We start from the raw sequence: 56,995 nt of genomic DNA, 5'->3' as shown, positions 1-56,995 counted from the left end.
ACCAGCGTCCAGTAGGTGCCCACGCTGTCGCCATCGAGCTTCAGGTCGCCCACGCTGCGGTCGTGAACGGCCAGTGCAAACCCTTTGACGTCGGCGTCCAGGCGGCTATGGCTTACGTAGATACCGACATGCTGGCGGTAACCGTTCTCGCCAACCTTGGCATACAGGTCCTGGCCCACCTTGAAACCGTACAGGTCGCCATCCAGGCTCGGGCTGACCGTGCCGCTCCATTGCTGGCGCAGCGTGCCGCCGTAGGCTTGCCCCCAGCTGGCGGGCAGGGCGCTTTCACCCTGCAGTAACAGCTGGTCGCCCTGGCGTTGGTGGAAGGTGCCCAGTGCCTGGCGGGCGATGATCGCGGCCCCCCGCGGCGCTGCGGCATACACCGGGACCTCGGGGCGGTACAGCGGCAGGCTTTGGCCCTGCACCGGCGCCGGCAGCTCGGCCTGGCCGGGCGCAGGCGCAGCGACGGGCGGGGTGACGGCCGGGGCGATCACTGGCGGCTCGCCCGGTGCCGGCACAGGGGCTGGAGCGGGTGGCGCAACCAGCGTCGAGCGCAGGTACCAGCTGTTTTCACTGCCGGCAGTGACGCCCCCTTTGAACAGCCGATAGTCGTAGGCTCCGGCCGATAGCCTTTGGGTCTGTACAAAGGCGGTGGCCGTGCTGGTGGCGCCGTCACGGGCTTCGACCACCTGGATGCCGTTCTGCGCCGTCGCCGCACCTGCGCCGTTGAGGTTGTTGATGAGCACCTGGGTAGAGCCGGCGATGGCGCCGCGGCTTACCACCAGGCGATCGGAAGCAGCGCCATCGCCGGCCAGCACGCTGTTCAGGCGCAGGGTGCCATTGTTGCCGGTGTAATCGCCCTCGATGCGCAAGCGGCCCATGGCATCATTGCCGGCGGTGAGGTCAAGTGTGCCTGCGTTGCTGATTGCGGCGCGCTGGCCTGGGGCAAACGCAGTGATCACCCCTTGGCGTGACGTGATGCGGCTGCTGGCGTCGAGGGCGAGGCTGCCCGTGCTGCTGTCACTGTCGCCCAGTACCAGCGTGTCATCCAGTGCCAGCCGGCTGCCGTTGTTCAGCGCCACGCGCTCCCAGTTCACATAGTGGGCACCGCCTGCCGGCTGGCTGGCATCGAACGTCAGGCTGTCGTTACCTTCGCCGCCGTCCAACGTGATACTCAGCACCTCGGGCGTAAGGCCTTTGAGCAGTGCCGTGTCATCACCTGGCCCGGCATCCACGCGCCCGCCAATATGGCCACCGTCCCAGGTGAAGCGGTCGTTGCCAGTGCTCAGCAACACATCGCCGCCAACCTGGCCACCGTGCACCAGCACCTGGTCGTCGCCACCGCTGACGCTGATGTTACCGCCGATGTTGCCCTCGAAGACTTCGATGTAGTCCTTGTCGAAGGCCGTGATGACATTCCGGTCGACGCTGCCGCCACGCATGATGAAGGTGTTCTCGTCCAGCCGCATGTTGACGTTGCCGATACGTCCGTCGTCCATTTCGGCATAGTCGCCGCTGTCGAACGTGCCCTTGATCCAGCCGCCGCTCATGTGAAAGGTGTCCAGGCCATCACCCTGGTTGAGGTTGCCTTCGATGACGCCGCCGCTCATGACGAAGTCATCGATGCCGGCGCCCTGGTTGACGTTGCCGCCGATGCTGCCAGAGCCCATGTCGATGCTGTCTGTGCCGGCGCCGAAGGTTACGTCGCCGGTAATGGCGCCGCTACCGGATGCCGGGAATACCAGGCGGTTATCGCCGCTGCTGTCCACCAACGCGGGTGCGGTGCCGCTGTCACAGGTGTAGGTGTCGTTACCCGGGCCGGGTGCGAAGGTGCAATTTGCTTGGGCGGGCGTGACCATGCCCAGCAGCGGGAGCGAACCCAGGGTCAGCATCAGGCGTAGACGCATCAGGAAAACCTCCATTCACCAGGGGAAACCTGCGCACCACGCGTGGTGCACAGGGTTACCGGGGTTGTATAGAGGAGTGCGTCACGACCACAACTGGCAAAAATGTCAGGTGGCAAAGGGCTAGCGCGTTAGTCGCGGTAGAACGTTTGCACCAGGTGGTAGCCGAATTTGCTCTTGATCGGCCCGTGTACCACACGCAAAGGCTTCTTGAAGATCACCTGGTCGATGGCGCCGACCATCTGCCCGGGGCGAATTTCGCCCAGGTCTCCACCGCGCTTGCCCGATGGGCAAAGAGAGCACTTTTTCGCGAGCACGTCGAAAGCCTCACCGTTGGCGATGCGCTGCTTGAGCTTTTCGGCTTCGTCAGCGGTCTTGACCAGTATGTGGCGGGCTTGGGCTTTCATGGGCTACCTGTGCATCGGGGAAAAAGGCGGCATTATGCCTGATTGAGTCCTGTTGTAGCGATCGCGCCTAAATGGCCGCGCGATGAATGTCAGCTCTTCAGCTCTGCGCGATCGCGAAACTGATCAAGCGCCTCCGGGTTGGCCAGGGCATCGGTGTTCTTAACCGGCAACCCATGCACCACATCGCGAATCGCCAGTTCCACCAGCTTGCCACTGATGGTGCGCGGTATGTCACTGACCTGGGCGATTACAGCTGGGACATGGCGGGGCGTGGTGTACTGGCGTATCACCTGGCGGATGTGCTGGCGCAAGGCTTCATCCAGCTGCAGGCCGTCGTGCAGGCGCACGAACAGTACCACCCGCACATCCCCGTTCCAGTCCTGGCCGATGGCCACGCATTCCACGACCTGTTCGACTTTTTCCACCTGGCGGTAGATCTCCGCCGTGCCAATGCGCACGCCGCCCGGGTTGAGCACGGCGTCGGAGCGACCGTGGATCACCATGCCCCCGCTGGCACGCTGCTCGGCGTAGTCGCCTTGGGCCCACACCCCCGGAAACTGGCTGAAGTAGGCATCGTGGTAACGGCGACCGTCCGGGTCGTTCCAGAAACCGAGTGGCATCGAGGGGAAGTTGCGCGTGCACACCAGCTCGCCTTTTTCGTCCACCACGGGCTGACCCTGCTCGTTCCACACCTCCACCGCCATACCCAGGCCCTTGCACTGGATATCGCCACGACGCACAGGCAGGGTCGGGTTGCCCAGCACGAAGCAGGAGACAATGTCCGTGCCGCCCGACATGGACACGAGCCACAGGTCGGCCTTGATCTTGTCGTATACATAGTCATAGCTGTGCGGTGACAGCGGCGAACCGGTGGACAGCAGCAGCCGCAGGCTGGTCAGGCAGTGGCTGTTGGCAGGTTCCAGGCCTGCCTGCTCCAGTGCCGCCAGGTACTTGGCGCTGGTGCCGAACGCGTGGATGCCTTCGGCCTCTATCAGGTCCAGAAGGCGCTCGGGGCCCGGGTGGAACGGCGAGCCGTCGTACAGCACCAGCGTGGCACCCACCGCCAGGCCGCTGGCCAGCCAGTTCCACATCATCCAGCCGCAGGTGGTGTAGTAGAACAGCACGTCATCGGCCTTCAGGTCGTTGTGCAGGCCGTGTTCCTTGAGGTGTTGCAACAGCACGCCTCCGGCGCGATGGACAATGCACTTGGGCACCCCGGTGGTGCCACTGGAATAGAGGATGTACAGCGGGTGGTCGAACGGCAGCGGGGTGAAACGGGGCTCGCCGCCGGGCTGGAAGAAATCATCCCACAGGCTGACGTTGGCTGCCTGGAATTCATCGGCACGCGTGCCTTTGCGGGTATGGGGCACCACGATCAGTTGCTCCAGGCCAGGCAACTGCGCACACACCTGGTTGACCTTGGTCACCTGGTCGATGGCCTTGCCAGCATACTCGTAACCGGCGCAGACGATCAGCAGCTTGGGTTCGATCTGGCCGAAGCGGTCGATGATGCCGTGCACGCCGAACTCGGGCGAGGAGGTAGACCAGACCGCGCCAAGGCTGGTGCAGGCGAGCATGGCCACCAGTGTTTGCCAGGTATTGGGCATGATGGCGGCTACCCGGTCGCCCGGGACGATACCTGCAGCCTTGAATGCCGTTTGCAGCCCGGCCACCTGTGCGGCCAGTTCGGCATGGGTGAACACTTCGCGTTGGCCGTCTTCGCGCACGGCGACCACGGCCGGGCGGTCGTCGCGGCGGCGCAGCAGGTGTTCGGCAAAGTTCAGGGTGGCATTGGCGAACCACTGTGCATCGGGCATTTGCGGCCCTTCGCTGAGCACCTGGCTGGGCGGCGTATGCCAATGAACGTGGAAATAATCGGCAAGGGTTTGCCAGAAGGCGGGGCGCTGTTCGATGCTCCAGCCGTGCAGGGCCTGGTAGTCGTTGAGTTGCAGGTTGTAGCGCAGGTTGACCCGGCGGCGGAAGGCATCCATCCGGCTGGCCTCGATCTGCGTTGTGGACGGGCGCCAGAGCACATCGTTCATGCCGAATCTCCTTTACCGGAACAAAGCAGGCTCAGGGCAGGATCAGCCCTGTGTTGCGAAGAGGCTGACCCTGCAGAGAAAGCGGTCCTGCCTACTCTACTTTAGCCTTCTGCACATCCTGCGATGCCGCCCACACGCGGTAGCGCACTTCGACATCCTTGGGCACATACACCACCACCGGCAGCTTGCTGTTGTAGCGCAGCAGGAAGCCATCGCCGACCACTGGCACGAAGGCCTCGGTCTTCTTGCCGTCCGGGCAGGCCATCAGCGTGCTGGCCGGGCCGCTGACGTTGTCCAGGCGGTAGTAATTGTAGCCCCAGCCTTCCAGGGTGCGTGCTTCCAGGTTGCCGCCCAGGCGCTGACGATTGCAGTCGACCTGCAGCGTCTTGCCAGCGAGGATTTCCAGTTTATAGGCCGACTCGTCGGCCTGGGCCGGCAGGTGGATAACCTGCCGGGTGAAGCCTTTTTCCGCCTCGGGGTAGGGCGCGATGTCCTTCAGGCTGGCGGCCATCGCGGGTGAGGCGGCGGCCAGGCTCAGGGCCAGAATCGCGGTCATTGGGGTAGGGCGCATAAGGCCTCCTTGCTGATAAACGAATGCGCGACCGTCGCCAGGCCCAGGCCGCCCGTCACTGGGCCAACCAGCCACCATCGACGTTCCAGGCGGCGCCGCGAACCTGGCTACCGGCCTCGCTGCACAGGAAGAGTACCAGCTCACCGAGGTGTTCGGGGGTGACGAAGGCCAGCGATGGTTGTTTTTCTGCCAGCAGATCGTGCTGCGCTTGCAGCCGATCTTTACCTTGGGCCGCACGATCGTCGATCTGCTTTTGCACCAGCGGTGTCAGCACCCAGCCCGGGCATATGGCATTGCAGGTGACATGACTGGTGGCGGTTTCCAGGCCGACCACTTTGGTCAGGCCGACCACACCATGCTTGGCTGCCACGTAGGCTGCCTTGCCCATCGAGCCGACCAGGCCATGCACCGAAGCGATATTGATGATGCGCCCCCAGTTGCGCGTGCGCATGCCCGGCAGCGCCAGGCGTGTGCCATGGAATACGGCCGACAGGTTCAGGGCGATGATCTTGTCCCAGCTTTCTGGCGGGAACTGCTCAACCGGTGCCACATGCTGGATACCGGCGTTGTTGACCAGAATGTCGACGCCGCCGAACTCACGTTCGGCCAGGTTGAACAAGGCCTCGATCTGGATCACATCCGACAGGTCGGCCGGGTGGTGCACAACCTTCATCCCGTGCCGGGCAATTTCCGCCATGGCGGGGCCCGGGTCGCCAAAGCCGTTGAGCACGATGTTGGCGCCAGCCCGGGCCAATACCTGGGCGATGCCCAGGCCAATGCCGCTGGTGGAACCGGTGACGAGTGCAGTTTTGCCTTCAAGGGTCATGCCATGCTCCTTAGACGATGCCAGTGGCGTAGAACGTGGCGATGACCACGAACACCGCCAGGGTCTTGATCAGGGTAATACCAAAAATGTCCTTGTAGGCCTCGCGGTGGGTGAGGCCGGTCACCGCCAGCAAGGTGATCACCGCGCCATTGTGCGGCAGGGTGTCCATGCCACCGCTGGCCATGGCGGCTACCCGGTGTAGCACTTCCAGCGGGATATCGGCCGCGTGGGCGGCGGCGATGAACGTGTCGCCCATGGCTGCCAAGGCGATGCTCATGCCGCCCGAAGCGGAGCCGGTGATGCCGGCCAGCAAGGTCACGGTGATGGCTTCGTTCACCAAGGGGTTGGGGATGCTGCGCAGGGCATCGGCCAGCACCAGAAAACCCGGCAGCGAGGCGATTACCGCGCCAAAGCCGTATTCCGAAGCGGTGTTCATGGCTGCCAGCAAGGCACCACCCACCGCGCTTTTGGTGCCTTCGGCCAGGCGTGTACGAATGGCGCCAAAGGCGCACACCAGGACCATCAGGATGCCCACCAGCAACGCGGCCTGCACAGCCCAGATGGCCGTCAGCTTGGTCACGTCGCTTTGTACCGGTGCACTCATGCCTGGCAATTGCAGGCTGTGACTGGGGCCGTACCAATGCGGTATCCAGTGGGTGAACATCAGGTTCATCACCCCCACCAGTATCAGCGGCGACAGCGCCAGCCAAGGGTTGGGCAGGCTCAGGTCGGCAGCGGTTTCCGGTTCGTTGCGCAAGTCGGTGCCATAACCTTCACCGGCGCGCAGGGCCTTGTTGCGCTGGCGCTGCAGATAGGCCATGCCGGTAAAGAACACGAACAGCGTGCCGATCAGGCCCAGCCACGGTGCGGCCCAGGCGGTGGTGTTGAAGAAGGTGCTGGGGATGATGTTCTGGATCTGTGGGGTGCCGGGCAGGGCGTCCATGGTGAACGAGAATGCGCCCAGGGCGATGGTGGCCGGGATCAGGCGTTTGGGGATGTTGCTCTGACGGAACATTTCGGCGGCGAACGGGTACACCGCGAACACCACCACGAACAGCGAAACACCGCCGTAAGTGAGCAGGGCACAGACCAGTACGATGACCAGCATCGCCTGACGGGTGCCGAGCAGGCGGATGGCCGCGGCGACGATCGAGCGGGAGAAGCCGGACAGCTCGATCAGCTTGCCGAACACCGCGCCCAGCAGGAATACCGGGAAGTACAGTTTGATGAAACCGACCATTTTCTCCATGAACACCCCCGTGAACGCAGGGGCGACGGCAGCAGGGTCGGTGAGCAGCACAGCGCCGAGGGCGGCGATGGGGGCGAAGAGGATTACGCTGTAACCGCGGTAGGCGGCCAGCATCAGCAAGGCCAGAGCGGCGAGTGCGATGAGCACGGTCATCGGGGTGGGTCTCCTGGTGAGTCTTGTTTTTATCGTTGAACAGGAGATAGCGGGAATCGTGCCAACTATGGAACTGGCTGATTTGTAAGGGTTAAAGGGTTTTGTTAGGAGTCTGTGTCTACATTCAGAGACGCCCCGGGGCTGCGTTGCAGCCCATCGCTGGCTTGCCTGTTATCGAGGACGGGCCCTCGCTGTAATCTCAAACAAGAAACAAAAGTCTCCAATTAGAGACCCAGTGCCGCCATCTTCTTGTAAAGCGTCGACCGCCCCAGCCCTAACGCTGCTGCTGCCTCTGGCACGTTTCCTCCCTGTTCGGCCAGCGCCCCGGCAATCAGGCCGCGTTCAAAGGCCTCGCACGCGTCACGGTAGCGCTGCCGCACGGGCGCTTCAGCCAGCGGGCTCAATGGCCCCAATGCCGCACGCAGGTCCGCCACCCCCAACCGGGGCTGATCCGCCAGCAGGGTCGCGCGCTCCAGCACATTGCGCAGCTCGCGAATGTTCCCCGGCCACGCATGCCTGGCCAGCAGTTGCTGCGCTTCAGCTTCCAGCTCGTACTGGCTGCCCAGCTCAGCCAATATGGCCTCGCACAGCGCGGGCAGGTCCTCAAGCCGTTGTCGCAACGGCGGGACTTCGATCGGCAGCACATTCAGCCGGTAATACAGGTCGGCGCGGAAGGCCCCGCGGGCCATGGCAGCCTGCAGGTCGATGGAGGTGGCGGCAATGATGCGCACATCGCTGCGCAGCATCTGGTTCGACCCGACCGGTTCGTATTCCTTTTCCTGCAACACCCGCAGCAGCTTGCTCTGCAGGGCCAGCGGCATGTCGCCGATCTCGTCGAGGAACAGCGTGCCGCCTTCGGCCAGTTGCAGCTTGCCGCTGCGGCCTTTGCGGTCGGCGCCGGTAAAGGCACCCGGTGCGGTGCCGAAGAATTCGGCTTCCAGCAACGTCTCGGGGATGGCGGCGCTGTTGATGCTGACAAAAGCTTTGTGTGCCCGTGCTGACGCTGCGTGAATGGCGTGGGCCAGCAGCTCCTTGCCGGTGCCGGTTTCGCCCAGCAGCAACACGGGTGAATCGCTGCCGGCGCCACGCCGGGCGCGTCGCTTGGCTTCAAGGCTGGGCGCGCTGCTGCCTACGAACTGGGCGAAGCTGTACTTGGCCTGGCGGGCGCGCAGTTGCGAGCGGGTCGAGGCCAGTTCCTGCTGCATGCTGGCGTAGCGCTTGAGCAGCGGCGACAGGCTGCGCAGTTCGTCGAACAGGGCAAAGCCGATGGCGCCGATCAGCGTGCCCTGGTCGTCGTGGATGGGCAGGCGCATGACCACCAATGGCTCGTTCGGCGTGTCGAGCATGTCCAGCAGGATGGGGCGGCCATTGCTTACCACGTCGCGCATCAGGCTGCCGGGGATCACTGTTTCGCACGGCTGGCCGATGGCACTGGTAGCGTCGGCCAGGCCAAAGCGCCGAGCGTAGCGTTCGTTCATCCAGACGATGCGTGCCTGGCGGTCGACGATCACCGTGCCTTCGCTGGACTGTTCGATGATCTCGAACAGCGAGCGGATCGCCAGTTGCCGTACCTGGGGGTAGTCCTTGAGGCTGTTGCTGTCGTGCATGGGTGAACATCCTGAATCATGTATTGGCACAAGCCTGCGAAAAGGCCCGGCCTGAAAACTCATCGTCGGGGGTCAAACGCCTCACGCAAGGCATCCCCGATAAACACCAGCAGTGACAGGATCACCGCCAGCGCAAAGAACGCGGTAAAGCCCAGCCACGGCGCCTCCAGGTGCTGCTTGCCCTGGGTCACCAGCTCGCCCAGCGAGGCGCTGCCCGCTGGCATGCCAAAGCCCAGAAAGTCCAGCGCGGTCAGTGTGGTGATCGCCCCGGTCAGCATGAACGGCACATAGGTCAGCGTGGCATTCATGGCATTGGGCAAGATATGCCGCAACATTACCTGACTGTCCGGTAACCCCAACGCCCGCGCAGCCTTTACATACTCCAGGTTGCGCCCACGCAGGAACTCGGCGCGCACGACGTCGACCAGGGTCAGCCAGGAGAACAGCGCCATGATCCCCAGCAGCCACCAGAAATCCGGTTCGACGAAACCGCTGAGGATGATCAACAGGTACAACACTGGCAACCCCGACCATACCTCCAGCAAGCGCTGGCCGAACAGGTCGACCCAGCCCCCGTGGTAGCCTTGCAGGGCGCCCGCCGCCACGCCAATGAGCACACTGACCACGGTCAGGGCAAAGGCGAACAGCAGCGATACCCGCGTGCCATAAAGCACCCGCGCCAGCACGTCACGGCCTTGGTCGTCGGTGCCTAGCCAGTTGCTGGCACTGGGCGGACTGGGGGTGGGCACCTGCAGGTCGTAATTGGGTGTGTCGGCACTGAACGGGATCGGTGCGAACAGCATCCAGCCACCCTGTTCAGTGATCAGTTGGCGCACATAGGCGCTGCGGTAGTCGGGCTGAAACGGCAGTTGCCCGCCGAACTGCTGCTCGGTATAGCGTTTGAGCGCCGGAACGTACAAATTGCCCTTGTAGCCCAGCAGCAGTGGTTTGTCGTTGGCCACCAGTTCGGCGCAAAGGCTCAGCAGCAGAAGGCCGGCAAACAACCACAGCGACACCCAGCCCAGGCGGTGGCGACGAAAACGTTGCAGGCGACGGCGCGACAGGGGCGATAGCATCAGTGCGCCCTCGTATCGAAGTCGATGCGCGGGTCGAGCAGGGTGTAAGACAGGTCACCGATCAGGCGAATCAGCAGGCCCGCCAGGGTGAAGATGAACAGCGTGCCGAACACCACCGGGTAATCCCGCGACACGGCGGCCTCATAGCTCATGCGGCCCAGGCCATCGAGCGAGAAGATCACCTCGATCAGCAACGAGCCGGCAAAAAACACGGTGATCAGCGCCTGTGGCAGCCCGGCCACCACCAGCAGCATGGCGTTGCGCAACACGTGGCCATACAGCACGCGGCGTTCGCTAAGGCCCTTGGCCCGGGCAGTGACCACGTATTGGCGGGAAACCTCGTCGAGGAAGGCATTCTTGGTCAACAGCGTGAGGGTGGCGAACCCACCGATCACCAGGGCCGCGACCGGCAGCACCAGGTGCCAGAAGTAATCGGCGACCTTGCCCAGCAGGCTGAGCTCGTCGAAATTGTCCGAGACCAGGCCGCGCACCGGGAACCAGTTGAGCGAAGTGCCGCCGGCAAACAGGACGATCAGCAGCAGCGCGAACAGGAACGAAGGCAGGGCGTAACCAATCACGATCAACGCGCTGCTCCAGGCATCGAAGCGGCTGCCGTGGCGCATCGCCTTGCGGATGCCCAGCGGAATCGACACCAGGTAGGTGATCAGCGTGGCCCAGAAGCCCAGCGACAGGGTGACCGGCAACTTGTCGAGGATCAGGTCGGTGACTTTGGCGCCGCGGAAGAAGCTGTTGCCAAAGTCCAGCCGGGCATATTGGCCGAGCATCAACCAAAGCCGTTCGGGGGCGGACTTGTCGAAGCCGTACTGGCGCTTGATCTCTTCGATCAGTTTCGGGTCCAGGCCGCGTGTGGCCCGGGATTCGCCATGGACCACTTCAGCTCGCGCGCCGGGTGCGCCGCCACCGATGCCCTGCAGGCGCGCCACGGCTTGTTCCACCGGGCCACCCGGCGCAGCCTGGACGATGGCGAAATTGACCAGCAGGATTGCCAGCAGCGTCGGGATGATCAGCAACAGACGGCGCAGGATATAAGCGGTCATGGCGAGGCCTTCCGGCGTTCGGCCATCTGCGCGTTGGTCAGCGGGGTAGGGCTTACCTCCCACCAGGTGTCCAGGCCCTCGTCATAGGTGGCCTGGACCTTGGGCAGGCCGAAGCGGTTCCACCAGGCGGTGGAGCTGCCTGGCGGGTAATAGTTGGGGATCCAGTAGTAATTCCATTGCAGCACGCGGTCCAGGGCATGGGCGTGGCGCAGCATGTCGGCCTGGGTGTCGGCGCGGACCAGGCCGTCGATCAGGTGGTCTACGGCCGGGTCCTGCAAAACCATCAGGTTGTTCGACCCGGGGTCGTGAGCGGCCGCCGAGCCAAAGTAGTTGTACAACTCGGCACCCGGCGACAGGGTGACCGGGTAGCCGGTGACGATCATGTCGTAATCGCGCGCCATCAGCCGGTTGACGTACTGGGCCGAGTCGACGTTGCGGATGTTCAGGGTCACGCCGATCTGGGCCAGGTTGCGCTTCCACGGCAGCAGCAGGCGTTCAAGGCCCGCCTGGCCATTGAGGAACGTGAACGCCAGCGGCGTGCCCTGGCTATTGACCAGACGGTCGCCTTCGGGGTGCCAGCCGGCTTGTTCGAGCAGGGCCAGGGCCTGCAACTGCTGTTGACGGATGATCCCCGAGCCATCGGTGACCGGGGCAGTGAACACCGTGGTGAACACTTCATCTGGCACTTGGCCGCGCAAGGGGGTGAGCAGCTTCAACTCACCCGCATCCGGCAACTGGCGAGCGGCCAACGGCGTATTGGAGAACACGCTTTGCTGGCGGATGTACAGGTTGCGCATCATCTGCCGGTTACTCCACTCGAAGTCCCATAACATACCCAGCGCCTGCCGCACACGGCGGTCCTTGAACTGCGGCTGGTCGAGGTTGAACACGAAACCCTGAGCCACTTGCGGTTTGGCCGGGCCCAGGTGGGCGCGCTGCAGGCGGCCGTCGTCCAGTTGCGCACCGTTGTAGCCCAAGGTGTAGGCCGTGGCGGAGAACTCACGGTTGTAGTCGTAGCCACCGCCTTTGAGTACCTGGCGCGCCACTTCGGTGTCGCCGAAGTACTCGATGCGCAGCTTGTCGAAATTGTAGCGGCCACGGCTGGCCGGCAGGTCACGCGCCCACCATGTCGGGTCGCGTTCGAAGGTGATGCTGCGGCCGTTGTCGATGCGCCCGATGCGGTATGGCCCGCTGCCAACCGGCTTGTCGAAGCCGGCACCGTTGGCAAAATCGCGGTGCTGCCAGTCGTGCTCGGGCATTACCGGCAGGCTGGCGAGGTCCAGCGCCAGGGTGCGGCCGTGCTCGGGCTTCAAGTAGAATCGCACGCTGTGCAGGCTTTCTACGGTCACGCGGGCCACGTCGGCGAACTGGGTCCGGTACTTCAGGCTGCCCTTGCTCATCAGCAGTTCGAAGGTGAAACGCACGTCTTCGGCGCGCACCGGCCTGCCATCGGCGAAGGTGGCGCGTGGGTCGATGTCGAAACGCAGCCACTCATCATTGGGGCCGCGCTCCATGCGCCGGGCGATCAGGCCGTAAACGGTATAGGGTTCATCGTAAGAGCGTACCGCCAGTGGCGCGTACAACAGACCATCGACTTCGCTGACACCGATGCCTTTGTCGATGTAGGGGAGGATATGGTCGAACTGGCCGATCTCGATGGCCGAACGGCGCAAGATGCCGCCTTTGGGGGCGTCGGGGTTTACATAGTCGAAATGCCGGAAGCTGGCGGCGTAGCGGGGGGCTTCACCGTAGACCGTGAGGGCGTGGGTGGGCGCGGCCTGGACCGTAAAGCCCATGCACGAAAATACAAGCCCCCACAATACTTGTGGGAGCGGGTTTACCCGCGAATGCGTCGGAGCAGGCAACGAGGTTGTCTGGTCTGGCCTCTTCGCGGGTAAACCCGCTCCCACAGGGGGGCTGATCACCGGGAGGGGTGAATCAGTCCTGGCGGCTGGTCACTTCCAGCAGGTGGTAGCCAAACTGGGTCTTCACCGGGCCTTGCACAGTGTTGACTGGGGCGCTGAAGACCACGGTGTCGAATTCCTTGACCATCTGGCCTGGGCCGAACGAGCCCAGGTCACCGCCCTGACGGCTGGACGGGCAGGTGGAGTTGGCTTTGGCGATTTCAGCGAAGTCGGCGCCTGCTTCGATCTGGGCTTTGAGTTCGTTGCACTTGTCTTCGCTGCTGACCAGAATGTGGCGGGCGGTTGCACGGGCCATGGGTACTGCTCCTTGGGGGTAAAAAGGCAAGCCTAGCGCACTTGTCCGGGGTATGTCTCGCCAGGCTTGCAACCATTGGCCTACAGTTTTTGTGCCGCCTCACGCAACAGGGTTTCGGTCGAGGCCCAGCCCAGGCAGCCGTCGGTAATCGACACACCGTATTTCAGCGTGCCCTTGCCCAGCGCCTGGCAGCCATCGAACAAGTGCCCTTCGATCATGACGCCGACCAACGAACGGTCGCCGGCCAGGCGCTGCTCCAGCACATCATTGAAGACCGCTGGCTGGCGCGCCGGGTCCTTGCCGCTGTTGGCGTGGCTGCAATCGACCATGATCCGTGCCTGCAGACCGGCCTTGGCCAACGCCTGGCGGGCCATGGCAATGCTGTTGGCATCGTGGTTCGGGCCTTTGTGGCCGCCACGCAGTACAAGGTGTGTGTCCGGGTTGCCCAAGGTCTCGATGATCGCCGGGTGGCCCTGAGCATCCATACCGAAGTGGCGGTGTGGGTGGGCCGCGCTGCGCATGGCGTCGCTGGCGATGGCGATGCCGCCGTCCGTACCGTTCTTGAAGCCGACCGGCAGCTCCAGGCCACTGACCATTTCGCGGTGGATTTGCGATTCGGTGGTGCGTGCGCCGATCGCCGCCCAGGCCAACAGGTCGTCGAAGTAGCCGGCGGCCATCGGTTGCAGCAACTCGGTGGCGATCGGCAGGCCGCGTTCGATCATGCTCAGCATCAGCCCGCGAGACAAGGCGATACCCGAGTGCATGTCGTCACTGCCATCGAGGTGCGGGTCGTAGGCCAGGCCTTTCCAGCCTACTGTAGTACGCGGTTTTTCGACGTAGGCGCGCATCACCAGCAGCAGCTTGTCGTTGACTTCGCGGCCAAGGGCGGCCAGGCGGTCGGCGTATTCCAGGGCCGAGCGTGGGTCATGAATCGAGCACGGGCCGACGATGACCAGCAGGCGCGGGTCGCGGCCTTCGAGGATGTTGCGGATGGCCTGGCGATGGGCCTGGACTTGCTGGGCCAGTTCGCTGGGCAGTGGCATCTGTTGCTTGAGCAGGTGCGGGCTGGGCAAGCGTTTGCTGACAGTGGTGTTGGCCGCTTGCGGCTGGGTCAGGGGCAGGGCGAGGCTGGAAGCGTGCATGGCGTTTTTCCCTGGGCGGACAGCGGGTTCAAGCCCGCATGGTCGGCCCTATCGAGGTGTTCGACAGATCGTTGAATTCGTATTGGCTGCTGCATTGCCACCTGTAGAAGACCGATCGGAGGCGGCTGGCTGGCCCGAACGGGATTGGCTAAATCGCCAGGCGGAGGTGTTTGCGTAGTAATAAGTGGCGTAGTTCATGAATCTGTCCTCAAGGTGAATCGGTGTTGGTCAAAGGCCTGAAAAGCAAAACCCCCGGTCGGGAAGCCGACCGGGGGTTTGAGTATTCTCATGTTCGGCGGCCCCTCGAAGGTGGGCGCCGGGTGGGTATCGGCGCCTAGTGGCTAAACCAATACCCAAAGTAATAGCTGGCAGGTGCCACGCAGCCGGCAACGGCCAGCACAGGGCGCAGGCTGCGACCGGTGTGGTTGGCGGGGTTGCGGGTGTGTTTCGGCATGTTGCTCTCCAGTGAATGAGCCCGAGCTTACTTCAGTTTGTGCGGGCCATTCAATGGATAAATGCTATGGGGCCGATCATTTATTTTTGTACTGACTGGTTCAATGGCCGTAGCGCCCGACCAGGCTCTGCGCCCCCAGGGCGTGGCCTTGCAGCAGTTGCAGCAGGCCGTTGCGATCCAGCCCCTCGGGCAAGGTACCCAAGGGCAGGTCGGTGGCAATCAGGGTCAGGGCGTAATGATGGGGGTTGTCGCCGGCGGGTGGACAGGGGCCGCGGTAGCTCTGGGTGCCACGGGAGTTGCGGCCCACTGTCACGTAGGGCCCGCTCAACCCCGCCACGCCTTCCTTGAGCCCATCCTGTTCGGGATCGATGTTGTAGGCCACCCAGTGCACCACACCCACGCCCTTGCCACCGTCCGGGTCGAACATGATCAGGGCCAGTGATTGCGTACCTGCGGGCAGGTTGTCCCAGCTCAGTTGCGGGGTCCGCTCTTCACCGGCACCGCATGCCGGGTCCTGGCCGACCTGTTGCAGGGCAATGACGCCGCCATCGGTGAACGACGAGGAACTGACCGACATCGCGCCTTGGCCGCCTGCGGCGGCTAACGCTGTGCAGGGCAGCAACGCAGCGAACAGCCAGTGTCTGAGGTGCATGGTCAATCCTTGGCAGGGCGTCAAGGGCTTAGTCTAGTCCAGGTCTGCCTCAGCGGCTGTCCTGGTCCTCGGCAGTGCCTCCGCTGGCTCCGGCACCAGAGCCGGTGGCTTCGCCGGTGCTGTTGGAGCCGCCAGAGGCACCGTCGGCGGCATCGGCGTTGCTGCCGGTGTCACTGCTGTCGTTACCTTTGCTGCTACCGGGGCTGTTGACGCTGCTGCCTTCACCGGCGGTCTTGCCGCCGGACTGGTCAGTTTGCGGATGGCTGTCGGTATGGGTGTCGGTGGCGGCGAAGGCAGCGCCGGTGAGGCTGGTCAGGGCCAGCGCCAGGCACAGGGACAGCGGGCGAATGCGGATCATGGGACTTCTCCTTTGTGCAAGATCTGTCATTCGTTTGGCTGGCAGCGGCTGGCGGGGTGCCTTCTGGGCGACGAGTGGCAATCAACAAGATTCCGAGCGCTGTGCGGGTGCCGGTGTTTCGACCGGCTCCAGCGGCGGATGCTCCTGCGCCGCATGCATCAGGTCTTCGGTCACCCGCAACTCGGCACCGGTTGGCGAGAAGGTGGTCGAAGCGGTGAACGGCGCCGGGTGCTCTGCCGCCGGGCGCTTGCCGCGGCGCCACATGAAGAAGCACACCATGGCCAGGTTGACCACGGCAAACGCCCAGAACAGCCCAGCCTCGCCAAACTCGGTCATCATCGGCGAAATGGCCACCGGTGCCATGGCCGAGCCCAGCGAGTTGATCAGCAGCAGGCCCTGGATCATCGGCACCAGCGCATCGGACGGCGCGCGGTCGGCCGCATGGCTGACCGCCACCGGGTACAGGGTGAACACGCCACCACCCAGCAGGAACAGCATGGCCGGCAGCAGGAACGAGTCCGATGGCAGGAACACCGTGACAAGCGACAGGACAACGCACAACGCGGCCAGCGCGAGCAGCACATCGAGGCGGTCCTTGCGGTCGGACCAGCGCCCGACCGGGTATTGCAGCAGCATCGCGCCAAGGATCACCCAGGCCATCATGTTGCCAACTTCACCCACCTCCAGGCCGATGCGCTGCAAGTACAGTGGCAGCAGGGCATAGATGCCGGCAATCGCTACGCCCGAACCGAAGCAGCCGACCAGGCCCGACGGTGCCACGCCCAGCAACTGGCGGGGCTTGAGGGGTTCGACCTGCTCCAGCAGCGGCGACACCCGCGGCAGGATCACGATCGGCAACACCGACAGGGCGGCCAGCACGCCGGCCAGCATGAACGGGGCGGTATCGCCTAGCTGGGTGATTTCGCCAAGGCCGGCCTGGGCGATCACCCCGGCGCCGTAGAAGGCGATCATGTACAGCGCCAGCAGGCGGCCGCGGATTTTCGCGTCGCCGGCCAGCAACAGCCAGCTTTCGATCACCAGGAACACGCCCACTGCGGCCCAGCCGTTGATCAGGCGTAGCACCGACCACCAGGTGACCTCGTAGAACAACCCTTGCAGCAGGATGGTCACGGCGATCAGCGAGGCGAAGCTGGTATAGGCGCGAATGTGGCCGATGCGCAGGATCAGCCGGTCGTTGAAGATGGCGCCGAGGGTCAGGCCGATGAAGTAGGTCGACGAGACGATACCAATGGTGGTTGCAGACTCACCGGCGGCGCCCAGGCGCAGGGTGGTCAGGGAAGACATGAAGCCGTTGCCCAGGGCAATGATGAACAGCCCGAGCAGGGGCGCCAGCGCCATGGCCAGCAAACGCGGAGACATACGTACCTCTAGTTGGATGAGCGGAATGAGCACCTTCTCGGCGCGCACACCGGCTCGACCCGGCAAGGGGCGAGTGGCGACACGGATGCGACCTGGGCAAGACTCAACCGCTGGGCGTTATGGGAGATGGGCCGGGCGGGGAGGGTTGAGCCTACTTCACATGTGCGTTCATGTGTTCAGGCGCTGACTCTGTCATTGCTACTGGTTGCCACCGTTCAAGGCGACGGGCGAAAAGGAAGCGGGATTCTACGGGCTTGGACGCGTTTGCCCAAGGGGCCTGGGTGTGCGACGAGACGCCGCAGTCTCAGCGCGACATGAACATGTCTTCCACAGACATTTTCGATCGCGGCGCCTGCGTGCGGTGAGATCGGCCCGGTAATCTCACTGAGTGCGGCATAATGCTGAACCCCACCAAGGAAGGCCCCCCATGTTCGCGTCGCTGTTCGCAGTCCTGGCCCCGGTTTTCATCGTCGCCGGCATTGGTTTTGCCTGGGCCCGCAAGGGCCTGGATTACCCCACTGATTTCATCGCCCGGGTGGTGATGACCGTCGGCACACCTTCGCTGGTCCTGTCCACCCTCAGTCGTACCGACCTGGACCCGAATGCCTTTACCAGCATGGCCGTGGCCTGCTTGCTGTGCACCTTGGGGATGGCCTTGGCCGCTTTGCTGGTGTGTCGCGCGTCGGGCATGCACTGGCGGGTACTGCTGCCGGCGTTCATGTTCCCTAATACCGGCAACATGGGCCTGCCGATCAGTCTGTATGCCTTCGGTGAGCATGGCCTGGCCCTGGCCGTGGCATTTTTCCTGACCCTGTCGATCGTGCAGTTCACCATCGGCATGGCCATCTCCGGCACGGCGGCTTCGCTCAAGGCGTTGCTGCGCAACCCTATCGTCATCAGCCTGGCCGGCGGCATGCCCATCATTTTTCTCGATTTCGAACTGCCGCGTTGGCTGGCCAACACCGCAGACCTGCTGGGCGGCATGACCATTCCGCTCATGCTGCTGACCCTGGGGGTATCACTGGCCAGCATTCGCCTGCGTCACGTGGGCAGCGGCATGCTGCTGGGCGGTTTGCGCATTGGCCTGGGGGCTGCGGTGGGCTGGGCAGTGGGCGCGGTACTGGGTATGGACAGCCTGGAGCGTGCGGTGCTGATGGTGCAGTCGGCGATGCCGGTAGCCGTGTTCAACTACCTGATGGCGGTGCGGGCGAACCGTGAACCGGAGCAGGTGGCGAACCTGGTGATGTGCTCGACGGTGCTGTCGTTTGCCTGGTTACCGGTGGTCCTGGCCTGGTGGATGTAGGCCTTTACCGACGATAGTGCCGGTACAGGCTTCGGGCTACTGGACCGACAACTGGTCATCCACCCAGCCTTGGCTGGTCAGCACCAGGGTTCGGGTTTCCTTGAGCGGGGCAGCATGGCTGGCCACCGCCTGGCCCAAGCCGGCGATGCTGGCTTTCACCTGATCATTGGCGGCCCACGCCGGCAACTCGATGATCTTGTAGGCATAGGCCACATTCGACAGCTTCTGTCCGGTTGCCTCGCTCGGCTCACTGAACTGCTCGATTGCCGTCACTTGTGCCTTGCCGAAACACAGCCCGGCGCCTGCCTTGTAGTATTTGCGGCCTTCATCGGTCAGGTCGTAGGCGTAGTAGATATCCGTGCGTGCCGGCGACCACAGCCGTGCCGGTATTTCGGTGCGCAAAATTTCCTTCTCGCTGACCACGCCTACCTGCGCCAGGGCGTGCAGCGCCTTGTTGGTGCCGTGCACGTCGAAGTCCTGGGTCTTGGTAGGGAACGAACTGATGACGAAACAGTGTGGGTACCGGGTATCCAGGGAGGCCTGGATAGCCTTGTGGAAACGGGCCTTGATGGTGTTCTGGCTGTCGGAGCAACCGGCCAGTGTTGCCAGCAATGCCAGTGGCACGATCTTCCTGTACATGGTGAAACTTCCTTGGCGACGGATCGTGCGCGATTAAAACCCACGGGTTAGAGCGGCGCAATCGTGGCACGACGGCATCCCTGCAGGGGCTGCCGGGGTTACATCACTGTTCGCCCCGGGTATCGATACTGACCACCACCGACATCCCTGGGCGCAGATGCCTGGCAGTGGCCTGGTCGGCATCCACCGTGATGCGCACCGGTATGCGCTGGGCGATCTTGACGAAGTTGCCAGTGGCGTTGTCCGCCTGCAGCAAGGCGAATTCAGAGCCGGTGGCCGGCGAAATCTGCTGCACATGGCCCCGTAGCTTCCGGTGGTTCAGCGCGTCTACGGTAAAGCTCACGGGCTGGCCGATACGCACATTGGCCATCTGGGTTTCCTTCATGTTGGCAATCACCCAAAGGGTGTCGGGCACCAGCGCCATGAGCTGCGCGCCGGAGTTGACATAAGCACCCAGGCGGGTGCCGATCTGCCCCAGCTGGCCATCGCGCGGGGCCGTGACGCGGGTGTTGTCGAGGTCGATGCGTGCCAGCTCCACGGCGGCCTTGGCGTTCTCCACCGAGGCCTCGAGTGCGGCCCGGTTGACCACCACGGTCTCACGGTCCTGGCGGGCGATTTCCAGCGCCGCCCTGGCCTGGGCCAGGCTGGCGACGGCAGCGGCCTCGCTGGCACGGGCCAGGTCCAGGTCGCGGCGCGACACCGATCCATCGTTGACCAGCGCCTGGTTGCGGCCGAGGTCAGCCTTGGCCTTGGCCGCCTGGGCCGCAGCATCGCCGATGGCGGCCTGGCGCTGGGCAATGGTCGCTTCGGCGCTTTTGCGCTGCTGCTGGTTGTTGGCCAGGGCCGCCAACTGCTGTTGCAGCTGGGCGCTGGCCTGGGCAAGGCGTTGTTTGTAGATACGGTCGTCCAGTTGCACCAGCAAGTCGCCGGCCTTGACGAACTGGAAGTCATGCACCGGTACATCGACGACGTAGCCGCTGAGCTGCGGGCCGATGATGGTCACCTGGCCCCGCACCAGGGCGTTCTCGGTGCTTTCGATGGCGCTGCTGAATGGCGGCAGGCGCCAGGCATACAGCACCAACAGGATGCCGGCCAACGCCACGGCGGCGAAGCTGATGGATGACAGGATGCGCACCCGCCGCGTGCGTACCGGGCTGGTTGGTTCACTGGGCGGTGTGACGCCCTCCGGGGTTTCGGCGATGGCGGTGGTGGTCGTGGTGCGGGTGTCGTCGGTCATCGGGTGGGCGCGCCGGGGGTAGAGTCGGTAAGGGTGGCCTGACGTTTCACATGCCAGAGCCAGGTACTGCGGATACAGATCCAGATCATGGTCAGGATGGCGATGCTGCCGATCAGCACGAACACATCGTTGTAGGCCATGACGTTCGCTTCACGCGTAGCAGCGCTGGCCAGCAGGCGCATGCCGGCTTCACTGCGCAAGGCAGGGTCGGCAATGATGCCGCCGTAACCGGCACCCCCACTTTGAACGCGGGCATTGACCAGGGGGTCCAGGTAGCTGAGGCGATCCATCAGGTGGCTGGAGTGAAACTTTTCCCGCCAGGTCTGGAAGGTGCCCAACAACGCCGCACCAATCAGGCCGCCGAGGTTGTTGCAGATGCCGAACAACACCGAAAAACTGACCAGGTTGCGCGGGTTGGCGCGCACATGGCTGATGCCCAGGGCCATCGACGGGCCGAGGAAGAACGTGCTGCCGAACGCCAGCAGGAACTGGCTCAAGTACATTTGAGCCGGGCGTGTGAGGTTGCTGGAACTGCTGTCCATGAAGGCGCCGGCGGCCATGGCCAGCAGCGAGACGAACAGCGGGATCACCAAATGGTTGGGGTTGATGGTGAGGGCGCTGCTGGCCAGGCCCGTGACAGCGCCTGACAGCATGATCCAGTACAGCGTGCGCATCTGCTCGCTGCCCATGTTCAGCGCCTGCAGGAAACCGACCGCGCCGGTGGACTGTTCCGAGGTCACCATACGGATCAGCACCACGCACAGGGCCAGACGTATGATGGCGCCACTACCCAACCAGTGGGTCATCAACAAGGGGTTGCGGCGATTGTGCTCGATGGCCAGGCCGCTGAAGACCAGCGCGATCGACGCCGCCAGTGCCACGCCGATCCACGGTGCCTCCAGCCACCAGTCGATGCGCCCCAGTGACAGTACGGCGCAGAGCAGTGCGGTACCGCTGGCGATCAAGGTGAAGGTCAGGAAGTCGAGGGGTTCGAACGTTTTAAAACGGTCACCGGGCGGCAATTTCAGCAGCAGTACGCAACCCAGTGCGGTGAGTGCCAGGCCCAGCTCGAACAGGTACAACCCGCGCCATTCGGCAATTTGCAGAAGGTCTTCAGAAAAGATCCGTGCCAGCGGTAGCGCCAGCTGCGAGGCACCCAGGCCCAGTACCATGGCCTTGAGCCGCCATTGCGCCGGGAAGGCCTGAATCATGTAGTACAGCCCCAGCGAGCTGAGCGCCGCGCCGACCATGCCGTGGGCCGCGCGTACGGCGATGGCAGAGTTCAGGTCGTTGACCAGCAGGTGGGCGAAGGTGACCACCACGTACAGCACCAGGAACACTTCGGTGAAGGCTCGCAGGCCGAACTGTTGGCGGAACTTCACCAACAGCAGGTTGATGGAGACGTTGGTCATCACATAGGCGGCCGGCAGCCAGGCCATTTCCGCGGTGGTGGCACCCAGGGCGCCTTGCAGGAACACCAGGTTGGCGGTGACCAGCGCGTTGCCCAGGCCACCGGTGATTGCCACCAGCAGGCCGACCACGCCGTAGGCCAGACGCTTGGCTGGCGAATGCAGGGGCGTGGAAGGGGAGCCTGGCAGGCTGGGCTTTTCGTGGGGGAGCCACTGGCGGGGGGCGTATTTATCCATCGGCAGACTTTACTTTAGCGGCGCTTGATGCTGCTAGGCGCGTCCTTTGGTTTTTGTGGGGGGTGTCAAGATTGAGCGCCGCCCGCTACAACGCTTTGGCCAGAAACTCGGCCGTGCGGCTTGCCTTACACCCGGCCACCACCTGCGGGGTGCCGCTGACCACCACCTTGCCCCCGGAATCCCCGGCCCCCGGGCCAATATCGATCACCCAGTCACTCTGCGCCACCACTCGCATGTCGTGTTCGACCACCACCACGCTATGCCCGCTTTCTACCAGGCGGTTCAACTGTACCAGCAGCCGGTCGATGTCCTGCGGGTGCAAGCCGTTGGTGGGCTCATCCAGCACATACAGGGTCGCCCCGCGGGCCATGCGCTGCAGTTCGGTCGCCAGCTTGATCCGCTGCGCTTCACCACCGGACAGCTCGGTGGCCGGTTGGCCCAGACGCAAGTAGCCCAGGCCGATATCCTGCAGCACTTGCAGACAACGGCGGGCAGGCGGTTGCTCGGCAAAAACCTGCAGGGCCTGGTCGACGGTCAACTGCAGCACTTGCGCGATGTTCATGCCTTGCCAGTTCACCGCCAGGGTTTCGGGGTTGTAGCGGGCACCCTGGCAGGTCGGGCAGGGCGCATACACGCTGGGCATGAACAGCAATTCGACGCTGACGAAACCCTCTCCCTCGCAGTTGGCGCAGCGGCCCTTGGCAACGTTGAAGGAAAAGCGCCCGGCGTCGAAGCCCTGTGCCTTGGCCTGCTCGGTAGCCGCGAAGCATTTGCGCACGTGGTCGAACAGGCCTGTGTAGGTGGCCAGGTTGGAGCGCGGCGTGCGGCCGATCGGCTTCTGGTCAACTTGCACCAGCCGCTTGATGCTGCCAAGCCCGGCGCTTACGTGGCCGCTGCTGGTCTGTTCAGGTTCGTCTTCCAGGCTCTGCGCTTCGGGCTCGCTACGTTGCTCGGCATGGCCCAGGTGTGCCCCCACCAGTTCCAGCAGGGCCTGGCTGACCAGGCTGGATTTGCCCGAGCCGGAAATACCGGTAACGGCGGTAAAGCAGCCCAACGGAAATGCGGCGCTCAGGTTATCGAGGTTATTGCGCGTGATGCCTTCAAGCTTCAGCCAGTCGCGTGCTTGGCGGGGGGCGCGTGTGGCCTGTACCGGGGCATCGAACAGGTAGGTGCGGGTGCATGACTGTTGCACCTTGGCCAGGCCGGCGGGCGGCCCGCTGTAGAGGATGGTGCCGCCGTGTTCGCCGGCAGCTGGCCCTACATCCACCAGCCAGTCGGCGCGGCGCATGGTGTCCAGGTCGTGCTCCACCACATACACCGAGTTGCCAGCCTGTTTCAGGCGCTGCAGGGCTTCGAACAGCGCTTCACTGTCGGCCGGGTGCAAGCCGGCCGACGGCTCGTCGAGTACGTAAACCACTCCAAACAGCTGCGAATTCAGCTGGGTGGCCAGGCGCAGGCGTTGCAGTTCACCAGAAGACAAGGTCGGGGTGCTGCGCTCCAGGGCCAGGTAACCGAGGCCGAGGTCAAGCAGCGTGTCAATGCGTTCGAGCAGTTCTTTGGCGATGCGTTGGGCCGCCAGGCGTTTTTCCAGTGTCAGCTCGTCCTGCTGCCGGGTCAGGTAGTCGGCTGCCGCCACCTTGCGGAACACCTCAGCCAGCGCCTGCAACGACAGGTGCGACAGTTCGGCGATGTCCAGCCCGGCGAAGGTCACGGCCAGCGCTTCGCGCTTCAGGCGTTTGCCCTGGCACAGCGGGCAGGGGCTGGGGTGCATGTACTGGGCCACACGCTTGCGCATCTGCGCGCTCTGCGAGTGCATGAAGGTATGCAGCACGTAACGCCGGGCACCCATGAACGTGCCTTGATAGCTGGGCTCCAGCTTGCGCTTGAGCGCTTCGCGGGTCTGCGCCGGGGTCAGGCCGGCATACACGGGGGCGGTGGGCGTCTCTTCAGTGAACAGGATCCAGTCGCGCTGCGCCTGAGGCAGGTCGCGCCAAGGGATATCGACGTCATAGCCCAGCGTGACCAGGATGTCGCGCAGGTTTTGCCCTTGCCACGCCATTGGCCACGCCGCCACCGCACGCTCACGGATGGTCAGCGCCGGGTCGGGGACCATGGTCGCTTCGGTCACCTCGTAGACACGGCCCAGGCCATGGCACTGCGGGCAAGCGCCCTGGGGCGTGTTCGGAGAAAAGTCTTCGGCGTACAGCATCGCTTGCCCGGGCGGGTAATGGCCAGCGCGTGAATAGAGCATGCGGATCGAACTGGACAAGGTGGTCACGCTACCCACCGAGGAGCGTGCACTCGGCGTGCCGCGTTGCTGCTGCAGCGCCACCGCCGGCGGTAGCCCGTCGATGGCATCGACATCCGGCACGCCAACCTGGTCGATCAGGCGCCGGGCATAGGGCGCGACCGATTCGAAATAGCGGCGCTGGGCTTCGGCATACAGCGTGGAGAACGCCAGCGAAGACTTGCCCGAGCCGGACACGCCGGTGAACACCACCAAGGCATCGCGGGGAATATCGACATCGATGTTCTTAAGGTTGTGCTCGCGGGCGCCACGGACGCGGATGAAACCGCTTGGGGTGGTCGGGCTTGGAGGCATGAAGCAGTCCTTGTCTGAAGCTGAGCAGTTAACAGCAATTGCAGCGCGCTTGCGTGGGCAACAGTCAAGGAATCTACCCGATGGAGCCGGTGGGGTGGCAGGGCGCCGGCTGTTTTCGCCTTACCTGAGCGCAAAAATCGCTCGCGAGTTATTGGCCGTATTTGCAAAACACCACACTAGCGAGTGCCCAGCACATCGCGGATGTTGTCCACCACATTATTGTCCTTGATCACGTCACTCAACCAGCCTTCCAACGGCATGTTGCCCCACTTGATCGCACGTTCGATCAGGTAGGGTACCGGGCTTTGCGGTTCGCTCTGTTTGAAGTACTGGGCGATGCCCGCAAGCATGGTGAATGCCTCGTCGCGGGTCAGCGGGGTGGTGCGCAGGGCTGTAGGCGCGGTCGTCGGGGGCGTGGCATTCATCGCTTCACCTGCTTCGTGGAGGTTGGCACCCGTGGTCTGTGGCTGTGCTTCTTCCGGGATGGCGGGGTGTAGCTCTACGCCGCGGTCCTTGAGCAGTTTTTCCGCCAGCTGGCTGGCACGCGAAAGCATGTCGGCAAGGCTGGCAAAGCTGGGCGCCTCGTGGCCGAACAGGCGGTCGGCGCTGGCCTGCAGGCGTTTGCATGCATTCAGGCTGGTAGCGATCTGCTGGGCCTTGGCGCGCAGGTAGTCGGTGTCGGTAAGCGCTACCGAACGCTGGAAGATCTCGGCGTTGATCTTGCCTTCGTTCAGTGCTGTCTGCATCGCCTTGGGGTTTTGCAAGGCGAGGTTTTCTACATGGCGTGATTCGTCATACCGCAACACGCCAAAATGCTGCCCCTGGATAATGGGCAAGCCACCGGCAATGTCGGTGAGCGTGGTCTTCAACCAGGACAGTCGCGCCGCGCGCTCGTCCAGGCCGTCTTCGAGGGTGGGGTACAGCGTTTCCCAGAACGCAACCAGGAGCTGTTCGGTCAGCTCGAGGCCAAAGGTGATGCCTTCGAAGTGTTCACGCTGGGCCAGCCCCTCGCAGAGCCAGGCCACCAGCATCAGGTCTTTGCTTTGCTGCGCAAGCCCTTGAGCCGACAGGTTGATCACCTGCTCCCAGTCGGCAGTCTTCAAGTCGGTTTGCCAGTCGCCCTGGGTCAGGTAGTCAGGGTCCGCCCGGCGTGCCTCCTTGATCTGGTCGAACAAGGCAGAGAAGCTCAAGTCTTCGCCACTGCCACCCTCGATAGGGGCGACCAGTGTGGTCAGCGAGAGGTCATTGAGAATTTCAGGCATAGAACACTCTGGACATGGCTAGTGAACAGCGCGCCGGAAAACCCGGCGCGCTGCGGAGCACAGGCCGCCGAAGCGGCCCATGGTTCGGTACGTGCTTAGGCAAACACTTTGTTCGCGGTGCGGTCCCAGCCACCCACGATGTTGCCGCCGGCCTGGCCGTCGGTACGGTTCTGCTGGGTGTAGGTGGTCTTGATGCGGGCAAAGTTGAAGCTGATTTCTTCAACGGGCAGGTCGCTGACCGCCTTGTCTTCACCATTCTGGTTGCCACCGGCGACAAACTTGACCGAAGAGACCACCACTTCTTCCATGTCGATGGTCAGGTAGGTGACCTTGTCACCACCGGCGCGGTTCACGTTCAGCTTCAGTTTGGCGATGTGCTTGCCGGTGCAGCAGTGTTCGAACAGTTTGGCCGATGCCTTGTCGACTGCCTTGCGGATCTTGAAGTCGCTCAGGGCAACGCGCTCGGAGGACGCACCGCCCGAGGAGCTGGCGGTTGCCGACGTAGCCTGGGTGGCGCCGTACTCGTAGCCCAGCACTTCGATCCAGTCCTTGTGTTTTTCATCCAGTACTTCGCCTGGGATGCCGTCGATTTGGATATACGCGTCAAATGCCATTGTGAAACTCTCCATTAACAACATGTAAAGGGTTGCTCATGCGCCCCTTGGTTTTGACCTCGCCGGGCGTGCCGGCAGAGGTAGCTTGCCGCCGCCCGGGCCTCATCCTGTGAGGCCCCGGCGACCGGTTATTGCGGCGTGGCTCTGTTAAGCCCACGCACTTCGATTTCCACCCGGCGGTTGGGCTCCAGGCACTTGATCAGCTGCGTTCGCGGTTGTTGCATGTCGCAGTTGACCAATGGCTTGCGGCTGCCTTCGCCTTGTGCGACCACCAGCTCGGCAGGGACGCCCTTGCCAACCAGATAGGTGCGGATGGTTTGTGCCCGTTGTTTCGAAACCTGCAGGTTGCCCTGGCTGTCACCCAGTTGGTCGGCGTGCCCCGAGATGATGATCTTGCCGATATTCGGGGTGTTCAGCAGCTTGCTGGCAATTGCGCTCAGCTGATGCTGGCCTTCGTTTTTCAGGCTCTGGAAATCGGCGCGGCCGAAGGCGAACAGGGTGTCGGATTCCAGCGTGATGGTCTCGATCGCACGCAGTGACTGGGCCCGCAGGCTGTCGATGTAGTTGCGCGAACTGGACATCAGGAAGGCGTTGTCGAGGATGCGCGGTACATCTGGCTCACGGATCTGGTCGCTATAGAACGTGATCTGGCGGCTGGCATACAGGTAGTCCTGGTTACCACCGGCCTCGCTGCCAGCGGCGGCCATGCTCTTGCCGGTATGGCGGGCGATGGCCGGGTACCAGTAGTCCGGCAGGTGCGCCTTGAGAAACGCCGGGTCGGCATGCTCGCGCTGGCCCGGAGAAAGCATCACGTAAGTGTCCAGGGCCGCCTTTCCGAAATTGGCGATCGACTGGGCGCGGTTGTCATGGGGCAGCGCCTCGGCCTCTACACTGTCAACGCCGCTCACCGGTTGCAACTCGCGGGTGTTGCGCTGGTAGACCTTGAGCGTGGTCAGCAGGTACAGGGTACGGGTCAGATTATCGGCCGTGGGCTTTAGCATTACATTCTGCAGCGTGGAGAAGTAGCGGTTGCGCAGCAGCGGCTCGACCTCATGGCCCTGGTACAGGCCCAGGCGCATGCCGAGGGGCACGCCCTTTACGTGGTGTTGCTCATGGTAGTGAGCAGCCCAGAAGCGCAGGCGGTCGAGGCTTCGCCAGGCGGTGTACTGGCCGCTGGCCGCCTGGTCGTCGGCCTTGGTCTGGGCCAGTTCGTCGGCAATGCTGGCCAGGGTGGCGCGGTTGTTCAGGTACGACCAGCCCCACAGGCTGCACAGCACCAGTGCCGCCAGGCCGGCAGCGCCCACCCACCCGGCCTTGCGCCGGCGTTCACGGTGGTTGCTGGTGTACAGCGCCACCAAATGCTGGTCGGGAATGATCACTTTGCGGAACAGGCTGTTGATGAACAGCGGCGCCGGCTGGCTGCCGGCAGTGCCCGTTCCTTCTGCGTGTTCGAGCGCGAAGCGTTCGGCCACATGCTGGCCGTGGCAGCCCCACTGAGCCTCGTCGGCCTGCAGCGCCGCGGTGAAATAGAAACCGCGCAGCATTTCGGCATTCTGGTAAGGGTTGGCACGCAGCAGGCTGTCGACGAACTGATGCAGGCGCGGCTTGAGCGCGGCCAGCTCTAGCGGGAAGCGGTAGGCAGCGTCGTTCCGCCGGGTGACTTGTATGTCCTGCTGCACCAGCTGCTGGCTCGCCATCTGCCCCCAGTAACGCGTCAGCTCGTCCATCGCATTGCTGAAGCGCTGGCCCCAGTCGGCTTGCTCGTAACCCTTGTGAGAGAAGGTTTTACCCATCACTTCACCACGAGCCGCGTCGTCCAGTTGGCGATAGAACGCGGTGAAACCAGGGATCAGGTCGCACTTGGTGAAAACCAGGTAGATTGGCAGACGCACTTCCAGCAGCGCGCAGCTTTCCTGAATGCGTTCGCGCAAGCGCTTGGCCACGCGCTCCTGGTCTTCGACCGAACCATGCAGGATATCGGCGATGCTGACGCTGACAATCAAGCCATTAAGGGGACGGCGCTGGCGGTGCTGGCGCAGCAGTTGCAAAAAGCCGCGCCACTTGCCGGCTTCCTCGGGGCTGTTCATGTAGCGCCCGGCAGTGTCCAGCAGTACCGCTTCAGAGCTGAAGAACCAGTCGCAGTTGCGCGTGCCGCCCAGGCCCGCGACACGCACGCCTTCGCGCTCGGCATAGGGGAAGTTAAGGCCCGACTGCAGGATCATCGTGCTCTTGCCGGCGGCAGGCTGGCCAATGACCAGGTACCAGGGCAGGGCATACAGGGCATCCTTGTTCGAAGTACCGCGCGGCTTGTTGCTGTGCAGGCGCTCGATGCCCTGCAGCAGGCGCTCGCGCAACAGGCTGACTTCTTCCCGGTCGGCCGGGGCTGCACTGAGTACGGCCTGGTCGGCGTCGTCGCGCAGCAGGCCTTCAAGGTTGTGGTGCTGACCCACGCCGCGGTACAGCAGCAGTACATAGCCCGCCGACAGCAGCAGAAACACGCCGATCCCGGCCAGCAGGCTGTGCAGCGAGGCGAAGCCGAAGGCTCGGCCGATGGCCCAGACCAGGAAGATCGCCAGGAAGAATGCCACGCCCAGCAGGTAGGGTTGGTAGCGCAGGCAGTAGTACTTGAGCTTGTTCATACAGGCGTCGCATCCAGTGCATCGACGAACTGGTCGATGACATGTTCAAGGGGGCGGTCGTAATCGTGCAGCCGTGGCACCGTTGTCAGCGGGCTGAGCAACTCCAGGTGCTGGCACGGGTCGGCACAGCCACTGAGCAGGCGGTAGGCACAGCTGGCGTGGCGCGCCGGGAAGCAATACAGCTGCGGGTGCATGAAGTCGTCGGCCAACAGGCTCACTGCCGGCAGCGCTCGGTGTTCGCTCATGCGGGCCAGCCAGGTCAGCCACAGGTCGGCAGTGGGGTTTTTAAGGCCACGTTCGGCCGGCAACGGCAATTCGATGCCGCCTGCAAAGTCGCCCAGCAGCGAGGCACGGCCGAGCTGCAGGTGGGCGAGGGCAGTGGCACTGTCGAAATCTGGCCAGGACCCATGAAGGGCACGGGCCACATCCGCGAAGCTGAAATCATGCAGGAACTTGGCGTGCACCCGGCGGAACAGGTCCAGGTCCTGGCCCTGCAGAGGGCGCAAGGCCTTGATCCGTTCGAACAGGCGGGCGCAGTCGGCGCCTTGCACGGCCTGGTGCAGCATCGGCTTGATCTGCGCGCTGAACAGCTCGCCAAGCGTGAACGGGTTGACCAGCCCAGTACTGTCATCGCCCTTGAGCAGCTGGAAGATGAAGAACGGGTAGCGCCGCTGGCTGGCATCGCGCGAGCTGAGCAGGCCACCCAGTAGCCAGTTGCCGTTGCGTGCGCGGTAGGTGAAAAAACACATCGGCAGCGCGTCGAACAATGCCTGCCAGTCATCGCGGTAGCGCATGGCTGCCAGCGATGACTGCAACCAGGCGTCGAACTCGCAGACTTCTTCCGCCGCCCCATGCAGGCTGACGAAATCTGCGCTCGACGGCAGCTTGCCGAAGCAACCAATCATTGCGCGCCCCTGCTGTTGAGGGCGCTCAGGGCCTTGACGTCACCCAGATCGGTGAGCTTGACCCCGCCGAAGTTGCGCACGATAAGGCTTACGCGGCCACTGGCGGTGTTCCAGCTAAAGCGTTGCTGAATGCCGTCCAGGTCGTCGACGCGAGCGCTCTCGTTCATGCGCAGCAGGCCCCACCGCCCTGGGAAGTCGAACACGGTGACCCGTGTGCCGCTCAGGGTAACGACGTCCAGGCGCGCGCCCGGCGCGGTGCTGGTGCCCGGCCAGGCGAAGCGGTTCCAACTGCTGCGGCCGTTGCGGTAGTGCTGCTCCTGGCCATCGAGGGTGAAGACGATGTCGGTGAAGTTGGCTGAAGGCTCCAGCATGATTTCGAAGCCGTTGTCACGGTCCGACAGGCTGGCGATCACCTGGCCCACGGAGCTGGCCTTGTCGATGCTGTTGAGCATGCCAGGGTTGACCAGCGCCGGCCCCTTGCCATCGCCCACACCCAGACCTTCACCACCGGCCAGGTTGCCGATTTCGTTGCGCTTGAAGGCCGGCAGCAGGCCGCTGTCGGGATCCACGAAGCGTTGCAGGTCTTTCACCGAAGCCTCGTTGCGGCTGCTGCCGGCAATCGGGTAACGGTGTGCCATGACCTGCTCCCAGGGCTTGGCGATCTGCTGCGCCCAGGCCTTGGCGATCTGCTCGCCGGCCGGGTCGCGCAGGGTCGCCCAGGCATACTGGATGGGCAGGCTGAACAGCCCCTGCAGCGAGCGCGACAGGCCATCCTGGCTGGTGTCGACGCTGCTTTCCACGTAGTTGCGCACGGTGGTGATCTCGCTCGGCTGGCCTTCCAGGGTCTCGCTGATCAACTGTTTGCTGCTCTTGCCCACATCCTGCGAGCGCTGGATGTTGTTCATGCGCACCTTGAGTTTGCGCAAGGCGGCCAGGTAGCGGTCCATGATGGTGCTGTCGGCACCTTCGGCGTTGTTTTCGGCGAACACCCGCGCCACCGGCTCGAAGCGCTTGGCCAGGCTGCCGTCGTCCACCGCCGGCAGGGCCGGGGCGACGTTGGCAGGCAGGGTGTCGTTGGCGTCGAACAGACCGGTGACCTTGCTCCAGAAACCGTCATCGCGGCTGGTGCCGGGGGCCGGGATGGCTTGTTTGACCGGCAGGTCCCACTGGGTATTGTCGTTGACGGCCTGCAGCAGGTTCTTCACTGGCGAGTTCTGCACGTCGCTCAACAGCCCCAGTTCCCGAGTCGCCGAGGCCAGGTCGGCGAAGTGGCGCACGCCAACGCTGCTGACCATCTTGTACCAGGCCTGGGTGTAGTCGCGCTTGTAGCGGGTCATGAACTCGCGCACGAAGTTGGCCTTCTGCACGATGGCATCGCCGCCTTCGCCGTCCAGCACCCAGTCCGACTCGTTGCGCAGGTTGCCCGACACCAGCTTGATCAGCTCGGGCTTGACGAAGGTGTCCCAGCCCTGGCGGGTGTAGATCGCCGGCACACCCGCGGTTCCGTACAGCAGCGTGCGGCCTGGTTGCGGGACCAGGTCGTTGAGGCTCAGCGCCGGGAACTGCCGGCTCGACTCGAGCTGCAGGCGCAGGTACTCGCGATCGACCAGCGAGCTGGAGATCATGAACGACTTGAGGTTCTGCCGGGTTTCGTTGATCAGCTGTTCGTTGCGCGGCAACGACGGCGCCTGCCCCTGTTCCAGCAACTGCACGTACAGCGGGGCATTTTCCGCGATCACGCCAGCGTCGGCCGGGGTGCCTTCGGCGGCGGCGCTGGCCCACGCCTGGGGCAGGCTGGCAGCGACGAAGGCCGGGTCTGGATGGGCCTGGGGCTCGGTCAGCAACAGGTACAGCTTGAGGGTGTTGTAGGCCTCGATGATCGAGGCCACCTGCTGCTCGTCCAGGCGCCCGAGCATTTCTTCGGACAGTGACAGCCCACCGGTGGCGGCGGACAGCTCGGCGCCATCGCTGGCAGTGGCCAGGTTGACCTTGGCGGCATAGGCGCCAGCGCGGGTGTTGCCCAGCACGGCCTGGGCCCTGGCCGCAATGGCAGGGGCCAGCGGCTTGCCATTGCGCTTCTTCGGCTGCGGGGCCGGGGTGAATTCCAGCTCCTGATTGATACCGTTGGCGAAGGTGTTGAACGCCCGCATCTGCACCTGCAGGCTGCGTGCGATCGGTTCCAGCGCCTGGCTGCGCAGCTGCGCCAGATAGGCGCTGCGGGTCACCTGGTGAATCGCCTCGCCCTGGTACAGGCCGCCACCCAACTGCAAGGGCACTCCCTGCAGGCGATGGGCCTCGACGTTGGCCATCTGTTCACGCAGCACTTCCAGGCCCTTGCCTGCGGCCAGCTGCTGCTCGCGGTCTGCTGCCTGTTCGATGTGCGCCAGCTGCCCGCGCAGGCTGTCCAGCCACTGGCGGTTATTGGCGAACGACAGCGCTTGCCAACCGATGAACAGCAACCCGGTGGCGGCGGCCAGGCCCAGTAGCAGCGGGCTGAACGCAGCCTGGCGGCCCAGGCGCGACTGGTAAAGGATCAGGTCGCGGTCGGGGAAGATCACCTGGCGGAAGGTGTCGGTGATGAAGTAGCTGCGGTTGCCCAGGGCCTTGCCGACGTGCCCGGCCTGCTCATCGTAGGCGGCCTGCAGGGCGAATTCGTCGGCGATGACGTCTTCATAGACCTGCCCCAGTTGCTGCCCGTTCTGCAGTGCACTGGTGAAGTACAGGCCACGTAGCAGCAGCGGGGCACCGCCGCGATGGCCGCGGGTGAAGTGTTCGAGGAATTGCTCGAGCACACCGCTGAGGGCGGCGAAGTACTGCGGGAAATTCAGCAGGGTGCTGTCGGCTTCGGCACCGAGGGCGATCATCTGCGCGTCGACGTGCTGGCGAATATGAGCCTGCAGCTTCTTCAGGCGCGTCTGCAGCACGGCGTGCAGGCCGTTGGTGCGGATTTCCGAAAGGCCAAAGGTCATGCCCAGCGGCTGCTGGCGTTCGTGCAGGTCGAGGCCGTCGAAAGCCTGGCTGAAGCCCGGCAACTGGTCGGTCTTGCTCAGCATCAGGTAAACCGGCGGGTTGGCATCGAGGCATTCGGCGTATTCTTCCACCCGGGCCACCAGCTGGGCCGCCAGGGCATTGCGCTCATCGCTGTTGGCTGCCAGCAGTTCGGGCAGGCTGACCACCAGGACCAAGCCATTGATCGCCGCTTTGCCGCGCTGCTTACGCAGCATGCGCAGAAAGGCCGAGAACTCGCTGGCCGACTGGTCGTCGCGCAGGTAGCGCCCGGCGGTGTCGATCATCACGGCGTCGGGGCTGAAGTACCAGTCGCAGTGCTGGGTGCCGCTTTCGCTGTCGTTGGCCGTAGCGATGCTGGCCGACAGGCCGGAATGGGTCAGCAGCGAGGTCTTGCCGGCCGCCGACATGCCGACCACCAGGTACCAGGGCAGGTCGGACAGGGCCGCCTTGCCGCCGCCACCCGCGGAGCGGTCGGTGCGCAGCATGGCGATGGCGTGCTTCAGGCGCTCACGCAGCACCTGCTGGTCACGGAACTCGCCAGTGGCATTCCACGAGCGGTCGACCTCGATCTGCAGCAGGTTCTCCAGGTTGTGTTCGGCGCGAATGCGCTGGTATTGGCGCAGCACGATTACCAGCAGGAAGCAGGCACTGATGATTGCCAGCGCTTCAGGCACGTGATGACGCAGCCACGGCACCAGCGGCGCGGCCAGCCAGCAAATCAACAGGCTAGCCAGCCACAGCAATGGCAGCAGCACCCAGAAACTTTTCAACAGACGCAGTAATGTTTTCATGTCTTCCTGACTCGGCTACCTGGTATGTGCTCAGGCACTGAACAGCTGGCGGATTTGTTCGGACAGGGCGGCGACGTCCTTGTCCAGCAACCAGTCCAGCGTCAGGTACACGGCGACGCAGACCAACGCGATCAGCGCCAGATACACCCACAGCGGTACTTCATGGCGCAGCATCTGCGACACCTGGTCGGGCAGTGCCCAGTCCGGTGACAGGGCTTTGGGCGCCTTGCGGTAGCGGGCAATATCCTGGCCCAGGGTATTGGCCAGGTAACGCAGCTGGTCCTTCTGGCCGAGGCTGAACTTGCCCTCGAAGCCCAGTGCCAGGCACAGGTGGTAGACCTCGAGCACGTCGATGTTCTGCTTGACGTCGGCGCGCAGCCCATCGACCTTCTCGAAGAACCCTTCGCCGGCCAGATGCACGCCGAAATAGCGGAACTGCAACGGCTGCAGTTCAAAGTGCCGACGCAGCGCGTTGTCATCCGAGCGCAGTACGCTTTCGTCGAGGAAGGCGCACAACGCGTATTGGGTGTCCTTGACCTGCTCGACGCTATAGTTGGCGGCACGGGCATCACGTTCCAGGTTGGCGAAGAAGCGTTCGACGCTACCTTCGAAGGCCTGCACCGAGGTGACCTGGCGGCCGCGACGTACGATCAACGCCATGCTGATGAAGTCCTGGACCAGGTCCTTGAGCGTCGGTTTGTCGCTGGCGGCCGGGACGGCGCCCTGTTGCAGTACGGCTTCGGTCATTTGAGCACCGCCATCAGTTCAAGCTTGAGGTTGGTAAAGGCGCTGGGCGCATAGAAGCAGATGGCCTGGGCGCTGATCATTCGCTCATACACAGTGCCGTGTGGCTCGATGGCGAAGTACTGGTTGTCCAGGCGCACCGGAATCGCGTTCGGCAGCCGCGCGGCATGATTGAGGGTGACACCCGGCATGGCGCTGTTGACCACCACTTCAATGTCTTCCGGCGAACCGACCTTGAAGGCACGGGGCACCAGCTCCAGCAGGCTGGCACCGGGCATGTCGGCGTGCACGGCGATATAGAAGTCGGCTTCGGCCAGGCGCGGGTCGTGCAGTTGGCCTTGCCAGTGCGATGGCTTGGTCTGGGTCAGGTTGATGACAATGCACTGGTTGGGCACGACGTTGTCGAGCATCACCCGGATCATTTCGTCGAGCTTGACCAGCGACGCGGCCGGGTCGTGGTGGTCGTACTCGGGGATGTCGCTGAGCTGGGTGTCCAGGGTGAAGGTCAGCAGGCCGCCGGCAAGGTCCGCCAGGAACAGGTACAGGCGCTCCGGGTGCAGGCGCGGGTGGGCCAGTAAATGCGCCAGCTGCGGGTGGGCACGGTTGACCGTGTTCAGCAGCCAGAACAGGGTCACATCGCTGGAGCCGAACTCGGCGATCTGGTCGGCGCGCTCGCGGCGCCGGCCGGAAAGCGCTTTGCTCTTGGCCTGCAGGGCACCGAGCAGGCGCTTGCCGATGCCGGCAATGGTCTCGTGGCTGCCCAGGTGCAAGGTGGGGTGGACGAAATGTGGGTCAACGTTGAAACCGCCCATGCTGTTGCGTGTCAGCTTGGCCAGTGGGCAGTGGCTGTAACCGTCGAGGCTGTCACCGTCGACCAGCAGTACGACGTTCAGGCGCAAGCTGGTGATTTCGTTTTCCAGCTCGCCTTCATTAAGGTCGGGCAGGGTGTCGAACTGCTTGCGGAAACGCCGTGCGGCCTTGTGTTCGTGGCCATCCTCGACGTAGTTGAGGCCGAATGGCTCGGGAAGCTTGAGCGCGGCATACACCTTCAGGTCGTTGGCCTTGAGCAGGTCCTTGAGGTCGCGCGCGGCCGGCAGCGGATCGTGCTGCGGCGCGTCGTAGAGGCTGCCATCGGGGAACACCAGCTTCAGGCGCTTGAGCTGCAGTGAACCATTGGCCAGGGCGTCCTCGTCCACCTGCAGCGCCTGAACCCCCCAATGGAAAGGGGTGCTGCGCAGGGTCGCCTCAGCCAACTGGTGCTGATGGAATTCGTCCTGATACTGGAAGTGCTGGGGCAGCAGGAACATGCCTTCCGACCACATCACCCGGCTCTGCTTGCTCATTTGACGCTATCCACTAGAGAGTTGAAGGTTGAATCCATGGCGTTGCTGGCCGACTGGCTGGCGGCGTCGGTGGCTTTGTCGATGGCCGCGTCCTGCACCTTGTCGGTGAGGGTCGCGTCGGCACCCTTGGCCTTCTGCGCAGCGGCAAGCTGGTCGGCGGTCGGCGGTTTGTTCAGTACGTCCACGCCCCGCATGGCGCTGATTTCGGTGTTGTCCACCAGTACCCGCAGGCCGTCGGAGGAGAACCAGATACCGTCCTTGCGCAGCGAGTTGGCGTCGAAGGCGACTTTCCAGCGCGCGTCCTGCTCATCGCGGAAGAACGCCGCCACGCCGACGTAGCGCGCGTTCTTGGCCAGCGGCCACTGGTCGATCTGGCCAATGCCGGGCAGCAGGGTGATCTCGCGGGTTTCCACCAGGGTGTTGCCCAAGGCTTTTTGCGGGGCGTCCCACAGGGTCTCGGCATCGGTAGCCGCGAAGCGCTCGAGGTCGGTCAGCTGATACACGCGCATCACCACCGACAGCGGCTTGCCCTCGGCGTCGGGGTTGAGCTGGTTGCCGCCGTCGGAGGTCAGGATGACCTTTTCGCTGTCGGCCAGCATGTCGGCCGCCCAGCTGTCTTCCATGCGCTTGCCGATACGGTCGGTGACCCCGCAGCCGGCCAGCGCTACCAGCAAGGCGGCTGCGGTCAGGCGTTTGAGGACGATGTGCTTGTGTTGCATGACGGCAAAACCTCCGGGTACTGGTCAGGCCAGGCGATAGGCGAAATCGCCATCGCTGCCCAGCTCGATCGCAAGGTGCTGGATCGGCGCGTCCTGGGCCATGCGCTCGAGCACGCGCTGGGCGAGTTCGGGCATCAGGGTCTGGGACAGGATGTTGTCGATGTTGCGTGCGCCGCTGTCGACCTCGGTGCAGCGCGCGGCGATGGCCTTGACCAGCGCCTGGTCATAGCTGAGCTCGGCCTGGTGGTTGCGGGCGAAGCGCTTGGCGATGCGTTCGAGCTTGAGGGCGACGATGCGCTCGAGAATCTGGTCCTGCACCGGGTAGAACGGCACGATGCTCAGGCGACCGAGGAAGGCCGGCTTGAACACATGGTTGAGCTGGTCGCGCAGGTCCTCGACGATCGCCTCGGGCGTCGGCAGCTCGGTGGCGTTCAGGCAGGTCTGCATGATGCGCTCGGTGCCGGTGTTGGAGGTGAGGATGATCACCGTGTTGCGGAAATTGATCTCGCGGCCCTCGCCATCGTCCAACACGCCCTTGTCGAACACCTGGAAGAACAGTTCGAGCACGTCGGGGTGGGCTTTTTCCACCTCGTCGAGCAGCACCACACTGTACGGCTTGCGGCGCACCGCTTCGGTCAGCACGCCGCCTTCGCCGTAGCCGACGTAGCCGGGTGGCGAGCCCTTGAGGCTCGACACGGTGTGGGCCTCCTGGTACTCGGACATGTTGATGGTGATCAGGTTGCGCTCGCCGCCGTACAAGGTGTCGGCCAGGGCCAGGGCGGTTTCGGTCTTGCCGACGCCGCTGGGGCCGAGCAGCAGGAACACGCCAATCGGTTTGTTCGGGTCTTCCATGCGCGCTCGGGAAATCTTGATGCGCTTGCCGATCTCGTGCAGGGCGTGGTCCTGGCCCAGCACGCGTTCACCAAGCAGGGCCGGCAGGCGCTGCACGGTATCGATTTCGTCACGCAGCATCTTGCCCAGCGGGATGCCGGTCCAGCCGCTGATGACCTGGGCGATGGCGCCGCTGTCGACCAGCGCATGGACCAGTGGCTGGTCGCCTTGCACGCGCGCCAGCTCGGCACGCAGGGTATTGAGCTGCTGGGCGTCGGCATCGTTGGCGGCGTCCAGCGCCTTGAGCTGTTCGACCAGCTCCAGCTCCTGCTGCCACTGGGCATTGAGTTGCTGTTCTTGTTGCTGCTCGGCCTGCAGGGCAGCCTGCAGCGCTTCCAGGCGGCGGGCATGGTCGTGCCCCTTGCCGGCTTCGTGGCCGAGCACGCCGATTTCTGCTTGCAGGTTGTCGATCTGCCGGCGGCAGTCTTCCAGTGCGCCGGGCAGCGAAGATTGCGCCAGGGCAATGCGCGCGCAGGCCGTGTCGAGCACGCTGACCGCCTTGTCGGGCAGCTGGCGGCCGGTGATGTAGCGGTTGGACAGGCGTACCGCCTGCACCAGCGCTTCGTCCATCACCGCCACCTTGTGGTGCTCGCGCATCTTGCCGAGCAGGCCGCGCAGCATGTGAATGGCCTTGTCTTCGTCGGGCTCTTCCACTTTGACCACCTGGAAGCGGCGGGCGAGGGCGGCGTCCTTCTCGAAGTACTTCTTGTATTCGGCCCAGGTAGTGGCAGCGATGGTGCGCAACTCGCCTCGGGCCAGGGCCGGCTTGAGCAGGTTGGCGGCATCGTTCTGCCCGGCCTGGCCACCGGAGCCGATCAGGGTGTGGGCTTCGTCGATGAACAGGATGATCGGGTGCAGGCTGCGCTTGACCTCTTCGATCACAGCCTTGAGGCGGTTCTCGAACTCGCCCTTGACCCCGGCGCCGGCCTGCAACAGGCCCAGGTCGAGGGTGTGCAGGGCAACGTCCTTGAGCACCGCCGGCACGTCACCCTGGGCGATGCGCAGCGCCAGGCCTTCGACCACGGCGGTTTTGCCGACCCCGGCTTCGCCCGTGAGGATCGGGTTGTTCTGTCGGCGGCGGGTGAGGATGTCGACCATCTGCCGTACTTCGAACTCACGGCCCAGCACCGGGTCGATGCGGCCTTCGCGGGCACTTTGGGTAAGGTTGACCGTGTACTGGTCCAGCGCTGGGGTCTTGCCGCTGGCCTTGCTCGACGTGCTCACTGGTGCCGCTGGGCTGGCCAGCGGGCTGGCCTGCCTGGACTCGGCGCTACCCTCCACCAGCGCGGCAAGGTTCAGGCGCAGGTCATCGGCGTTGATTTTTTCCAGCTCCGGTGCCGAGGCGATCACAACGCGACGCAGTTCTGCATCGTCAAGCAGGGCCTGCAGCAGGTGGGCACTACGCACTTGGGCTACGCCGTATTCGATCGAGGCCAGCAACCAGGCTTGCTCGATCATGCGGGTAATGTGTGGCGACAGCGCCGGGGTGCGGGTATTGCCTTTCTTGAAGGTGCCCAGGGCGGTGACCAGCTGCGCCTGCAGGCGTTCGGCGACGACCTCGTAGTGGCGCAGGATCGGCGCCAGGTCGCTGTCGTTGTTGTCGAGCAACTGCAGCAGCAGGTGCTCCACTTCCACCTCGTAATGGTGCTCCGACAGGCACAGGGCCGCCGCGCTTTCGGTGGCCGTGCGGCTGGTTTCGTTGAGCTTGGCGAACAGAGACTTCAGGTTCACAAGGCGACCCCATCGTAAGGAATGTGGAAGACGGCGCAACGCGAAGGCTCCGCGTCACGACCAGGGCGTTTGAGCCAACCCAGCCAGCCCAGGGCGACATTGCCGCTGCGGCCCAGTTGGGCGCGTGGCACCGCCTCGCGCTTGAGGCGCGGGGCAATTTCGAAATCCAGTTCGGCACCTATATAGAAGCGCACCAGCTCGACCAGCTTGCGGTAGCAGTTGGTGCCTGGCTGGAAGCGCTGGTAGTCGGCCAGGTTCAGCGGGCCCAGCTCGATACGGATGCACGACTGGTAGTCCCAGACCCGGTTGCCGGCGACGGCGCTGTGGCCGAGCTGGGCATTGCGGCGGCCAAGCTGGGTGCATTGTTCGGGCTGCAGGTGCAGCCAGCGCCCGGCGAACGGCTGGACCTTGATCGGCAGCGAGAAATAGAAGCCGAGCATGCGTTCAAGGTTCAGCGCATTGCGCGGCTTCTGGCTGAGCAGGCCGGCAAAATAGCTGAACAGCTCACGACGCAATGCTGACGGTTGCTCTTCGAACTTCAGCTTCTGGGCGCGCGGCCCGAGGCCAACCAGGTTGAGCAGGTAGCCATCGAAGCCTGAGGTGCCATTGCGCTCGTGCTCGATGTGGAATTTGTATTTTTGCCAGGCCTCGTAGAACAGCGTGGTCATGCGGTGCGAAAAGATGTCGAGAAACGCATGGGCGGCATCGTCGCGATACTGCACGTGGCGCTCGAGCAGCAGCTCGGTGTACGGGCGTGGCAGCACGCCTGACGGCCCGACCAGGCCCATGAAGGTGACCTGCACTTCCGACAGCGGCAAGCCGGCCGGCGACACCTTGCCTTCGCGCTCGAAGTGCAGGTCGCTGACCTCGCTGGCCGGGAACGCCAGCGACAGCTGGGTACGAAAACGCAGCGGGTCTTCGTGCGGCCGGGTTGCCAGGTCCATGCGCCCGGTGCGGCTGTAGTGCAGGCGGAGCAGGCGCACCAATTGAAAGAATTCGAATCGGTGCGGCTCGGCTCGGGCCTGATCGATCAGACCAGGGGCTGATCGCCGGTGCGTGCTGGCCATTGTACGACTCTCTTTTCTCGTTGTTGGGTGCGCAGGGTCAGCTGGGTGAAGCTGTTCATTGAGCAGTACTGGCCGAAGAAGTGGTCCAGCACTTTGCCGAACAGAAACACGCCGCTGCCGATGAACTGGCTTTCGTCCAGGGTCAGGGTGATGCCGACGCCGCGCACGAAATTTGGCCGCGGGTGGCCAATGCGCGCGACCACCGGTTCGCTGCTGATCGCCTTGATGCCGTTGATCTGTTTGCGAATGGCGGAGACATTGCGGTAGTTGTACAGCGACAACAGCTCCAGCAGCACTTCCCGGCCCTGGCTGACCAGCGACAGATGGTTCAGCGACAGGTGGGCGATCAACCGCCAGATCAGGCCTTTGCCCAAGGGTACGCGCACCGTGGCGGTGGGCTTGCGCAGGCAGCGGATGTCCTTGATCACCGAGTTGGCGGGAATGGTGAAATCGCCCCGTTCGCCACCGAACGGCAGCATCAGCGGCACGTCGCGGTTGCTGCAGGTAAGGCCGATACTGAGGGTGTCGCTGCTGGCGTCGATCAGTTCCAGATCGCGGTCGACCACGCGGATGCTCATGGCAGTGGCGTCACCCTGGTTTCGCCGGCGCGCAACCCAGAAGCTGCTGTGTGGGTCTTGCTCGCCCCGGGGTTCGAAAAACGGCTGGCAGGTGGCGACCTGGTCGATACCGCCGAGTTTGCGAACCCGCCGTACCCGGTCGATCGAGACCACTTCTGCAGCGTTGTGCAGCCGTGTATCAGGGGTGACCTGGTATTCGTGCTGGGTGTGGGTCAGCTTGATCGGCTCGGCCTGCTGGCGGAACAGGTTGATGATCGGCGTGCAGTTGAGCTTGAAGTTGTTGCGCCCGATGTTCTGGGTCAGCCGCGCCAGGCGCTCGCTGAGGTCGTAGTCGGAGAAATAGAAGTTGAGCTCTACCTGCTCGATGGCCTTGCCCTGCAGGATGCGGGCAAATCCACTGAGGTCGAAGAACATGAACTTGTCGGGGAAGGTGAAATACTCGTGCAGCAGGCGGTAGCCCAGGAATGAGCGTTCGGAGTAATCCACCAGGCCTTCGTCACGGGCGTAGCCCACGGCTTTCAGGGCGTCGGCCGGCAGCGCCACTTCGCGGCTGCGGCCCTGGTCATCGAAGCTCAGCGTGGCCTTGGCGAGGTTGTTGAACAGCAGTTCGTACAGCTGCAGCATCAGGGTCGCTTCGCCGTCGAGGAAGAACCGCAGGCGGTTCATGTCCATCTGCCCGAACAGGGCATCGCCCGTGGCTGCCAGGCGGATGCGCAGACGAGCGACCAGGTCGGCGCTGTGCCCGTTGAAGGCCGAACGTTCCATTTCCGTGAACGAGGCCTGCTGCACGGCAATCGGCCACAGCTCTACCGGGTAGCAGGTGCGGAACTTGCACACCACGCCTTCCACGGGATTGGCATGCATCTCGGTATGGCGCGCCACGCGGTAGGCTTCGGTGACTTTTTCGTGCCTGCCCAGGCTCAGTTCGACAATCGACATCGACGGAGTAGGGCGCAGGTAGTGGGGGTACAGCACCTCGAGGAAGGATTCGACGATCTCCGGAAACTCGTCATCGAGCTTCTTGTGCACCCGCGCAGACAGGAACGAGAACGCCTCGATCAGGCGCTCGGTGTGCGGGTCTTCGCAGTTGTCGCCCTCGATCAGCAACCGCGAAGCGATCTTCGGGTACTGCGCGGCAAACTCCTGGCCGAGAAAGCGCAGGTGCGACAGTTCCTTTTCGTAGTAGGGCAGCAGTTCGTCGAGCATCAGTTGAGGTTCTGCACTTTGTATTCCTGGGTGTTGACCTGCAGCACGGCGTCGAATGACACCTGGCGGCTGATGTCCTGCAGACGCAACACGGCGTCCACGCGGAAGGTCAACATGCGGTGGCCGTTCTGCTGGGCCAACAGCTGAACACGGACCCGGCGAAAGCGCCGGTCTCCGGTGCTGATCGCCCGTTCCAGCTGTTGCTGGATCAGGCGACGATCGTGCGGGTCGAGCACGCTGCGGCTGATGAAGTCCGGCATGCCGTATTCAAGGATGGAACCACCGAGCTGGCTGAAGCCGTCGAGCTCTTCGGCGACCAGGGACTGGCGGGTGTTCACCAGTACTTCGAGGTCGCGGACGATGCTGGCCTTGTACTCGGCCAGCGAGCAGGTGCGCTGCGCTGCGGGCTCGACCGACTGGTAGGGACGGTCGTCCAGCAGTCGGTCGAGCAGCGAGGGCAGCAGTCGGGCCTGGTTACTCATGTGTCATCCCTGTACACAACGGCCTGTCAGCCGCGCGCGCCCTGTGGCAGCTCGGCAACCAGCCGCAGCGAGGCGGTCAGCTCATCCAGCTGGTAGTGCGGGCGCAAGTAGGTCACGGCCTTGTACACGCCTGGCTTGCCGGGCACTTCGAACACCTCGGCGCGGGCTTCGCGCAGCGGGAACTTGGCCTTGGCCTCCTGGCTGGCGGTATCGTCGAGCAGCACATAGCTGGCCAGCCACTGGTTGAGGAAGCGCTCGACATCCATGCGCGAGGCGAAGCTGCCGATCTTGTCGCGCATGATCGCCTTCATGTAGTGGGCGATGCGCGAAGTGGCGAAGATGTATTGCAGCTGGGCCGACAGGCGTGCGTTGGCGTTGGCGATGTCGGTGTTGTACTGCTTCTGTTTCTGCGCCGACTGGGTGCCGAAGAACGCGGCATAGTCGGTGCCCTTGCAGTGCACCAGGGGGATGAAGCCCAGGTCCGACAGCTCTTTTTCGCGGCGGTCGGTGATGGCGATTTCGGTCGGGCACTTGAGGGCGATTTCGCCGTCGTCGGTCTTGAAGGTATGGGTCGGCAGGCCTTCGACCAGGCCGCCGCCTTCCACGCCGCGGATGGCCACGCACCAGCCGTAGCGGGCGAAGGCATCGGTGACGCGGGTGCCGAGGGCGTAGGCGGCGTTCATCCACAGGTACTTGTTGTGGTCGCGGCCATCGACGCTTTCGACGAAGTTGAATTCTTCCACCGGCGTGGTATCCGGGCCATACGGCAGGCGACCGAGCACGTGGGGCAGGGTGAGGCCGACGTAGCGCGAGTCTTCCGAGGCGCGGAACGACTTCCACTTGGCGTATTCCACGGTGTCGAAGATCTTCGCCAGGTCACGTGGGCCGGACATTTCGGTGAACGAGTCCCAGCCGAACAGCTCGGACGAAGCGGCCGAGATGAACGGCGCGTGCGCCGCCGCCGCGACGTGCGAGATCTCTTCGAGCAGGTACATGTCTTCGGGGTTGCGGTTGAACTCGTAGTCACCGATCAACATGCCGAAAGGTGCGCCACCGAAGGTGCCGTACTCTTCTTCGTAGACCTTCTTGAACAGTGCGCTCTGGTCGAATTCGCTGGCGGCCTTCAGGTCGCGCACCAGGTCTTTCTTCGAGGCATTGAGCAGGTGGATCTTCAGTGTGGTGCTGGTCTCGGTCTGGTCTACCTGGTATTTCAGGCCGCGCCAGGAGGCTTCCAGCTGCTGGAACTCGCGGGCGTGCATGATCTCGTTCATCTGCTCGGAGAGCATCGCGTCGATTTCGGCGATGCGCGAATCGAGCACGGCGATCAGGTCCTTGCTCGGGGTCATCTCACCCTCGAGCACCTGGTTCACCAGTTCGCCAATCAGGTCGCGGGTGCGGTTACGCTCGGTGTCGGAGCGGGCCACGCGGCTTTGCGAAATGATGCTGTCGAGCAGCGAGGGCTGTGGTGCGAAGTTTTCCACTTCGACCAGGTCGCCGGCCTGTTGCGGTGCGGTTTGCTTGTCGGTCATGTTCGGGCTCCTGCTCAGGCGCGATCGTCGCTGGACGGGTCTTTCACTTCGGCTTCACGGCCGAATTCCTTGCCCAAGGTCTTGAGCTTTTCGGTGTTCTGCAGCACGTCCATCAGCAGCTCTTCGAGCTTGTCGTTGCCGCCCATCTTGTTGCGCAGGTCGGCCAGCTTGTTGCGCACTTCCAGCAGCTTGCGCAGCGGCTCGACCTGCTTGACCACGTTCTGTGGCTCGAAGTCTTCGAGGCTGTTGAAGTTCAGCTCCACGCCCAGCTGGGTACCGTTCTTGGCCAGGGTGTTGTCGACGCGGTAGGTCAGGCGTGGCTTGATGCCCTTGAGCACACCGTTGAAGTTGTCGCGGTCGATGTACACGAACTTGCGGTCCTTGAGCTTGGGCAGCGGCTCCAGCGGGTTGCCGGAGAAATCACCCAGTACGCCGACGACGAAGGGCAGCTCCTTTTTCTCGATGGCATCGCCGATGTCCACGTCGTAGGTGATATGGACCCGAGGCGCGCGAACGCGGTCGAGTTTGTGCTGAGTGCTTTCCTTCTTCGCCATCGTGTTCTCCAGTGCGAGCAATTCGCTGCGAATCATTGCGCGGCCCGGTGCCGGGCGCTGCGCGTTACAGTCCTTCGATCGTCAGCAGCAGGCGCTGACGGATTTCGTCGTTCATTTCCAGGATGTTGTCCCGGCCTACCAGTTCTTCGAAGCTGGTGTTGCCGGCAATCTGCGTGCTGCTGCGGATGACCGAGTCGTCGGGAAGTTCCGAGCGCACCGGCGAGCTGATGACGCAGAACGGCAGGTCGCCAAAGCCCTTCAGGCGCTCGAAGCTCAGGCCGTAGCGCAAGCCCTCGAACAGCCGCCCAAGGCCAGGCGACTTGCTCAGGCAGTAGAACAGCACCAGGTAGTGCACCACGAAGCGGTACAGCTCGGCGCTGCTGCGGTTGGGGTCTTTGATGACATTGCGAAACCGCGCCAGGTCGAAGGCGTGGAAGCCCACTACCCAGCGGGTCGGGCTGGTGATGCGGATGACCTGGCCGCTGTGTTCCAGGGTCTTGTCGTATTCCAGCGGGAACAGTTCGGGGGTGGTGCTGATCAGGTTGAGCGGTACTTCCAGCTCGGTGACCAGCTGGAACGGCGCGGCCGAGCCGATACGTTCGTAGAGTTCGACCAGGGCCTGGAAGTGGCCCTGGGTTTCGCGCCCGCTGCTTCGCTGTGCGCCTTGCAGGTATTCGCCAAACAGGGTTTGTGGACGGATCAGCGGTGCCACGGTGGCAAGGTAATCCGCCGCCTGCGCCTTCAGCGCATCGGAGATCGCCCGCGTCTGGCTACGCAGCTTGATCAGTGCTTCGACATCGAATGTCTGTGTCATTGGTGCATCGTCCATGTGCCTGCTTGATCGTCCTGAAACGCCGGTGGCGTGGACTTGAAAAATCGCCTTTCGGCTGCAGCGAATTTGAGTGCTGGCATATGAATATTGTGTTGCCAGCAATGCCGAGTAGGGCACCTCGCTGCGGAAGAAGTTCCGGCGAGGGGGGCGATTTTTTCCCCGTTTTGTGACGCTGCGCAATAATGGCGCTGTGATATTGACAGCGTGTCTTGGGCGCAGGAGATGGGGGCTCAAGCCCTAAAGACTGGGTACGAAAGGGGCTGGAAAGCGATGAAAATCGTTAGCAAAAGTTTTTTTCAAAAAGTGAATCCGGTCTCATTTTTTGCGCTGACCGCTTTCTCGCGGAGGTGTTGGCGAGGCGCCTCAGGATGATGGCAATGCGACGGAATGTGCCGCGCGGAAAGAGTGTTATCAGGCGTGATTCATCCGTTTGGATGGTGACTTTTGAAAGCTCGCGCGCTCCCTCGGAAATAGCGTCGACCCCCGGGCCTGTGCCGCACCTGCACAGGCAACGGTCTTACCGAAAACCTTGAAAACGTGCGCGATCACTGTGGGAGAGGGCACGCCCGTTCCCACAGGAACAGCGCCGGCCCCAGGGTTTGTGCCCTACCTGCAGCAACAATTGCCTCAGCCAAAACCGTGAAACCTGCACGGCCCCTGTGGGAGCGGGTTCACCCGCGAACACCGGCGTAGCCGGTGCCATCCTCATGGTCGGCGGCCTGCTCGGGTCATTGCCGGAGTAGTGCAGGTCAAGCAAAATGAGCGCATGGACGAGAGCAACCTACTGCAAGGAATCAGCATGATCGACCTGAGAAGCCCGGATGCAATCCTGAGCGACTACGCAAAGCGTTACGCCCATTTGCTCCCCGAACTATCGCCGCAGTTGCAACAGCGCATGGCCTACATGCCGGAGCCCGACGCACCAAGGCTGCCGCTGACAAAGCCCGCCTGGCTGAGCGACCGATCCTGCACGTTGACACCAGGCCAGGCGATAGACCGCGCGCAGGGTGCATTGCTGGGCCTGGCGATTGGTGATGCGGTAGGCACCACCCTGGAGTTCCGGCGCCGCGATCAGGGGCAGATCAGCGACATGGTCGGCGGTGGGCCGTTCCGCCTCGCGCCAGGTGAGTGGACCGACGATACCAGCATGGCGCTGTGCCTGGCAGACACCTACGCAAGCCAAGGCAAGTTCGATTTCGCGACCTTTGCCGATGCCATGGTGCGCTGGTACCGGCAGGGCGAAAACAGCGCCAATGGCCGCTGCTTCGACATCGGCAATGTCACCCGCCGAGCCCTGGAAGGGTGGGAGGCCCAAGGGCTTGCGTGGATGGGCAATCTCGAGGCCTCGACAGCGGGCAACGGTTCGTTGATACGGCTCGCGCCTACGGCCATTTTCCGACGCCACTCGCTGTCGGCAACCTGGTGGGAGAGTGTGACGCAGAGCAGCGTGACCCATCGCGCGATTGAGGTCTCGGAGTGCTGCAAGTTGTTCGGTGCACAGCTGCATTTGGCGCTCAATGGCGCGGACAAGGAAGAGGCGTTGTCGCCGAAGGTGCGCCCCCTGCAGCCCCGGGCCTTGATCATCAATGCCGGGGAGTACAAGCACAAAACCCGTGAGCAGATTCGCTCGTCAGGGTATGTGGTCGATACCTTGGAAGCAGCGCTCTGGGCTGTGTGGAATACGGACAATTTCAGGGATGCGATTCTGTTGGCTGCCAACCTTGCCGATGATGCCGACAGCGTGGCGGCGACGGCAGGGCAGATTGCGGGCGCCTTGTATGGGGTGTCGGGCATGCCGCCGGAATGGGTGGCCAAGGTTGCCTGGTCGCGGCACATTTGTGAACTGGCAAGCCGGTTGTTTGAACTCGCGCCTCAGGGGGATGAAATGGACGAGCTGCTATCTGGCAGTGAGTGATAGCACCTTTGATCAGGTAATGGCTCTCAACGCGTCAACTGCAGCCCGGCAAAATCGCAGTAGGTCGAGCGTTAACAGGTCAGTTTATGCTCAGTGGCTTTTAACCTGGAATTTTTTAAATGAACTCCATTCTTGTCCATTGATTAACGCCATATAGAATTTGGCAAAAGCCTCGCTAAGTTCATGGTCGTCTTGTAAGTTTGTTTCCTGTAGATAACGATACCAGGAGATGTCTCGCGCCTCTAAAGGTGCGTGGATTTCACCGTTCTCAGATTTCAACAGAAGGTCGCGAAGCAGGTTGAGCATGGTCATGGCGTCAGGATTCTGGTCCTTGATAGTTTCAAGCTTTTCGCGAAGCGCTCTGGCTGTAATTTTCAGTGTGTGCTTGTCCATTTAATGCCCGAGTATGCATAGTCCAGAGGGGCGCCGCTGTACGTCCACGTCGCCCCGTCTCCAAGTTGCTGCGGCTTATCAACTGTCACCTTGTCGGTTTTCTCCGCCGTACTCGCTTTGAGCCTGACCAAGGTAGGCAACTCACCGCCCATCGACCTGGACGCAAATGTCCTTGCCGTCGATGACCTTGCATGGCCAGTTGTCGTTGATGTAGTGATCCGGCTTGAAGCACACCCGATCATCATTGACCCAGAACAACTGCCAGGCAGAACCCGATATCAGCAGCTTCGAGCAGGGCGTATAACCCCTGGCCAGCAAAGCCCCCGTAGTCAGAATCATCACCGCAGGGACGACATGGATCAGCGTTTTAATCGATATCCCGAACATCAACGCCTGGAAGCGGTGCAGTCGGGATGCAGGGGGTGGGTCGAACTTCTTGCCGGTCCAGGCGCAGGTCGCGCTGCCAACGAGCAGGATGGCGAGTGCCGGTGGCGCCATGAGCAGGCCGAACGCGAGGTACGGTGTTTCCACGACCGGAGCGCCACGAAGCAGCCTGCCGTACAGCGGGAACAGGTAGTTGGTATAGGCATAAAGCGAGACGGCCCCTACCAGGAGCAATACGATGAACATGGCGACGGCCAGCAGCCTCATCTTGAGAGGCGTAAGCCCGGGTGACAATTGTGAGGAGCGTGTATTCATTCGCAGAGCTTGGGCAGGTTGAACGTGGGGGCGATGGCAGTGAGGGCATCGATGGCAGCCTGAGGGCGCTTGGCCAGGTAGGCAAGTCTATCCCGTCGGGGCGCAGCTTGCGGATGACCCACCACTTGGCTTCATCGTAAAGCTCGTCGGCAATTCTACCCGCGATGTTTTTGGATGCCATAGCGTGGCGCATTGAGAGTCTTGCGCGCTCGACCTCGATAGGCGCTTGGCGGGTAGATCAACTCATGGTCCATCTGGCGTTTCCGGCCCTTGCTGACCATCGCAGGGGCGGTGCTCGGCCGCTGCAGCTAGACAACGAACGGTGCCTGTTCGGTCCAATAGTACTCTTCGTAATCAACCAAGGTATGAACTCGCGAGTGGCCGAGTTCAATCAGGTAGTTGAATCGTCAAGCCGCGGGCCGACTGAATGGCCACGTAGTAAGCGTCCTTCAATACCCTGGCCAGCTCCGGGTCATTTTCCTCGAATTCCTTCGATGCAACAGCTCCAATCGTTAGCCTGTGCAGCTTGGATTTATCCTTTTCGGTACCGTCGAAAACTGCCCTGATGTACTTTAACTGGTCGACTATAGTCGCGTAAACCGTAAAGCCAGGAATGCGCTTTTGTCGGTCAATCGCCAGCGCAATTGCGTTATCTACATACTCCAGTGGTGTGGCTGGTTTCATCTCTCACCTGCTCATATTAGTTTGAAAGGTTATTTCCGATACAGGTTATTTGCATCGTTCCACGGAATGGAGTTCGGTCCACGTGATGTGCATGAGTTGTATCGATATGTGTACGATTCTTGGCCGTTTTCACTTGGAGGCATGGGGCTAATGGCCTGCGGCTTTCAGCAGTGGCTCCAGTTCGACGCTCAGCTTCATCGCGGCAGGGTCTTGCGCCATCAGGCTGTCGATGATCAAGCGAAGCTTGAGTAATTTTTGCTTGAGTGTTTCGGTGTTCATGGTCAGTCCTGATTGGGGTAAGGAAATGCACCACTTCACCGCAACGTAAGAGGGCGCCACTCATTTGTTGGCAGGGTCAAACGTTCATGCAATGTCGGATTTAGTCAGCATTTATCTATGTGGCACTAGATGGCCGTGCCCCGATTTTTTCCTGGCTTGATGATTAGTAATTCATCGAGTTGTCTTTTGCGGCATTTTATCACGAAAGCCAGCGCCGCATCAGGATCATCCATGAAGGCATCAAATGTAGCTGGAGCGATGGCGTAATATTCTTCGTAGTCAACCATGCCGTTGCTGACGGGGAACGAAACGTAATACTGGCCAGCGTCTTCTTCGATGCCGATTGAGTACATGTGTTGACGACTGATGAAAAGATCTTTGAATTTCATAGGGGGCCTTCAAAAAAGGGGAGAGGTGCTGAACATCTTGGCGGAAATACCCGCCGCGTCTATGACGGCTTCACTGTTGCCGTCAGGTAGCTTGCCACCAGGGATCCAGAATTCGTTTGCACCGGCTTCATTTCCTGATGGAATCCGTAGATTCAACTGCTTCGGATCAGGGATGTCTACCCGGACCAGTGCATTGGTATCAAGAAAATTCTCAGGCAAGCCAAGGGCTTGCTCCAACGCGCGCTTGTCACCTGCTGTCTTGGCAAGTAGTTCGGTTGCTTCGTGGCCTGGCATGATGAACGACGTACCATCTCTCTGTGCGATGCCGTATTTCTCAAGGTTGGTCTGGGTCATGAAGCGTGAGGCGCCATTTTCGAATTGGGCCAAGTGTTGCGCGACATAATCTGGGTCTAGATAAGTGGTGGGGTCGGGCCTTTCGCCTTTGGCGATTGCAAGAATATCTTCTTCGGTGAATCCAGGTTTGTATTTGGGTTTTGGCGGCTCAACAGCCTTCTGCGATAGCTCGCGAGAGCGTCCGTTGGCAGGTAGTGGTTCAGTCTCTGCACGCTTGAATGGTGTGGCGTCACGTGCTTGAAGTTCAGCATGTGCCAGCAGCTTTTGCTCGTTCTTTGCCAGCCAGGCGGCCAGTTGCTTGTTGGACATTTCCGCCTGCAGCCGGGCACTGCGTATGGCGGGCGTTTCCATATTCCTCTGAGTGCCCGCCTTTATCTGCCCGCGGGTCAGGTAGGTTACAATGGCCGTCAGCAGCAGCAACACCAGTTGCTCCTGGCCGCGGGCCAGTTGGCGCGCCGCACGCTCGACACGCTCCTGGGCCTGCGCCGCGGAACCGCCGCTCGGGTCCAGGCCAGCGGGCTTGAGGCCATCCTCGGCGAACCAGGCCGTGGCCATGCCTTGCTGAAGGGTCGACAGGCAGGCAGGCAGGCCCTGATAAAAATACTCGGCGATGGCGGACAGCCCCAGGCCCATGAGGATCAGGTTGCCGACCTGCAGGCCAATGCCGGCGCCGGCCACCGCGCCCGGCGCCGCGCCGACGCCAAAGGCGAACGCCCCGGCCACCACACTGTTCGCCCTGTGGAACCTGAGGATGGCTCGAAAACAGCTGATGGGTATGGGTGAACTGCGCGCTTAAAAGAGAAATCTGGGCGAAAAGCCTCTGAAAACATGACGCATTGAGCGCTTTTTCGATAGATAGCCTGCGTGACGGGGAAATATCAACTCACCGTCTCCGCGCGGCAAGTTGACGGAGCATCTCAAGGTGACACGAGATGGAAGAGCTGACTTACGACAGCTATTGATGGCCTGATTCGAGGAATGTTTCAAGGCTCGCGTATTTATTAACTCTGTTGTTTTCTGTGTAGCTGTCAGGGGTGAGGCTGAAGCCCGGATGGCTTACGCAAGTCAGCGGGGTGGGGGCGGCGAGCAGCCTGAATTCGATGGAAATTGGAGTGAAATGGCTCATTTGAGTGCTTCCAATTGTTTGATGATTTCTGTATTTGTCATGACTTCCTTACAAGTAGCGACGCGGGTGTGGATATTAGAATTACTGGCGCCCGTCAACCTAGATGCAGGCATTTTTATCACTCATGCGCTTGCAAGGCCAGCCGTCACGGGTATAGGAATCAGACTTGAAACAATACCGCTACATGATTGATCCAGCACACCTGCCAGGCAGATCCTGAAGTCAACAGCTTCTGGCAGGGTGTGTACCCCTTCGCCCACAAGCCCAGCGTCACAAGTATCCCAAGCGTAGGCGCTATGTAGAACATTGACCACAGTGTCCTGTGAACGTTCTTGGTAATGCTGGTGCATGGGCAAAAGATGGCGCAATGCCATCTCATTCATAACGGCTAATGCGAAGGATGAGGGATATTCATAGTTGACAGAGTTGCGCATTCCAGTGTTTCCTGCGCCCTCTACACTCGGCCGGCAAATCCATTTGTGATCTGGTTGGCATATTCAGGTGTTGTTGGGAACTTTGCTTGCCTGCATAGGTCGCAGCGCCTGAGACGTGGGCCGATACTGCGCAGGTCGCGCAAGCAGGATTTTTGACAAGGCGTGAACAGAATCGTGAACAGAATCTATCCCTGTACCGCAGCCGACCCCATGGGCCTCGGCGGGCAAGACGGCCTTCTCGGGCAGGGTGACCTGCCATGGCCAAGTGTTGTAGCAGCCAGAACCTACGCCAAGATGGATGTAGGCGGCCTTTATTCGGCTGATGACATGAGTGCCGCCGAGTTTCTTGTTGCTGAACTACAGTCGTCCGAAACGCAGTTGAGTGCTGACGAAGCCGAAGAATACGCGCAGTTACTTTATAGCCTGATTGCAAAAATGGAAAAATCGGGGCGTTTTGCCGCGGATGAACTGCTGGCCATCAAGGAGAAGGCCGAGAAGATTCCAGTCGTAGGGGCACTATTATTTTCAACTGCAAATTTACCCGGCACGCTTGCCAACGTTGCTGCGCTAGGCCATGCCGCATCCAAAGCCACCAAAGTTGAAAACCTGCTGAACATGACGGATGCCACGCGCGGCAAGCTGAAGAAGTGGGCAGCGTCACGTGGCAAACCCGGCAGTGTATCTGCCGCCAGGGCCATGAAAGGGCGCCTGAAACTGGTGCGCATGGGCGGAAACCTCTACTTCGAAATACCCGCCAATAGCCAGGCAAGTTTGTACAGGCTGCCCGGTCGGGGCAGTAACCTGCATGTGGCTGCTTTCAATACCGCCAAGGCGATGCGTGCAACTGCCCATATTGACTCGGCCGGGTACAGCAGCCGTGGCGTAGGCAAAGTACTGACGGGTGCCAAATTAGGCGGCGCATTGGCGTTCGGCCCCCAGGCTTACCTAGATGCGACGGAGGCAAAAAGCGTCTCGGAGTTCCTCCAGAAGTCAGCTTACACCCAGCCGACCAATGCATTGGCCTTTGGTGTCGGTGTATTGGTCGGCGGGCTAACAGGGCCGGCTATAGTCGTGATTGCCTTGTCTTTGGGTGCGGGTTTGGCAGTTCAGTTTGTCATGAGTGATGATTTTTCGGGGCTGGGCACTACCCTGGGTAATTTCTTGACGGGGAAGGATTAAATGTTTACCACAGAACGTTTTTTTAAAAAAATCTGGTCGGTGTGGCTGCTGGTCGTGATATTGGCCCTGATGATGACCGGAGTGGCGCCGCCATTCATGGCGGTGCCGGCGATCCTGATCATTATCGTTATGACGCTGTGGTGCATCAATTGTGCTTACCGCAGTGAGCACTTTGTAAGTTTCGCGAATTTGCGCATGTTCTTCAATATGTCAGTTGCACCAATGTTCGCATCGCTGCTGACACTGGGTGTTACCTACAAAAAAATGAAGTTGGGAGCGGCGACTTCTTTGATGTTAGGGCTCGCGCCCGTCGTGCTGGTGTTGTTGACCTATGCAATGGCTTATTACTGGCGCAGTAAAAGTGATATTCTCCACTTTAAAGGGCAGCGCGTGGAATCCATCGAACCGCCCCAGAAAGTTCAGTGGTGGCAGGCGGGTTTGGCGGCGGGCTTGAGCAGCGTGATCTATCCGCTGATGAAAAGCCATGACGTGCCGGCCACCGGGTTGATCTACTTCTTTGCGCTAATGTCCGTGTTCATGGTGTTTTACAATCGTGACAAGATCAGTGCACTCAGAGACCTGAAAGTGCGCGAAGCGAAGGAAAACCGTCAATACACATTCATGGATATTGAAACTATTCAGAGCATGCGTGCTGCCTCGTGGTTGGGCAGGCTTTTCGCCGTACGGGCGCGCTGATGTTCACCGTTACAGGGAGTAAATTATGCTAACTGACGTTCTTTCCATGCTCGCGCCGCAAAACAGGCGATTGTTCAAGCTGAATATCCTGACACAAACAGCCAACGATGAGTTTTTGCTGGAGCACTTTTCCGGCACTGAAGAGCTTTCCAAACTCTATGAATTCGATCTGGCCTTGCTCAGCCAACAGAGCGATGTAAAGCTCAAGTCACTGATTGGCAGCCAGGCCACGATAGAAATCGAGTTATCCAACGGCTCTTTCCGCTACATTAACGGCTATGTTCAGCGGTTTAGCACCCAAGGCAGCGACGGCGGCTATGTGCGTTATGCAGCCGTGCTAGGGCCGTGGCTGTGGATGCTGACTTGCCGCTTCGATACACGCATTTTTCAAGAAAAATCGGTCCAGGCTGTTGTCAGTGAAGTGTTCGCCGGATTTGGCACGCTGGCCAAGTACGAATTTCGTGTAAGCAAGTCGCTCAAATCGCACAGCTACATTACCCAGTACCGCGAGAGCGATTTCAACTTTGTGCAGCGCTTGCTTGAGAGCGAAGGGCTTTTCTACTACTTCGAGCACACGGCCGACTCCCACCTGATGGTCATCACCGATGACTCCAGCACCTTGTTGCCGCTGCCCGAACAGCCGCAGATTCGCTACCACTCCGCGTCGGTTACCGAAACCGCTGATTCCATTACTCAGTGGCAGTCAACGCGGCAGCTGCAATCCGGTCAAATTGCCGTTCGCACGTTCGACTATCGCCAACCGCGCAACTTCCTACCTGTGACCATGCAAAGCTTGAATCAACAGGGCGATGTGGACAGGTTCGAGATTTATGATTTCCCGGGCCAGTACACCCATGGCAGCTACGAAGATGGCGAAGCCATCGTACGCAACCGTATCGAAGCGCTCGAGTTGATGGGCAAGACCTTCTACGGCGAGAGCAATTGCCGGGCCATGAAGCCGGGTTACACTTTTGAGTTGATCCAGCATTATCTGCACGACACCGGTGACGCCGAGAACCGTAAGTTTTTGTTGCTGAGCGTGGAGCATCGCGGCAGCAACAACTACATGACTGGCGACCAGGCCGGTTACGTCAACCGATTCGTGTGCGTGCGTAAAAAAATCGCATACCGCCCGCAGTTAAACACCCGCAAGCCTTTGATCAACGGCCCGCAGACCGCCATCGTTGTCGGCCCCCCAGGCGAGGAAATCTTCACCGACGAACTGGGCCGGGTAAAGCTTCAGTTTCACTGGGATCGCCAGGGGCAGTTCAACGATCAAAGCTCGTGCTGGGTACGTGTCGCCCAATCCGGTGCCAGCGGTGGCTTCGGTAGCATCCAGATTCCGCGCGTAGGCGACGAAGTGGTGGTGGTGTTCCTCGACGGCAACCCGGACCGGCCGCTGATCATGGGCAGCCTGTACAACAGCACCAACACCCCGCCATGGTCGCTGCCGGCGAACAAGACCCAGAGTGGGTTCCTGACGCGGTCGATGAAGGGCGACGGCGGTACCGCCAACTTCTTCCGCTTCGAGGACAAGGCCGGCGCCGAGCAGATCATCATGCATGCCGAGCGCAACATGGATACCGAGATCGAGCTGGATGAGACCCATGATGTGGGGAATAACCGCTCGATTACTGTTGGTGGTACGCACACCGAAACGGTCAAGAAAGACACCGTGGTGCAGGTGACCGAAGGTTCCTACACCCTGCAGGTCGACAACCAGTTCATCCAGGTGGCCGCCAAGCAGCACATCATCCTGCAGGTGGGCGACAGCAGCATCACGCTGACCCCGGAAGGCATCGAGATCAAAGGCAAGGTCATCGTGACCACCAGTACCGACACCACCCAGATCACTGGCGCCGCAGTGCGGATCAACGACTGAGGCAAGGTTCATGTACAAGCCCTCGATCTACGACCGCATCTCCGCCAGGCGCGCAGCGCAAGAGGAGGCTGTGCGGCTGGCCAGTCTGGCGGAAGCTGCTCATGTGCCCGAGCCTGTGCCCGAGCCGGAACCGCTGCCAGCCGTGTTGCAGGATGTCGCCAGCGCTTTCACCTTCGCAGGGTTCTCCTTGCAGTTTCCGCTCGGCTTTCGTTTTCGCGACATCCAGACCACCCTCGAGCATGAAGGCGAGCCGGTTAGCCTCAGCATCCGCCGCCGTGATGTACGCGCCAGGCAGCCGCTGGAGCAACTGTTCCAGAGCGCAGTCGAGGCTTTGCGCGAATTGAACCCGCAACTGCGCGTGATTCGCCAACGTGATTGCCTCCTGGCTGGGAACCCGGCCAAGGTCGTGGACTTTCACTTCAATGCCGGCCACGAGCCTCGGCACGGTCGCCTGGTCGGCGCACTGGTGCCCATCGCCGGCAGCGATTCGCTGCAATGGCTGGATATCTCCAGCGTGATCGACCCCAGCAAGCCCGGCCTGAGCCAGTGGCTGGCCGAGTTCGACCGCATGCTCGATGGCTTCGCGCAGGGCTGACCCCGATTTTTTCGCTATCAGGAATTTTCATCGCATGGATTACGAATTACAGGAAGGCGGCATTGCGCTGCCGGCAGGTTTCGAGGACCGCACGGTCAACATGTTCGTCCTGGGTGCCAGTGTTCCAGCACCCTTGAGCATCACCATCTCGCGTGACACCTTGCTGCCGGACGAAGCGCTGCAGGCCTATGTCGATCGCCAGGTCAAGCTGCTCACCTCCAAGCTGCGCGGCTACACCCGCATGGGCAACAAGGCCGTCACGCTCTCGGTTACCGCACCCATTGCCGGCATCCAGATCGACGCCTATTACATGAACCAGGGCCGCCCGCTGTACCAGCGCCAGGCCGCCTTCATCATCAGCCCCGGGCGTGCCCTGATCTTCTCCACCACTGCACAGGCCGACTTCAGTGCCCAGCAGAACCAGGACTGGGACAACCTGTTGGCCAGCTTCACCCCGCGCGCCCCGTCCGAAACCAGCGCCGAGTCCGGCGAACAGGAGTAACCCCTCATGTTCGAAGCGGCCAGGTTCGGCGACGAGATATCGCACACCAGCGCGCTGGGGGGCTTCCTGATCGGGGCCGCCCTGGGGATTGCGCTGGTGGCCACGGTGGCCATCGCCACGTTCACCTGCGGGTTCGGCGTGGCCTTGCTGGCCGGCCTCGCAGCCGGCATCGGGGGCAGCTTGCTGACCGCCGCCGGAGAGGCGATAGGCAGTATGTTCTCGTCCCCCTCAGGGACGATAACCACTGCCTCACCCAACGTGTTCATCAACAGCCGCAAGGCCGCCCGCGTCGAAAAAAGCATCGGTGCCTGCGACAAGCACCCAGGGCCGGTGCAGATTGCCGAAGGCTCGACCAACGTCTTCATCAACAGCGTCGCCGCCGCGCGCAAGGGCGACAAGCTGACCTGCGGCGCCACCATTTCCGGTGGTTCGGACAACGTCATCAT

Annotated in this window: 49 protein-coding genes (1 of these 49 cut by a window edge); 8 read left to right on the top strand and 41 right to left on the bottom strand. The window is 62.4% G+C overall.

What is annotated here, in order from left to right; genetic code table 11:
* The 15 genes from ACF8Q6_RS05585 to ACF8Q6_RS05515 form a co-directional block, all read right to left on the bottom strand.
* Nucleotides 1–1,922: the 5' portion of an autotransporter outer membrane beta-barrel domain-containing protein gene (locus ACF8Q6_RS05585; RefSeq protein ID WP_392494226.1), read on the bottom strand. Its footprint begins 553 nt before the window's first position; only the first 1,922 of its 2,475 coding nucleotides appear in the window; the start codon lies at nt 1,920–1,922; its stop codon lies off the left edge, out of view.
* Nucleotides 1,923–2,035: 113 nt separating this feature from the next.
* On the bottom strand, nt 2,036–2,311 hold the full coding sequence (locus tag ACF8Q6_RS05580; protein WP_004576651.1) for a peptidylprolyl isomerase: 276 nt from the start codon (nt 2,309–2,311) through the stop codon (nt 2,036–2,038).
* An 89-nt stretch (nt 2,312–2,400) separates the two neighbouring features.
* Nucleotides 2,401–4,353 (bottom strand): acetoacetate--CoA ligase, encoded by a 1,953-nt coding sequence (locus tag ACF8Q6_RS05575; protein WP_392494224.1) that lies wholly within the window; start codon nt 4,351–4,353, stop codon nt 2,401–2,403.
* 91 nt (nt 4,354–4,444) lie between these two features.
* Nucleotides 4,445–4,924 carry a serine protease inhibitor ecotin gene (gene eco, locus ACF8Q6_RS05570; RefSeq protein ID WP_392494223.1) on the bottom strand — a complete coding sequence of 160 codons (480 nt, stop codon included), beginning with the start codon at nt 4,922–4,924 and terminating at the stop codon, nt 4,445–4,447.
* 55 nt (nt 4,925–4,979) lie between these two features.
* Nucleotides 4,980–5,750 carry a 3-hydroxybutyrate dehydrogenase gene (gene hbdH / locus ACF8Q6_RS05565; protein ID WP_392494222.1) on the bottom strand — a complete coding sequence of 257 codons (771 nt, stop codon included), beginning with the start codon at nt 5,748–5,750 and terminating at the stop codon, nt 4,980–4,982.
* 10 nt (nt 5,751–5,760) lie between these two features.
* Nucleotides 5,761–7,152 carry a GntP family permease gene (locus tag ACF8Q6_RS05560; RefSeq protein WP_392494220.1) on the bottom strand — a complete coding sequence of 464 codons (1,392 nt, stop codon included), beginning with the start codon at nt 7,150–7,152 and terminating at the stop codon, nt 5,761–5,763.
* 224 nt (nt 7,153–7,376) lie between these two features.
* The gene (locus ACF8Q6_RS05555; protein WP_392498446.1) at nt 7,377–8,759 is read right to left on the bottom strand and encodes a sigma-54 interaction domain-containing protein; all 1,383 of its coding nucleotides are present in this window, start codon (nt 8,757–8,759) and stop codon (nt 7,377–7,379) included.
* Nucleotides 8,760–8,818: 59 nt separating this feature from the next.
* Nucleotides 8,819–9,835 (bottom strand): ABC transporter permease, encoded by a 1,017-nt coding sequence (locus ACF8Q6_RS05550; RefSeq protein WP_392494391.1) that lies wholly within the window; start codon nt 9,833–9,835, stop codon nt 8,819–8,821.
* Nucleotides 9,835–10,893, bottom strand: coding sequence for a microcin C ABC transporter permease YejB (locus ACF8Q6_RS05545; RefSeq protein WP_064490558.1), 1,059 nt, complete (start codon nt 10,891–10,893; stop codon nt 9,835–9,837). Before ACF8Q6_RS05545 ends, ACF8Q6_RS05550 begins: the two co-directional genes overlap by 1 nt.
* Complete coding sequence (locus tag ACF8Q6_RS05540) at nt 10,890–12,689, bottom strand: extracellular solute-binding protein (RefSeq protein WP_392494393.1); 1,800 nt, start codon at nt 12,687–12,689, stop codon at nt 10,890–10,892. The genes ACF8Q6_RS05545 and ACF8Q6_RS05540 overlap by 4 nt, the downstream gene beginning before the upstream one ends.
* Nucleotides 12,690–12,831: 142 nt before the next feature.
* Nucleotides 12,832–13,113: a peptidylprolyl isomerase gene (locus ACF8Q6_RS05535; RefSeq protein WP_003248318.1), complete on the bottom strand. Its 282-nt coding sequence runs from the start codon at nt 13,111–13,113 to the stop codon at nt 12,832–12,834.
* A gap of 80 nt (nt 13,114–13,193) precedes the next feature.
* On the bottom strand, nt 13,194–14,255 hold the full coding sequence (locus ACF8Q6_RS05530; protein WP_014591068.1) for a 3-deoxy-7-phosphoheptulonate synthase: 1,062 nt from the start codon (nt 14,253–14,255) through the stop codon (nt 13,194–13,196).
* Nucleotides 14,256–14,809: 554 nt separating this feature from the next.
* Nucleotides 14,810–15,361 carry a YbhB/YbcL family Raf kinase inhibitor-like protein gene (locus ACF8Q6_RS05525; protein ID WP_392494396.1) on the bottom strand — a complete coding sequence of 184 codons (552 nt, stop codon included), beginning with the start codon at nt 15,359–15,361 and terminating at the stop codon, nt 14,810–14,812.
* A gap of 49 nt (nt 15,362–15,410) precedes the next feature.
* Nucleotides 15,411–15,719 (bottom strand): hypothetical protein, encoded by a 309-nt coding sequence (locus ACF8Q6_RS05520; RefSeq protein WP_003248325.1) that lies wholly within the window; start codon nt 15,717–15,719, stop codon nt 15,411–15,413.
* 81 nt (nt 15,720–15,800) lie between these two features.
* Nucleotides 15,801–17,099, bottom strand: coding sequence for an MFS transporter (locus tag ACF8Q6_RS05515; protein ID WP_012052423.1), 1,299 nt, complete (start codon nt 17,097–17,099; stop codon nt 15,801–15,803).
* Nucleotides 17,100–17,526: 427 nt separating this feature from the next.
* On the opposite strand from ACF8Q6_RS05515, the gene ACF8Q6_RS05510 reads away from it, so the two are divergent.
* Nucleotides 17,527–18,402: an AEC family transporter gene (locus ACF8Q6_RS05510; protein WP_003248329.1), complete on the top strand. Its 876-nt coding sequence runs from the start codon at nt 17,527–17,529 to the stop codon at nt 18,400–18,402.
* Between the two features lie 36 nt (nt 18,403–18,438).
* Here ACF8Q6_RS05510 and ACF8Q6_RS05505 read toward each other — a convergent pair whose 3' ends face one another.
* The 19 genes from ACF8Q6_RS05505 to ACF8Q6_RS05415 form a co-directional block, all read right to left on the bottom strand.
* The gene (locus ACF8Q6_RS05505; RefSeq protein WP_392494399.1) at nt 18,439–19,041 is read right to left on the bottom strand and encodes a hypothetical protein; all 603 of its coding nucleotides are present in this window, start codon (nt 19,039–19,041) and stop codon (nt 18,439–18,441) included.
* Nucleotides 19,042–19,144: 103 nt separating this feature from the next.
* Nucleotides 19,145–20,278 carry an HlyD family secretion protein gene (locus tag ACF8Q6_RS05500; RefSeq protein WP_392494401.1) on the bottom strand — a complete coding sequence of 378 codons (1,134 nt, stop codon included), beginning with the start codon at nt 20,276–20,278 and terminating at the stop codon, nt 19,145–19,147.
* Nucleotides 20,275–21,924, bottom strand: a complete 1,650-nt coding sequence (locus ACF8Q6_RS05495; RefSeq protein ID WP_392494403.1) for an MFS transporter — start codon at nt 21,922–21,924, stop codon at nt 20,275–20,277. The genes ACF8Q6_RS05500 and ACF8Q6_RS05495 overlap by 4 nt, the downstream gene beginning before the upstream one ends.
* 85 nt (nt 21,925–22,009) lie before the next feature.
* The gene (locus ACF8Q6_RS05490) at nt 22,010–24,526 is read right to left on the bottom strand and encodes an excinuclease ABC subunit A (RefSeq protein ID WP_392494405.1); all 2,517 of its coding nucleotides are present in this window, start codon (nt 24,524–24,526) and stop codon (nt 22,010–22,012) included.
* Nucleotides 24,527–24,702: 176 nt separating this feature from the next.
* The gene (tssA, locus tag ACF8Q6_RS05485) at nt 24,703–25,788 is read right to left on the bottom strand and encodes a type VI secretion system protein TssA (RefSeq protein WP_392498441.1); all 1,086 of its coding nucleotides are present in this window, start codon (nt 25,786–25,788) and stop codon (nt 24,703–24,705) included.
* A gap of 95 nt (nt 25,789–25,883) precedes the next feature.
* Nucleotides 25,884–26,402: a type VI secretion system tube protein Hcp gene (locus ACF8Q6_RS05480; RefSeq protein WP_012052417.1), complete on the bottom strand. Its 519-nt coding sequence runs from the start codon at nt 26,400–26,402 to the stop codon at nt 25,884–25,886.
* 128 nt (nt 26,403–26,530) lie between these two features.
* Nucleotides 26,531–29,041 carry a type VI secretion system membrane subunit TssM gene (gene tssM / locus ACF8Q6_RS05475; protein WP_392489859.1) on the bottom strand — a complete coding sequence of 837 codons (2,511 nt, stop codon included), beginning with the start codon at nt 29,039–29,041 and terminating at the stop codon, nt 26,531–26,533.
* Nucleotides 29,038–29,946, bottom strand: coding sequence for a type VI secretion system-associated protein TagF (gene tagF / locus ACF8Q6_RS05470; RefSeq protein WP_392489860.1), 909 nt, complete (start codon nt 29,944–29,946; stop codon nt 29,038–29,040). The genes tssM and tagF overlap by 4 nt, the downstream gene beginning before the upstream one ends.
* Nucleotides 29,943–33,746, bottom strand: a complete 3,804-nt coding sequence (locus tag ACF8Q6_RS05465; protein ID WP_392489861.1) for a type VI secretion protein IcmF/TssM N-terminal domain-containing protein — start codon at nt 33,744–33,746, stop codon at nt 29,943–29,945. The genes tagF and ACF8Q6_RS05465 overlap by 4 nt, the downstream gene beginning before the upstream one ends.
* A 30-nt stretch (nt 33,747–33,776) precedes the next feature.
* Nucleotides 33,777–34,493, bottom strand: a complete 717-nt coding sequence (gene icmH / locus ACF8Q6_RS05460; RefSeq protein WP_003248342.1) for a type IVB secretion system protein IcmH/DotU — start codon at nt 34,491–34,493, stop codon at nt 33,777–33,779.
* Nucleotides 34,490–35,833, bottom strand: coding sequence for a type VI secretion system baseplate subunit TssK (gene tssK, locus ACF8Q6_RS05455; protein WP_003248343.1), 1,344 nt, complete (start codon nt 35,831–35,833; stop codon nt 34,490–34,492). The genes icmH and tssK overlap by 4 nt, the downstream gene beginning before the upstream one ends.
* Nucleotides 35,830–36,552, bottom strand: coding sequence for a type VI secretion system lipoprotein TssJ (gene tssJ / locus ACF8Q6_RS05450; protein WP_392489862.1), 723 nt, complete (start codon nt 36,550–36,552; stop codon nt 35,830–35,832). The genes tssK and tssJ overlap by 4 nt, the downstream gene beginning before the upstream one ends.
* Nucleotides 36,553–36,576: 24 nt before the next feature.
* Nucleotides 36,577–39,174 (bottom strand): type VI secretion system ATPase TssH, encoded by a 2,598-nt coding sequence (tssH, locus tag ACF8Q6_RS05445; protein WP_392498437.1) that lies wholly within the window; start codon nt 39,172–39,174, stop codon nt 36,577–36,579.
* Nucleotides 39,171–40,241, bottom strand: a complete 1,071-nt coding sequence (tssG, locus tag ACF8Q6_RS05440) for a type VI secretion system baseplate subunit TssG (protein WP_392489668.1) — start codon at nt 40,239–40,241, stop codon at nt 39,171–39,173. The genes tssH and tssG overlap by 4 nt, the downstream gene beginning before the upstream one ends.
* Complete coding sequence (gene tssF / locus ACF8Q6_RS05435) at nt 40,205–42,025, bottom strand: type VI secretion system baseplate subunit TssF (RefSeq protein WP_392489667.1); 1,821 nt, start codon at nt 42,023–42,025, stop codon at nt 40,205–40,207. Before tssF ends, tssG begins: the two co-directional genes overlap by 37 nt.
* A complete protein-coding gene (gene tssE / locus ACF8Q6_RS05430) occupies nt 42,025–42,507 on the bottom strand; it encodes a type VI secretion system baseplate subunit TssE (protein WP_392489666.1) in 483 nt (160 codons plus the stop codon). Before tssE ends, tssF begins: the two co-directional genes overlap by 1 nt.
* Nucleotides 42,508–42,533: 26 nt before the next feature.
* Nucleotides 42,534–44,036 (bottom strand): type VI secretion system contractile sheath large subunit, encoded by a 1,503-nt coding sequence (tssC, locus tag ACF8Q6_RS05425; protein ID WP_003248356.1) that lies wholly within the window; start codon nt 44,034–44,036, stop codon nt 42,534–42,536.
* Between the two features lie 14 nt (nt 44,037–44,050).
* Nucleotides 44,051–44,590 carry a type VI secretion system contractile sheath small subunit gene (tssB, locus tag ACF8Q6_RS05420; protein WP_003248358.1) on the bottom strand — a complete coding sequence of 180 codons (540 nt, stop codon included), beginning with the start codon at nt 44,588–44,590 and terminating at the stop codon, nt 44,051–44,053.
* A 64-nt stretch (nt 44,591–44,654) separates the two neighbouring features.
* Nucleotides 44,655–45,404 (bottom strand): hypothetical protein, encoded by a 750-nt coding sequence (locus ACF8Q6_RS05415; protein WP_028697263.1) that lies wholly within the window; start codon nt 45,402–45,404, stop codon nt 44,655–44,657.
* A gap of 817 nt (nt 45,405–46,221) precedes the next feature.
* Here ACF8Q6_RS05415 and tri1 point away from each other — a divergent pair.
* Entirely contained in the window at nt 46,222–47,337 is a 1,116-nt protein-coding gene (gene tri1, locus ACF8Q6_RS05410; protein WP_392491949.1) for an ADP-ribosylarginine hydrolase Tri1, read from the top strand.
* Between the two features lie 90 nt (nt 47,338–47,427).
* Here the strand turns inward: tri1 and ACF8Q6_RS05405 are convergent, their stop codons facing one another.
* The 7 genes from ACF8Q6_RS05405 to ACF8Q6_RS05375 form a co-directional block, all read right to left on the bottom strand.
* Nucleotides 47,428–47,730 carry a hypothetical protein gene (locus tag ACF8Q6_RS05405; RefSeq protein WP_392491946.1) on the bottom strand — a complete coding sequence of 101 codons (303 nt, stop codon included), beginning with the start codon at nt 47,728–47,730 and terminating at the stop codon, nt 47,428–47,430.
* A 141-nt stretch (nt 47,731–47,871) separates the two neighbouring features.
* Nucleotides 47,872–48,381 (bottom strand): hypothetical protein, encoded by a 510-nt coding sequence (locus ACF8Q6_RS05400; RefSeq protein ID WP_392491947.1) that lies wholly within the window; start codon nt 48,379–48,381, stop codon nt 47,872–47,874.
* A gap of 435 nt (nt 48,382–48,816) precedes the next feature.
* The gene (locus ACF8Q6_RS05395; protein ID WP_014860355.1) at nt 48,817–49,113 is read right to left on the bottom strand and encodes an immunity protein Tsi6 family protein; all 297 of its coding nucleotides are present in this window, start codon (nt 49,111–49,113) and stop codon (nt 48,817–48,819) included.
* A 147-nt stretch (nt 49,114–49,260) separates the two neighbouring features.
* On the bottom strand, nt 49,261–49,392 hold the full coding sequence (locus ACF8Q6_RS05390) for a hypothetical protein (RefSeq protein WP_014860356.1): 132 nt from the start codon (nt 49,390–49,392) through the stop codon (nt 49,261–49,263).
* Between the two features lie 125 nt (nt 49,393–49,517).
* On the bottom strand, nt 49,518–49,781 hold the full coding sequence (locus tag ACF8Q6_RS05385) for a hypothetical protein (protein ID WP_014860357.1): 264 nt from the start codon (nt 49,779–49,781) through the stop codon (nt 49,518–49,520).
* Between the two features lie 9 nt (nt 49,782–49,790).
* Entirely contained in the window at nt 49,791–50,861 is a 1,071-nt protein-coding gene (locus ACF8Q6_RS05380; RefSeq protein ID WP_392491943.1) for a DUF6861 domain-containing protein, read from the bottom strand.
* Nucleotides 50,862–51,383: 522 nt separating this feature from the next.
* Nucleotides 51,384–51,695 (bottom strand): hypothetical protein, encoded by a 312-nt coding sequence (locus tag ACF8Q6_RS05375; RefSeq protein ID WP_392491942.1) that lies wholly within the window; start codon nt 51,693–51,695, stop codon nt 51,384–51,386.
* A 162-nt stretch (nt 51,696–51,857) separates the two neighbouring features.
* Between ACF8Q6_RS05375 and ACF8Q6_RS05370 the strand changes: the two genes are divergently transcribed.
* From ACF8Q6_RS05370 to ACF8Q6_RS05345, 6 genes are all read left to right on the top strand, one after another.
* Entirely contained in the window at nt 51,858–52,874 is a 1,017-nt protein-coding gene (locus tag ACF8Q6_RS05370) for a hypothetical protein (RefSeq protein ID WP_121783553.1), read from the top strand.
* Nucleotides 52,875–53,570, top strand: a complete 696-nt coding sequence (locus tag ACF8Q6_RS05365; RefSeq protein WP_010953998.1) for a hypothetical protein — start codon at nt 52,875–52,877, stop codon at nt 53,568–53,570. It begins immediately after the preceding gene.
* A 25-nt stretch (nt 53,571–53,595) separates the two neighbouring features.
* Nucleotides 53,596–55,452, top strand: a complete 1,857-nt coding sequence (gene tssI, locus ACF8Q6_RS05360) for a type VI secretion system tip protein TssI/VgrG (RefSeq protein WP_121783551.1) — start codon at nt 53,596–53,598, stop codon at nt 55,450–55,452.
* 10 nt (nt 55,453–55,462) lie between these two features.
* A complete protein-coding gene (locus ACF8Q6_RS05355) occupies nt 55,463–56,047 on the top strand; it encodes a hypothetical protein (RefSeq protein WP_392491940.1) in 585 nt (194 codons plus the stop codon).
* A 34-nt stretch (nt 56,048–56,081) separates the two neighbouring features.
* Nucleotides 56,082–56,549, top strand: a complete 468-nt coding sequence (locus tag ACF8Q6_RS05350) for a DcrB-related protein (protein WP_003248404.1) — start codon at nt 56,082–56,084, stop codon at nt 56,547–56,549.
* 6 nt (nt 56,550–56,555) lie between these two features.
* Nucleotides 56,556–56,995, top strand: a 440-nt coding sequence (locus ACF8Q6_RS05345) for a PAAR domain-containing protein (protein WP_392498430.1), incomplete at its 3' end; no start/stop codon positions are given.

The organism is Pseudomonas sp. GLN_2, assembly GCF_043106005.1.
Lineage (GTDB): Bacteria > Pseudomonadota > Gammaproteobacteria > Pseudomonadales > Pseudomonadaceae > Aquipseudomonas > Aquipseudomonas alloputida.
Note: the sequence above shows the minus strand (reverse complement) of the source record. Positions and strands in the feature narration are given on the sequence as shown.

Bases quoted from the DNA above. Each gene is read 5' to 3' on its own strand.
- ACF8Q6_RS05580 (WP_004576651.1), bottom strand. From the start codon at position 2,311: ATGAAAGCCCAAGCCCGCCACATACTGGTCAAGACCGCTGACGAAGCC.
- ACF8Q6_RS05575 (WP_392494224.1), bottom strand. From the start codon at position 4,353: ATGAACGATGTGCTCTGGCGCCCGTCCACAACGCAGATCGAGGCCAGC.
- eco (WP_392494223.1), bottom strand. From the start codon at position 4,924: ATGCGCCCTACCCCAATGACCGCGATTCTGGCCCTGAGCCTGGCCGCC.
- hbdH (WP_392494222.1), bottom strand. From the start codon at position 5,750: ATGACCCTTGAAGGCAAAACTGCACTCGTCACCGGTTCCACCAGCGGC.
- ACF8Q6_RS05560 (WP_392494220.1), bottom strand. From the start codon at position 7,152: ATGACCGTGCTCATCGCACTCGCCGCTCTGGCCTTGCTGATGCTGGCC.
- ACF8Q6_RS05555 (WP_392498446.1), bottom strand. From the start codon at position 8,759: ATGCACGACAGCAACAGCCTCAAGGACTACCCCCAGGTACGGCAACTG.
- ACF8Q6_RS05550 (WP_392494391.1), bottom strand. From the start codon at position 9,835: ATGCTATCGCCCCTGTCGCGCCGTCGCCTGCAACGTTTTCGTCGCCAC.
- ACF8Q6_RS05545 (WP_064490558.1), bottom strand. From the start codon at position 10,893: ATGACCGCTTATATCCTGCGCCGTCTGTTGCTGATCATCCCGACGCTG.
- ACF8Q6_RS05540 (WP_392494393.1), bottom strand. From the start codon at position 12,689: ATGGGCTTTACGGTCCAGGCCGCGCCCACCCACGCCCTCACGGTCTAC.
- ACF8Q6_RS05535 (WP_003248318.1), bottom strand. From the start codon at position 13,113: ATGGCCCGTGCAACCGCCCGCCACATTCTGGTCAGCAGCGAAGACAAG.
- ACF8Q6_RS05530 (WP_014591068.1), bottom strand. From the start codon at position 14,255: ATGCACGCTTCCAGCCTCGCCCTGCCCCTGACCCAGCCGCAAGCGGCC.
- ACF8Q6_RS05525 (WP_392494396.1), bottom strand. From the start codon at position 15,361: ATGCACCTCAGACACTGGCTGTTCGCTGCGTTGCTGCCCTGCACAGCG.
- ACF8Q6_RS05520 (WP_003248325.1), bottom strand. From the start codon at position 15,719: ATGATCCGCATTCGCCCGCTGTCCCTGTGCCTGGCGCTGGCCCTGACC.
- ACF8Q6_RS05515 (WP_012052423.1), bottom strand. From the start codon at position 17,099: ATGTCTCCGCGTTTGCTGGCCATGGCGCTGGCGCCCCTGCTCGGGCTG.
- ACF8Q6_RS05510 (WP_003248329.1), top strand. From the start codon at position 17,527: ATGTTCGCGTCGCTGTTCGCAGTCCTGGCCCCGGTTTTCATCGTCGCC.
- ACF8Q6_RS05505 (WP_392494399.1), bottom strand. From the start codon at position 19,041: ATGTACAGGAAGATCGTGCCACTGGCATTGCTGGCAACACTGGCCGGT.
- ACF8Q6_RS05500 (WP_392494401.1), bottom strand. From the start codon at position 20,278: ATGACCGACGACACCCGCACCACGACCACCACCGCCATCGCCGAAACC.
- ACF8Q6_RS05495 (WP_392494403.1), bottom strand. From the start codon at position 21,924: ATGGATAAATACGCCCCCCGCCAGTGGCTCCCCCACGAAAAGCCCAGC.
- ACF8Q6_RS05490 (WP_392494405.1), bottom strand. From the start codon at position 24,526: ATGCCTCCAAGCCCGACCACCCCAAGCGGTTTCATCCGCGTCCGTGGC.
- tssA (WP_392498441.1), bottom strand. From the start codon at position 25,788: ATGCCTGAAATTCTCAATGACCTCTCGCTGACCACACTGGTCGCCCCT.
- ACF8Q6_RS05480 (WP_012052417.1), bottom strand. From the start codon at position 26,402: ATGGCATTTGACGCGTATATCCAAATCGACGGCATCCCAGGCGAAGTA.
- tssM (WP_392489859.1), bottom strand. From the start codon at position 29,041: ATGAACAAGCTCAAGTACTACTGCCTGCGCTACCAACCCTACCTGCTG.
- tagF (WP_392489860.1), bottom strand. From the start codon at position 29,946: ATGATTGGTTGCTTCGGCAAGCTGCCGTCGAGCGCAGATTTCGTCAGC.
- ACF8Q6_RS05465 (WP_392489861.1), bottom strand. From the start codon at position 33,746: ATGAAAACATTACTGCGTCTGTTGAAAAGTTTCTGGGTGCTGCTGCCA.
- icmH (WP_003248342.1), bottom strand. From the start codon at position 34,493: ATGACCGAAGCCGTACTGCAACAGGGCGCCGTCCCGGCCGCCAGCGAC.
- tssK (WP_003248343.1), bottom strand. From the start codon at position 35,833: ATGAGCAAGCAGAGCCGGGTGATGTGGTCGGAAGGCATGTTCCTGCTG.
- tssJ (WP_392489862.1), bottom strand. From the start codon at position 36,552: ATGCAACACAAGCACATCGTCCTCAAACGCCTGACCGCAGCCGCCTTG.
- tssG (WP_392489668.1), bottom strand. From the start codon at position 40,241: ATGGCCAGCACGCACCGGCGATCAGCCCCTGGTCTGATCGATCAGGCC.
- tssF (WP_392489667.1), bottom strand. From the start codon at position 42,025: ATGCTCGACGAACTGCTGCCCTACTACGAAAAGGAACTGTCGCACCTG.
- tssE (WP_392489666.1), bottom strand. From the start codon at position 42,507: ATGAGTAACCAGGCCCGACTGCTGCCCTCGCTGCTCGACCGACTGCTG.
- tssC (WP_003248356.1), bottom strand. From the start codon at position 44,036: ATGACCGACAAGCAAACCGCACCGCAACAGGCCGGCGACCTGGTCGAA.
- tssB (WP_003248358.1), bottom strand. From the start codon at position 44,590: ATGGCGAAGAAGGAAAGCACTCAGCACAAACTCGACCGCGTTCGCGCG.
- ACF8Q6_RS05415 (WP_028697263.1), bottom strand. From the start codon at position 45,404: ATGACACAGACATTCGATGTCGAAGCACTGATCAAGCTGCGTAGCCAG.
- tri1 (WP_392491949.1), top strand. From the start codon at position 46,222: ATGATCGACCTGAGAAGCCCGGATGCAATCCTGAGCGACTACGCAAAG.
- ACF8Q6_RS05405 (WP_392491946.1), bottom strand. From the start codon at position 47,730: ATGGACAAGCACACACTGAAAATTACAGCCAGAGCGCTTCGCGAAAAG.
- ACF8Q6_RS05400 (WP_392491947.1), bottom strand. From the start codon at position 48,381: ATGAGGCTGCTGGCCGTCGCCATGTTCATCGTATTGCTCCTGGTAGGG.
- ACF8Q6_RS05395 (WP_014860355.1), bottom strand. From the start codon at position 49,113: ATGAAACCAGCCACACCACTGGAGTATGTAGATAACGCAATTGCGCTG.
- ACF8Q6_RS05390 (WP_014860356.1), bottom strand. From the start codon at position 49,392: ATGAACACCGAAACACTCAAGCAAAAATTACTCAAGCTTCGCTTGATC.
- ACF8Q6_RS05385 (WP_014860357.1), bottom strand. From the start codon at position 49,781: ATGAAATTCAAAGATCTTTTCATCAGTCGTCAACACATGTACTCAATC.
- ACF8Q6_RS05375 (WP_392491942.1), bottom strand. From the start codon at position 51,695: ATGCGCAACTCTGTCAACTATGAATATCCCTCATCCTTCGCATTAGCC.
- ACF8Q6_RS05365 (WP_010953998.1), top strand. From the start codon at position 52,875: ATGTTTACCACAGAACGTTTTTTTAAAAAAATCTGGTCGGTGTGGCTG.
- tssI (WP_121783551.1), top strand. From the start codon at position 53,596: ATGCTAACTGACGTTCTTTCCATGCTCGCGCCGCAAAACAGGCGATTG.
- ACF8Q6_RS05355 (WP_392491940.1), top strand. From the start codon at position 55,463: ATGTACAAGCCCTCGATCTACGACCGCATCTCCGCCAGGCGCGCAGCG.
- ACF8Q6_RS05350 (WP_003248404.1), top strand. From the start codon at position 56,082: ATGGATTACGAATTACAGGAAGGCGGCATTGCGCTGCCGGCAGGTTTC.